The sequence below is a fragment of the Streptococcus sanguinis genome (assembly GCF_020729765.1).
GTDB classification, from domain to species: Bacteria; Bacillota; Bacilli; order Lactobacillales; family Streptococcaceae; genus Streptococcus; species Streptococcus sanguinis_Q.
In genome coordinates this window covers 1-57,671 of sequence record NZ_JAJEPD010000060.1, presented here as the reverse complement: position 1 = coordinate 57,671, position 57,671 = coordinate 1, and the positions used below count along the sequence as shown (strand labels likewise).

The window sequence follows — 57,671 nt, the reverse complement described above, 5'->3', positions numbered from 1 at the left end:
AGCGACCTATGATAATGCAAAGAAGGTGTTTGGGCTTGACTGAGAAGATAAAAATCCCCCAGGTAATTGTCGTTGAGGGCAAGGATGATACGGCCAATCTGCAGCGATTTTACCAAGTTGATACTTACGAGACGAGAGGTTCCGCTATTAATGAAGAAGACCTAGAGAGGATAGGGAAACTGCACCAGCTGCGTGGCGTTATTGTCTTTACCGATCCAGACTACAACGGTGAGCGTATCCGGCGAATGATTATGGAAGCCGTGCCAACTGCTCAGCATGCCTTTCTCCGTCGAGATGAGGCGACTCCTAAGTCTAAGAACAAAGGTAAATCGCTTGGAGTAGAGCATGCATCATTTGAGGATTTACAGCAGGCGTTAGCTGGGCTGGTCGGATATTTTGATGATGAGGATAATTTTGATATCACCAAAAGCGATCTTGTGCGACTGGGTCTACTTATGGGAAGCGACAGCCGTCAGCGCCGAGAGTATCTGGGTGAAGAACTCCGTATCGGCTATTCCAATGGCAAGCAACTGCTTAAGCGCTTAGAGTTGTTTGGCGTGACCTTGGCGGAAGTGGAAGAAGCCATGCTTAAATATTCAGTCTAACGGAGTCAAAAATGAAAAAAGTAATTATTACGGGCGGCAATAGTGGGATTGGATATCAAACTGCTAAACAGTTAGCTGAAAAGGGGTGGTCAGTGACCCTATTTTGCCGGCGGAAAGAAGCAGCTGAGCAAGCCTGTGAAAAGATCCGTCAACAAACAGGAAATCCGCATGTAGATTATATCTTGGCTGATTTATCTGAGATGAAAAGTGTCAAGAAAGCGGTAGAACAGTATATCCAAAAAGAAGAGACTTTAGATGTTTTAATTAACAATGCGGCCGATTTTGACTTATCGGTCAAAAAGCCGGTTCTTACCAAAGACGGATTGGAGAAGCAATTTGCGACCAACGTGGTTGCTCCCTTTTTACTTTCTACTTTGTTGAAGGGCTTGTTGGAAAAGTCAGAAAGTGGTCGGATTATTAATATTTCTTCCCAAGGGCTAGTGCTTTACCCTTTCATGAAGCTTGATTTTGAAAATTTATTCGGTCAAAAACATTACAGTCCTGCTAAGACCTATTATCAGAATAAGCTGGCCTTGTTGATGTTGTCGCTTTATATGGGGAAACATTGGAAAGGCATCAAAATTCAGGCAATCCGTGTAACCAATGTCAAAGTTGATATGCGCCGCTATGATCACCTCAGCGCTTTTATGAAAAATCTGTATAAAATTAAGTCGAGATTTTCGATTAGTCCTGAAGAAATGGCGAAAGTCTATATAGCTTTATCTACAGAAGATGGTTATGAGGGCTTTTTGTATGACGAGAAATGCAGAGAAGTAAAGGCTAACGCATTTGCTTACGAGGAAGAAGAGCAGAAAAAACTTTACACCTTGCTAGGGCAAATGACTTCCTTAAAAGATAATGAATAAATAATTAGAAAAGAGAAAAGATGCGTATTGCAGACCATAGTGTGACCCGTGCCATTCTGGAGCGTCACGGTTTCACTTTTAAAAAATCTTTCGGTCAGAATTTCCTGACGGATACCAACATCCTCCAGAAGATTGTGGATACAGCTGAGATTGACAAAAATGTCAATGTCATTGAAATTGGGCCTGGAATTGGGGCATTGACAGAATTTTTGGCGGAAAATGCTGCAGAGGTTATGGCCTTTGAGATTGATGACCGTCTGGTACCGATTTTGGCGGATACCCTGCGCGATTTTGACAATGTGACAGTGGTCAATCAGGATATTCTCAAGGTTGATCTGGCCCAGTACATAGCAGAGTTTAAGAATCCAGACCTGCCTATCAAGGTAGTGGCAAATCTGCCCTACTACATTACGACGCCGATTCTCATGCATTTGATTGAAAGCGGGATTCCTTTTAGTGAGTTTGTCGTGATGATGCAAAAAGAAGTAGCGGATCGGATATCAGCTCAGCCTAATACCAAGGCCTACGGCAGTTTGTCGATTGCGGTCCAGTATTACATGACGGCCAAGGTTGCCTTTATCGTGCCGCGGACAGTCTTTGTGCCAGCGCCAAATGTGGATTCGGCTATTCTCAAGATGGTGCGCAGAGACCAACCGGCAGTTGTAGTTCAGGATGAGAAATTCTTTTTCAAGGTCTCCAAGGCTAGCTTTGTCCACCGCCGGAAGACTCTCTGGAATAACCTGACCAATTGTTTTGGAAAGTCAGAGGAGACTAAAGGAAAACTAACAGCAGCTTTAGAACGAGCTGACTTATCTCCAAGTGTTCGGGGAGAAGCTCTGAGTTTAGAGGAATTTGCGCGCTTGGCAGACGCTTTGAAGTCTGAAGGATTATAAAAAAATAGAAGATCCGCTCTATATAGCTGGTCTTCTATTTTGCTAATGAGGTAAATATGAAAGTGAAATGTCTGTCTTTGTTTTCTGCCTTGCTCTGGTTTTCGCAATCTTTGCTCCATTTCCTTCTACTGCTAGGTCTGCCTCTGGGACGTTTGGTATTTGGCGGCACTTATATAGTATTTCCTTTATGGCTGAGGCCTATCAACTTCCTGCTTTTCTTGCTGTGGGGTTTCTTTGGTTTCAGTTACTTATCGTTTGGAGGCTGGCTAAGAAGTAGCTTGGAGTCTTCTGTTCTGAGAAAGATCATCTTAAGTGGAACTGTTTTTCTCTTTTTGGCTACTGTTTTCAATTTCTTTGTGACCGCGAGTCTATTAGAGAAGTATTTAACAGGGGGACTGACCTTTCTGGCTTTTCTCAGCAGTGTAATTCTACTTCATAATAACAAAAAAATCCTATCAATCATGATAGGATTGCTTTTTATGCGGAGGAAGGGATTTGAACCCTCACACCCGTACGGGCACATGCGCCTGAAGCATGCGTGTCTGCCGTTCCACCACCTCCGCTTGAGATTCTATTATAACTTATTTTTGTGAAAATGCCAATAGAGAATATCAGTTTTTTTCATACAGTAAAAAAAGCGGAAAAATTTCTATTTTTTTCTTTACTAAAATAGTTCTATAATATTGCCATTATAGTAAGTATTTGTTACAATAAGATTAATTACTTATTTAGGTAACGAAATAAAAAAGGAGAATGTTATGAAACTGAAAAAATGGCTGCTGTTTTTGATGCTGCCCCTTCTGTTTTTGCTGGATTTGAAGCTGTTTACAGCAACTGCTCAAGCTGATGCTTTGAAGAATGCAATCACAGACATTAAAATCTGGGATCATTCTAATGGCCGCGAAGCAACCAAGGTTAACGGTGCTTACAATTTGGTCCAAGGGGGGAATTATCGCTATGAGCTAGTTTTTGATTTGTCTGCTTACGATAACAAGCTCAAGGATGGGGATACCTTTACCTTTACAGTACCGAACGGTGCAACCATTGCTGATGGTACAACTTTTACTCTGACGGATAATGAAACGCAGGTCCAACTTGGAGCGGCTAAGATGACGTCGAATGGTTCGGGTAAGGGTGGTCTGATCACGGTTACTATTCAGAATTTGGCAGATTACAAGTCTAAGACAACTGCTAGTGGAGTAAGAGGGAGCTTCTTCTTTGATTTTCAGGCGACGACAGTAGGTGCTGATCAAGACTGGAATTATAAGCCTGAGGAAACTCAAGGGGCGATGAGCCATAAGGTAACCATTAACGAGCGCAAACAAAACAGTTTTTCAACAGCTGGTGAAAACTACGCTAAGATTGGAGGGGTCATTGCTAAGAAGCCATATAATTCGGCTATTCTAGGCAAGAGCGGTGACTACTCGCATAACTGGACTGTTCGTATCAATACTCAGCAAAAGACCTATAATTCTCCGATTGTTATCAAGGACGTCATTCCAGATAGCAGTGCACCAATGCAATTCGTTCCGGAGCAACTTGTCCTTCGCCAAGGGGAGTACACACAGAGTTTATCAAGTATTGCGAATTCTGTTATCTTGAAAGAAGGTCAAGATTATACGGTTGCCTATAATGACACTTATACAGAGTTTACTCTAACTATCAATAATCCAGGTAATCGTGCCTTTATGTTGAACTATATGACAACTTCACCAGCTGATGGTTCTTTGGTATCCAATACGGCTGAGATGGAAGTTGATAATACAAAACTGCCATTCAGAGATGATCGTCCTGGTCAGACGAGCTCTACGGTAGAGCGCAGCAGCCGGATTACAGAAGGCGGTGTTATCACAGCGGATATCAGCAACAGTCTGGTTCTCTATAAGCAGGATTCTAAGACTGGCAAAATGCTGGAAGGTGCTGTCTTTAAGGTGACAACTCCTAGCGGTGAAGAGATTACTCTGCCGCCGACTGATGCTAACGGGCGGGTTTCTACACAGCCTTTCTCAAGTGAAGAAATCAAGAAAGGCCAATTCACAGTAGAAGAAGTCACAGCTCCGGAAGGCTATGTACTGGACAGCAATCCGATGAAAGTGACTATCAAGGCTGATGGTGCAGTCAAAACAGTCAAGAATACGGTAGATCCAAATGCCAGCAAAAAGCTGACAGTCAAGAAAATTTGGAAAGATGAAAGCAATCAGGACGGCAAGCGTCCAGCTTCTATTGCTGTAGATGTCTACGCTAACGGTCAAAAACTGGCTGATAAGACAGTGACCGTAACTGGCGGTAGTACAGATGCGGAGTGGACAGCTCAGACAACTGATTTACCAATCTTTGATGCAAGCGGTCAAAAAATCACCTATACAATCGGTGAAGATCAGCTTGATGGTTACGATGCTCCAGAAGTAGATCAGGGGAATCTCACTGTTACCAATACTCGTACGCCAGAGAAAATCGCTATCAAAGCCAGCAAGAAATGGGATGATGCCGAGAATCAAGACGGCAAACGTCCTGCCAATGTTGTTGTCAAACTTTATAAAGAAGTCGGCGGTCAGAAATCAGAAGTTGCGAACCGAACTCTGACTGAAGCTGACCAGTGGGCAACCGAGTTCGCCAACTTGAACAAATATGAAAAGGGACAAGAAGTTGTTTATTCTCTGGAAGAAGACGCGGTCCCTCACTATCAATCTCAGGTAACTGGCAATGCTGCTGACGGCTTTGTAGTGACCAACACTTACAAACCAGAAACAATCAAGATTTCTGGTCAGAAGAAGTGGGAAGATGCGGAAAACCAAGACGGCAAGCGCCCAAATGCTGTTAGAGTCAAGATCTTGAAAGGCCAAGATATTGTCGATGTGCAGGAAGTGACGGCTGCTAACGGTTGGAAATATGAATCTAATCCTCTTCCTAAATATGCGTCAGGTCAAGAAATTGCTTATACTGTTGCAGAAGAAGCTGTACCGGGCTACACGAGCAAGGTGGACGGCTACAACATCACCAACTCTTACACCCCAGAAACGGTCAAGGTTTCCGGTCAGAAGAAATGGGATGATGCGGAAAACCAAGATGGTAAGCGTCCAGCTTCTGTTAAGGTTAAAATTCTGAATGGTGATACGGTTGTTGATGAGCAAAATGTGACTTCCGCTAACGAATGGAAGTATGAGTCCAAGGCTTTGCCTAAGTATGCGGCAGGCCAAGAAATCACTTATACCGTAAGTGAGGAAGCTGTTCCAGGTTATACTAGTAAGGTAGAGGGTTACAACATCACCAATTCTTACACTCCAGAGACAACGACTGTGTCTGGAAGCAAGACTTGGGAAGATGGCGATAACCAAGATGGCAAACGTCCAGCTTCTATCACAGTTAATCTGCTGGCTGACGGTCAAAAAGTCAATACCCAAACAGTCGGAGAGGCAGAAGGCTGGTCTTACAACTTTACTGGCTTGCCAGTCTACAAGGATGGCCAACGAATTACCTATACAGTAACGGAAGAAGCTGTACCGGGTTATTCAACTAATCTTAATGGCTACAATATCACTAACTCTTATACACCAGAAAAGACAGAAATCACTGCTAGCAAGACCTGGAATGACAGCGACAATCAAGACGGCAAGCGTCCAACTAAGATTAGCATTAAGCTGATGAAGACAGTCGGCGGTGTCAAGACAGAAGTCGCTAGCAAGGAAGTGACGGCTGCTGATCAATGGCAAACTAAATTTGAAAATCTGCCAGTTTATGAAAATGGTCAGAAGATTGATTACTCTATCGAGGAAGATGATGTAGCTGGCTACACTAAAGAAATCAAAGATTTCACTGTTACCAACTCTTACACTCCAGAGATGATCAAGATTTCTGGTCAAAAAGTCTGGGATGACGCGGATAACCAAGACGGCAAGCGTCCAGCTTCTGTTAAGGTTAAGGTGAAAAATGGCGATACTGTCGTAGATGAGCTGGAAGTAACAGCTGCTAACGATTGGAAGTTTGAGTCTAAAGCCCTTCCTAAGTATGCAGCAGGTCAAGAGATTGCCTACACAGTTACTGAAGAAGCAGTTGCGGACTATCAAACTAAGATTGATAAGTTCACCATTACTAATTCTTACACTCCTCAAAGTACGGAGTATGCTGTTACGAAGGTCTGGGATGATGCTAATAACCAAGATGGCAAGCGTCCAGCTTCTATCACAGTGCAACTGTATAGCTCAGTAAACGGTCAAGAGCCAGTTGCTGTCGCAGGTAAGACATTGACCTTGACGGCTGCTGATAAGGCAGATGACAACACATGGAAAGCAAGCTTCACCAATCTGCCTCAGTTTGACAAGGGACAGGAGATTACCTACTCTGTCAAAGAAGATGATGCAACAGTAGCCGCTTTGAAAGAAAAAGGTTACAGTCCGAAAGTAGAAGGTCAGACAATCACTAACTCTCATACTCCAGAGCAGGTTAAAGTTTCTGGTCAGAAAGTTTGGGATGATGCAGATGATCAAGATGGTAAACGCCCTGCATCTATTACAGTTAAAGTAATGGATGGAAGCACTATTGTTGATACGCTTGAAGTAACAGCTGCTAATGGATGGAAGTTTGAATCTAAAGACCTGCCTAAATATAGAAATGGTCAAGAGATTGCCTACACACTTAAAGAAGATGCTGTTGCTCAGTATGAAACTAAGATTGATAAGTTCACCGTTACCAACTCCTATACTCCAGAAACCGTTAAAGTCTCTGGTCAAAAGGTTTGGGATGATGCTAATAATCAAGATGGCAAGCGCCCAGCATCTATCAAGGTCAAGATTTTGGACGGAGACAAGGTAGTAGATGAACTGGAAGTAACAGCTACTACTGACTGGAAGTTTGAGTCTAAGGATTTGCCTAAGAATAGGAAGGGCAAGAAAATCAACTATACAGTCCTTGAAGAAGTGACGGTTGAGGGGTATAGCAGCAGCCAAGAACAAGCAACAGATGGTAGCTTCACTTTGACTAACAGCTATAAACCAACACAGATTGCTGTTAAGGGAACTGCGGTATGGTCAGATGCTGAAAATCAAGATAAGGTACGACCTTCTAAGATTACTGTTCGCCTCTTGGCAGATGGCAAGCCAATCAAAGAAGAGGTTGTGTCAGGAGAAAATGGTTGGCAGTATGACTTTAGCGGCCTTCCTAAGTACAAGGATGGCAAGGAAATTGTCTATAGTGTTGCGGCTGATCCAGTTGATGGCTACAAGCTTGAGATCAACGGTACTCAGCTGACCTTTAGTCATATCCCTGCTAAGAAAGAGGTTGTTGACGGAGCGATAACTAATAAGCCAGGCGGTCAAGCTCCGAAAGTCGGAGGGAAAGCTCTTCCTCGTACTGGACAGGAAGAAAGTCTTCTTGTTACTATTCTTGGCTTCTTAGCGGCTCTTCTCGCAGGAGGAATGCTGATGTCTAAGGCGAAACGCAGCTAATCAGTTTTGTGACTTACTGAAAATTACAGTGAGCATCTCATTCGATATAAAAAAGCGAACAGGTTCTTTTGGACTTGTTCGCTTTTATCATGCCGTTTTTATTCCAAATATTTTAAAGCAGCTGCTTTCTATGAAAAATGGATCCAACCTTAAGAAATGCCTTCTATGTAAAACAAGCAAGCTAAATCTCGCATTTTTTGTTATAATGAGTGTATTAACTTTTAAGGAGCAATCTTGCAAGGAAAAATCATTAAGGCTCTGGCTGGTTTCTATTATGTAGAGTCGGATGGACAGGTTTATCAAACCAGAGCGCGGGGTAATTTTCGCAAAAAAGGGCAGACACCTTATGTCGGTGATGAAGTCGAATTTTCAGCAGAAAAAGACTCGGAAGGCTATATTTTACAAATAGCAGAGCGTAAAAACAGCCTGGTTCGGCCTCCGATTGTCAACATTGACCAGGCAGTTGTAATCATGAGCGCGAAAGAGCCAGATTTCAATGCTAATCTATTGGATCGTTTTCTGGTGCTTTTAGAGCATAAACAGATTCATCCTATTATCTACATCAGCAAGTTAGATCTGCTTGAAGATGAGCAGAGCTTGGATGCCTATGTACAGGCCTATCAGGCCATCGGTTATGAGGTCCTTAAGGCTACTGAGGAGTTGCTGCCACGGCTGAAAGGGGAAATCACTGTTTTCATGGGACAGACTGGAGTAGGAAAGTCCACTCTGCTCAATAAAATCGCCCCGGACTTGCAGCTTGAAACAGGAGAGATTTCTGAAAGTCTGGGCCGCGGCCGTCATACGACACGGGCTGTCAGCTTTTACAATCTAAACGGCGGTAAGATTGCCGATACGCCAGGATTTTCATCTTTGGATTACGAGGTGAGTACAGCTGAAGATCTAAATCAAGCTTTTCCAGAGATTGCTGAGTTCAGCCAATCCTGTAAGTTTCGTACTTGTACCCATACTCACGAGCCGGCTTGTGCTGTTAAGCCAGCAGTTGAGGCCGGCCAGATAGCGTCATTCCGCTTTGATAATTACCTGCAGTTTCTCAGCGAGATTGAAAATCGCCGGGAAACCTATAAAAAAGTTGCCAAAAAAAATTCTAAATAAGGAGAAGAACTATGACATCATTCAAAATTGCCCCTTCAATTTTAAGTGCGGACTATGCTAATTTTGAATCAGAACTGAAAAAGTTAGAAGCAACAGGCGCTGAGTATGCCCATATTGATATTATGGATGGTCATTTTGTGCCTAACATCAGCTTTGGGGCTGGGGTTGTTGCCAGTATGCGTCCTCACAGTAAGCTAGTCTTTGACTGCCATCTGATGGTTTCCAATCCTGAGCACCATATCGAAGAATTCGCTCGTGCCGGTGCAGATATTATCAGCATCCATGCCGAAGCGACGCCACATATCCACGGAGCACTGCAGAAGATTCGGGCAGCAGGAGTCAAGCCTAGTGTTGTGATTAATCCGGGAACACCAGTTGAAGCAGTCAAAAATGTTTTGAATTTGGTTGATCAAGTCCTTGTGATGACAGTTAATCCAGGCTTTGGCGGCCAGGCCTTTCTGCCAGAAACTATGGATAAGATTCGTGAATTGGTCGTTCTGCGCGAAGTCAATCAGTTGAATTTTGATATTGAAGTGGATGGCGGTATTGACGATAAGACCATTGGAATTGCTAAAGAAGCTGGCGCCAATGTCTTCGTAGCTGGTAGCTATGTCTTCAAGGGCGATGTCAATCATCAAGTTCAGACCTTACGGGATGTCCTGCATGACTAAGATTGCGCTGTTTGCTGGTGGAAACTTGGAACATTTTAGCTTAGATTTTGATGTTTTGGTCGGAGTAGACCGTGGGAGCCTCTTTCTGCTTGAGCAGGGAGTTTGTCCTAATTTGGCTGTCGGGGATTTTGACTCTGTGAGCAAGGAAGAATTGCTGCGCATAAAAGATAGTGCCAAGGAAGTCGTTCAGGCCCATCCTGAAAAGGATGATACGGACTTGGAGTTGGCTGTTCTAGCTTGTTTTGAGCGCTATCCAGATGCTTGTCTGACTATTTTTGGAGCCTTTGGCGGCCGTCTGGATCATGCCTTGGCCAATGTCTTCCTGCCCAGTAATGAAAAAATTGCAGCTTATATGGAGAAGATTTTTCTGGAAGATGAGCAGAATCTGCTGACCTATGTTCCCAAGGGGCGCCATGAAATCAAACCAGTAGCTGGCATGCGCTATCTGGCCTTTCTGCCATCGGATGATGCTACCTTAACGATTGAGGGCGCCAAATATCCGCTCAATAAAGATAACTTTTTTTTCAAAAAAGTGTATGCTTCTAACGAATTTATAGATAGGCCCATTTATTTGGACTTTGATAGCGGCTATACAGTCGTCATTTACAGCAAAGACAGGAGCTGATATGGAGTTTATAATCATCCTCATTCTTTTGGGAAATCTAGTGCTGACCTTTCTTTTATGGCAAAAGCTTAGTCAGCAGACCGAGACGCTAAAGCAAGTCTTGGAAAATCAGGCAGATCATCTATCGGATCAGTTGGACTATCGCTTGGAGCAGGAAAGTCAGAAAAAGCAAACGTCTCAGAAAGAGCTGGAATTAGCTCTGGGAGACCGTTTGAGCGAGGTCAGAACAGACTTGCACCGTAACTTGACAGAGCTGCGCTTGGAAATCAGTGACAACCTGACCAAGAATCGGGATAAAACTGACGAGCGTATGCGGCAGATTCAAGAGTCCAACGAAACCCGTCTAGAGCAGATGCGGCAGACTGTTGAAGAGAAACTGGAGAAAACACTTCAGACTCGTCTTCAGACTTCTTTTGAGACCGTTTCTAAGCAATTGGAGTCTGTCAATCGCGGTCTGGGAGAAATGCAGAGTGTTGCCCGAGATGTCGGCACGCTGAACAAGGTTCTTTCCAACACCAAGACACGAGGGATTCTAGGGGAGCTGCAGCTGGGGCAGATTATTGAGGACATCATGACGGCCAGTCAATATGAGCGAGAGTTTGTTACGGTGGCTGGATCCAGTGAGCGTGTCGAATATGCCATTAAACTGCCGGGACAGACAGAGCATGAATATGTCTATCTGCCCATTGATTCTAAGTTTCCTCTGGCTGATTACTACCGTTTGGAAGATGCTTATGAGTCTGGCAACAAGGAAGAGATTGAGCTCTACCGCAAGTCTCTCTTAGCAAGCGTTAAACGCTTTGCCAAGGATATTAAAAGTAAATATCTGGCACCGCCGGCCACGACCAACTTTGGTATCATGTTTCTGCCTACGGAAGGTCTCTATTCGGAAGTTGTCCGCAACCCAGCCTTTTTTGACAGTTTGCGGCGGGAGGAGCAGATTGTGGTGGCGGGACCGTCGACCTTATCTGCCTTGCTCAATTCACTGTCTGTCGGCTTTAAAACGCTCAATATCCAAAAAAGTGCGGACGACATAAGCAAGGTTCTGGGTTCTGTCAAATCCGAGTTTAACAAGTTCGGTGGAATTCTGACCAAGGCACAGAAACATTTGCAGCATGCTTCGGGCAATATTGATGAACTCTTAACCCGGCGGACAGGAGCTATCGAAAGAACCTTACGTCATATTGAGCTGTCTGATCAAGACCTCGATTTGAACTTACTTGATTTTTCAGAAGAAAGGGAAAACAATGAAGATTAATCAAATGAAAAAAGATGAACTGTTTGAAGGTTTCTATCTGATCAAGTCAGCAGAAGTCCGTCAGACAAGGGCTGGGAAAAATTATCTGGCCTTCACTTTCCAAGACGATACAGGAGTAATCGAGGGCAAACTCTGGGATGCTCAGCCACATAATGTTGAAGAATTTACCGCTGGCAAGGTCGTGCACATGCAAGGCCGACGGGAAGTCTACAATAACACGCCCCAGGTCAATCAACTGACCCTGCGTCTTCCTAAGGCTGGAGAGCCGAATGATCCAGCAGATTTCAAGGAAAAACCGCCTGTAGACCAGAAAGAAATCCGAGACTATTTATCTCAGATGATTTTCAAGATTGAGAATTCGGTCTGGCAGCGCGTGGTCCGCTCGCTTTATGGCAAGTACGACAAGGAGTTCTATTCTTATCCAGCAGCTAAGACCAATCACCATGCTTTTGAGTCTGGTCTGGCCTTTCATACTGCTACTATGGTCAAGCTGGCAGATGCTATCGGAGACATTTATCCTCAGCTTAATAAAAGCTTGTTGTTCGCAGGGATCATGCTTCATGACTTGGCCAAGGTTATTGAGCTCAGCGGTCCAGAAAATACAGAGTACACTGTGCGTGGCAATCTGATTGGCCACATTGCTTTGATTGATGAAGAGTTGACCAAGACCCTGATGGAGCTGAAAATTGATGACAGCAAGGAAGAAGTAATCGTCCTGCGGCATGTGCTTCTCAGTCACCACGGTCTCTTGGAATATGGCAGTCCTGTACGGCCTAAGATTATGGAGGCAGAAATTCTGCACATGATTGATAATCTGGATGCGGAGATGATGATGATGACTGCTGCCTTGGGACTTGTTGATCCAGGTCAAATGAGCAATAAAATATTCGCTCTTGAAGGCCGTTCCTTCTACAAACCAAAACTTGAACAGTAAAATACGAAAAATGGACATTACTTGGAAAAGAATGTTCGTTTTTTTGTTTCTGTTATGGTATAATGAATAAAATAACTTTAATTGGTGAAAAAATGAAATTAAGAAGAAGTGAGCGTATGGTGGTTATTTCCAATTATTTAATTAACCATCCTTATGAATTAACGAGCTTAAATACATTTGCAGAAAAATACGAATCTGCCAAATCTTCTATTTCAGAAGATATTGTCATTATTAAGCGAGCCTTTGAAGAGATTGAAATTGGGACCATCGAAACGATTACTGGTGCCGGTGGAGGAGTGATTTTCAGCCCGTCCATCTCCGATGCAGAAGCTAAGACCATTGTGCAAGGTCTTTGTGATCAGCTATCTGAAAGCAATCGGATTCTTCCGGGGGGCTACATTTACCTATCTGATCTGCTCAGCACTCCATCCATTTTGAATAATATCGGACGGATCATTGCCAAAAGCTTTAAAGGCCAACAGATTGATGCTGTCATGACGGTTGCGACTAAGGGAGTACCTTTGGCTAATGCAGTAGCTAATGTTCTCAATGTGCCTTTTGTCATCGTTCGTCGGGATTTAAAGATTACAGAAGGATCAACGGTCAGTGTCAACTACGTATCGGGCTCCAGCGGAGATCGTATCGAAAAGATGTTCTTGTCCAAGCGAAGTCTCAAGGCCGGCAGTCGTGTCTTGATTGTGGATGACTTCCTCAAAGGCGGGGGGACCATTACAGGGATGATTAGCCTCTTGTCTGAGTTTGACTCTGAGTTGGCAGGTGTAGCTGTCTTTGCGGACAATGCGCAGGCCAATCGCGATTATCTGGACTATAAATCGCTCTTGAAAGTAACCAATATTGATGTCAAGGCGAATACCATTGATGTGGAAATTGGAAATATATTTGATTAGGGAAAAGGGCAGAGATTATAGATGAAAACAGTTTTAGAAAAGTTTGACCACAGTCCGCTGTGGATTCGTTTAGGAGTATTGTCGATTTTATTTGGAATTCTGATTACTGGCATGCTTTTTGTGCAGGGACAGGCTAATTCCACCAGAAATTCAGTTAGTTCAGCTGCCAGCATCGCATCAAGCAGCTCTTCCTTACAGCTATCCTCTGCTCAAAAAGAAGCGCAGGAAAAAGAAATTCAGGAAGAGGAGCAAGCAGTTCAGGCCGCAGAAGAAGCGGTTAAACAGCTTGAAACCATGCAAACTTTGGAAGATTTACAGCTAGCTAAGACTGCAGCAGAGAAGGTTAAGGATGCAGCGACGAAGGCTAGATTCCAAAGCCGTATTCAGGCGATAGCAGTCTTGATTGATCCGGAAGTAGCTCAGGCCGCTGTTTCTGAAAATCCAGCTGCTGCATCAGAAGAGGCAGTGGCTCAGCCGCAGCAATAAGTTAGCAGAAATCTAATAAGCAGAGATAAGCTTAAAATAGAAAAATGTATTGACAGAGAAGTATCGTCGTGCTATAATGATAGACGGTACTTTTTACTTTTGGTCTCTCAAAAGTGTACAGAGACGTGCTGACAAATGTTGCAAAAGTACACGCAGATGGTAGCTGTCACCAAGTGTATCATCACCAAAATTAAAAAAATACAGGAGAATGTAGATGCCTACAATTAACCAATTGGTTCGCAAACCGCGTAAATCAAAAGTAGAAAAATCTAAATCACCAGCTTTGAACGTTGGTTACAACAGCCATAAAAAAGTTCAAACAAACGTATCTTCACCACAAAAACGTGGAGTTGCAACCCGTGTCGGAACTATGACACCTAAGAAACCAAACTCTGCCCTTCGTAAGTTTGCCCGTGTACGTCTGAGCAACCTGATTGAAGTTACAGCTTACATCCCAGGTATTGGACACAATCTGCAAGAGCACAGCGTGGTGCTTCTTCGTGGTGGACGTGTAAAAGACCTTCCAGGGGTACGTTACCATATCGTCCGCGGTGCACTTGATACAGCAGGTGTTACTGATCGTAAACAAGGCCGTTCTAAATACGGTACTAAAAAACCAAAAGCATAAGGAAAGGGGAGAAAGATAAATGAGTCGTAAAAACCAAGCGCCTAAGCGCGAAGTATTGCCAGATCCGCTTTACAATTCAAAATTAGTTACTCGTCTTATCAACCGCGTTATGCTTGATGGTAAGCGTGGTACAGCGGCTTCTATCGTTTACGGAGCTTTTGACCAAATCAAAGAAGCAACTGGAAACGATGCGTTGGAAGTATTTGAAACAGCTATGGAAAACATCATGCCTGTTCTTGAAGTTCGTGCTCGCCGTGTCGGTGGTTCAAACTACCAAGTTCCGGTTGAAGTTCGTCCAGAACGCCGTACAACACTTGGACTTCGCTGGTTGGTAACTATTGCTCGTCAACGTGGTGAGCACACAATGGTTGACCGCCTTGCAAAAGAAATCTTGGATGCATCTAACAACACTGGTGCAGCTGTTAAGAAACGTGAAGACACTCACCGTATGGCAGAAGCTAACCGTGCCTTCGCACACTTCCGTTGGTAAGATTATGACACCAAGAGCGCTAAAGGCGCAATGCAAAAATAGGAAACTGATGCAGTGTTCAAAGAACACAAAGCAGTTTATCTTTTTTGCGCAGAGCCTCGCTCGGGTTCAAATTAGCTAAAACGATTAGTATTAGCTATCATTCAACTGATCATCTGACAAGTTGAGACCAACAAAAACAAGATAAGCATTGAGAACGGGTAGGTCCTGCCTATCCGTTTTTGCTAAATCATGTTATAATAAATTGTAAAATAAATTAATAGGAGAAATAACCAAATGGCTCGCGAATTTTCACTTGAAAAAACTCGTAATATCGGTATCATGGCCCACGTCGATGCTGGTAAAACAACAACAACTGAGCGTATTCTTTACTACACTGGTAAAATCCACAAAATCGGTGAAACTCACGAAGGTGCGTCACAAATGGACTGGATGGAGCAAGAGCAAGAACGTGGTATCACTATCACATCTGCTGCGACAACTGCTCAATGGAACAACCACCGCGTAAACATCATCGACACACCAGGACACGTGGACTTCACAATCGAAGTACAACGTTCTCTTCGTGTCTTGGACGGTGCGGTAACCGTTCTTGACTCACAATCAGGTGTTGAGCCTCAAACTGAAACAGTTTGGCGCCAAGCAACTGAATACGGAGTTCCTCGTATCGTATTTGCTAACAAGATGGACAAGATTGGTGCTGACTTCCTTTACTCAGTAAGCACTTTGCATGATCGTCTTCAAGCAAACGCTCATCCAATCCAATTGCCAATTGGTTCAGAAGATGACTTCCGCGGAATTATCGACTTGATCAAGATGAAGGCTGAAATCTATACTAACGACCTTGGTACAGATATTTTGGAAGAAGATATCCCAGCTGAATACCTTGAGCAAGCTCAAGAATATCGTGAAAAATTGGTGGAAGCAGTTGCTGAAACTGATGAAGACTTGATGATGAAATACCTTGAAGGTGAAGAAATCACTAACGAAGAATTGAAAGCTGCTATCCGCAAAGCGACTATCAACGTTGAATTCTTCCCAGTATTGTGTGGTTCTGCCTTCAAGAACAAGGGTGTTCAGTTGATGCTTGATGCAGTTATCGACTACTTGCCTAGCCCACTTGACATCCCAGCAATCAAAGGTATCAACCCAGATACAGAAGAAGAAGAAACTCGTCCTGCATCTGATGAAGAGCCATTTGCTGCTCTTGCCTTCAAGATCATGACTGACCCATTCGTAGGTCGTTTGACTTTCTTCCGTGTTTACTCAGGTGTCCTGAACAGCGGTTCATACGTATTGAACACTTCTAAAGGTAAACGTGAGCGTATCGGACGTATCCTGCAAATGCACGCTAACAGCCGTAACGAAATCGAAACAGTATACGCTGGTGATATCGCTGCTGCCGTAGGTTTGAAAGATACAACTACTGGTGACTCATTGACAGATGAAAAAGCTAAAATCATCCTTGAGTCTATCAACGTTCCAGAACCAGTTATCCAATTGATGGTTGAGCCTAAGTCTAAGGCTGACCAAGACAAGATGGGTGTTGCTCTGCAAAAACTGGCTGAAGAAGATCCAACTTTCCGTGTTGAAACAAACGTTGAAACTGGTGAAACAGTTATCTCTGGTATGGGTGAGCTTCACTTGGATGTCCTTGTTGACCGTATGCGTCGTGAGTTCAAGGTTGAAGCAAACGTAGGTGCACCTCAAGTATCTTACCGTGAAACTTTCCGTGCTTCTACTCAAGCTCGTGGATTCTTCAAACGCCAATCTGGTGGTAAAGGTCAATTCGGTGATGTATGGATCGAGTTTACACCAAACGAAGAAGGAAAAGGCTTCGAGTTTGAAAATGCTATCGTCGGTGGTGTGGTTCCACGTGAATTCATCCCAGCAGTAGAAAAAGGTTTGGTTGAGTCAATGGCGAACGGTGTTCTTGCTGGTTACCCAATCGTTGATGTGAAAGCTAAACTTTACGATGGTTCATACCACGATGTCGACTCATCTGAAACAGCCTTCAAGGTTGCGGCATCACTTGCTTTGAAAGAAGCTGCTAAGACTGCACAACCAGCTATCCTTGAGCCAATGATGTTGGTAACAATCACTGTTCCTGAAGAAAACCTCGGTGACGTTATGGGCCACGTAACAGCTCGTCGTGGACGTGTTGATGGTATGGAAGCACATGGTAACAGCCAAATCGTTCGTGCCTATGTTCCACTTGCTGAAATGTTCGGTTATGCGACAGTTCTTCGTTCAGCATCACAAGGACGCGGTACCTTCATGATGGTATTTGACCACTACGAAGATGTACCTAAGTCAGTACAAGAAGAAATCATTAAGAAAAACAAAGGTGAAGCTTAAGCTTTGAGCTAAACCTTGGCACTCGCATTTGCGGGTGCTTTTTCTATTTTTTAGAGAACTGCCCCCTCAATAAAAAGGTAAGTAATTTATCTTGTAAGTTGTATTCCTGCATTTTCAAAAGTTACTGCTTTGCTTTTTCAAATCAATGAAAGCCGAAATGAAAGTTAGTGAAAGAATTCATAATACTTGTTAATAACAATGAAATCAGTTGCATTTTACCTTAATTAAGTATATAATAGAAATGTTGAAAGGTGATTTGTAGCAACTCAAGTTACTCTTTTCACATAAAAATTTTTTGATTTTCATAAGGAGGAAATCACGAATGGTAGTTAAAGTTGGTATTAACGGTTTCGGTCGTATCGGTCGTCTTGCTTTCCGTCGTATCCAAAACGTAGAAGGTGTTGAAGTTACTCGCATCAACGACCTTACAGATCCAGTAATGCTTGCACACCTGTTGAAATACGACACAACTCAAGGTCGTTTCGATGGTACTGTTGAAGTTAAAGAAGGTGGATTCGAAGTTAACGGTAAATTCGTTAAAGTTTCTGCTGAACGTGACCCAGAACAAATTGACTGGGCTACTGACGGTGTAGAAATCGTTCTTGAAGCAACTGGTTTCTTTGCTAAGAAAGATGCTGCTGAAAAACACCTTAAAGGTGGAGCTAAGAAAGTTGTTATCACTGCTCCTGGTGGAAATGATGTTAAAACAATTGTATTTAACACTAACCACGACATTCTTGATGGTACTGAAACAGTTATCTCAGGTGCTTCATGTACTACAAACTGCTTGGCTCCAATGGCTAAAGCACTTCAAGACAACTTCGGTGTTGTTGAAGGTTTGATGACTACTATCCACGCTTACACTGGTGACCAAATGATCCTTGACGGACCACACCGTGGTGGTGACCTTCGTCGTGCTCGCGCTGGTGCTGCAAACATCGTTCCTAACTCAACTGGTGCTGCTAAAGCTATCGGCTTGGTTATCCCAGAATTGAACGGTAAATTGGACGGATCTGCACAACGCGTTCCAACTCCAACTGGATCAGTTACTGAATTGGTTGCTGTTCTTGAAAAGAACGTATCAGTTGATGAAGTAAACGCAGCTATGAAAGCAGCAGCTAACGAATCATACGGTTACACAGAAGATCCAATCGTATCTTCAGATATCGTAGGTATGGCTTACGGTTCATTGTTCGACGCAACTCAAACTAAAGTTCTTGATGTTGACGGCAAACAATTGGTTAAAGTTGTATCATGGTACGACAACGAAATGTCATACACTGCACAACTTGTACGTACTCTTGAATACTTCGCGAAAATCGCTAAATAATTCAATAGTAGAAGAAAGAGGCTCAATTGAGTCTCTTTTTCTGTACCTTGCTTTGTGAGAATCATCAAAGACAGGGCTGTAGTATGTTGTACTTCTATTTTCCAAATTTTTAGTCATATAGAAAGTCAGTTTTGTTACATMTGTCCATTTTTAAAATGCTTCAAGGGGCTGTTTTGCGGTAAGAGAAGCTAAGCATACTTTTCTTAAAGAAAACTATACCAATTTTACACTTGACAAAGTGAAAAACAGTGTGTATACTAGCCTTGTTGGAGTTTTTAGACTCCAAGAAGACTATACCAATTTTCAATAAGAAGGGCTGGTTTCTAAAATATAGGAAATCAGAAGTAACGTTATGTGTGGAATTGTCGGAGTTGTCGGAAATCGCAATGCAACTGATATCTTGATGCAGGGCTTGGAAAAGCTGGAATACCGTGGTTATGACTCAGCTGGAATTTTTGTAACAACAGGGAAAACTTCTAGTCTGATCAAGTCGGTCGGTCGTATCGCTGACCTACATGCTAAAATTGGCATCGATGTTTCTGGGACTACTGGTATCGGACATACTCGTTGGGCTACTCATGGAAAACCAAGTGAAAACAATGCCCATCCTCATACTTCACAGACCGGCCGTTTTGTCTTGGTTCACAACGGTGTGATTGAGAACTACCTTGATATCAAGAATACTTACTTAGCTGATTATGACTTCAAGGGGCAGACAGATACAGAGATTGCTGTGCATCTGATTGGCAAATTCGCTGAAGAAGAAGGCTTGTCTGTTTTAGAAGCCTTTAAAAAAGCTCTCCACATTATCCGTGGTTCTTATGCCTTTGCTTTGGTGGACTCAGAAGATGCAGATGTTATCTATGTTGCTAAAAATAAATCTCCACTTCTAGTCGGACTGGGTGAAGGCTACAATATGGTCTGTTCAGATGCCATGGCCATGATTCGTGAGACGAATCAGTTTATGGAAATTCATGACCAAGAGCTGGTTATTGTCCGTAAAGACAGTGTGGAAGTGCAGGATTATGATGGGCATACTCTAGAGCGTGAAAGCTATACTGCTGAGCTAGATCTGTCCGATATCGGTAAGGGGACTTATCCATACTATATGCTCAAAGAAATCGACGAGCAGCCAACTGTGATGCGTAAGCTAATCAGCGCTTATACAGATGATAAGGGGCAAGTATCAGTTGATGCGGATATTGTCAAGGCTGTTCAGGAAGCTGACCGTCTCTATATCCTTGCGGCTGGAACTTCTTACCATGCTGGCTATGCTTCTAAGCGTATGCTGGAAGAGCTGACGGATACACCTGTTGAACTGGGCATTGCTTCTGAGTGGGGCTATGCCATGCCGCTCCTTAGCAAGAAGCCTCTCTTTATCTTTATCAGCCAATCTGGTGAAACAGCTGACAGCCGTCAGGTCTTAGTCAAGGCGAATCAGATGGGTATTCCAAGTTTGACCGTGACCAATGTTCCAGGTTCTACGCTTTCTCGGGAAGCCAATCATACCATGCTGCTGCATGCAGGTCCTGAAATTGCGGTTGCTTCTACTAAGGCCTATACAGCTCAAATCGCAACCTTGGCTTTCTTGGCTAAAGCTGTTGGCGATGCCAATGCTTCTGAGAAAGCGGCAGCCTTTGACTTGGTTCACGAGCTGTCCTTAGTTGCGCAGTCTATTGAGTCCACTTTGTCAGAGAAGGAGTTGATTGATAATAAGGTCCGTAGCCTTCTGGAAACGACCCGCAATGCATTCTATATCGGCCGTGGTCAAGACTACTATGTGGCGATGGAAGCCAGCCTGAAACTCAAAGAAATTTCTTATATTCAATGTGAAGGTTTTGCGGCTGGTGAGCTCAAACACGGTACGATCTCTCTGATTGAAGACGGGACACCAGTCTTGGCTCTGCTTTCTGATGAAATCTTGGCTAGTCATACACGAGGCAATATTTCAGAAGTCGTAGCTCGGGGTGCCAAGGTGCTGACTATTGCTGAGGAGAATGTGGCTAAAGAAGGTGACGATATCGTACTCAATCAGGTTCATCCATACCTGTCACCAATCTCTATGGTGGTACCGACACAGCTCATTGCTTACTTTGCAACCTTGCACCGTGGTCTGGATGTAGATAAGCCTCGAAATCTGGCTAAGTCTGTCACTGTAGAATAAGCTTTCTAACGAATCTTGATAATAATACTAAGCCTCAGATTTTTCTGGGGCTTTTGGTATGGTATTTTGGTGACGATGCTCTTTGGAAGTCTCTTTCGACCATGGCAAAGCCATGCTGACGACAGTCATCCTATTTCATACAGATGGACAAATAGGATGAGCATCATTTTTGTATATATCACTAATTAGTTATAAAATATTTTTATCTTAAATATCAGGAGGACAAAAACATGGTGGAATTAGGTATTTCTACTTTTGGAGAGACAACGCCGCTGGAGGGGACAGGGCAAACCTATACTCATGACGAGCGGATTCGGCAGCTGGTAGCAGAGATTGAGCTGGCAGACAAGGTGGGGCTGGGTCATGGAGTATAATGAGGAGGCGGTCCGGACTTACTTCCATCCGACCAAGCAGGTAGTGGACGCTATCTCTAAGGATCGCCCTCACTGGCGGGAGATGGCCTATGAGCAATACCTAGATCAGGTAGGACCAGAGGGGGCCATGTTTGTCGGTAGCCCTGAAAAGGTCGCTCAGAAATTGATCAAGATGATAGAGGAGTTGGGACTGGACCGCTTCATGCTGCATCTGCCGTTGGGATCGCTTCCGCATGAGCAGGTTCTCCAGTCTATCGAACTCTTTGGCACCAAGGTTGCACCGCTCGTGCGGGAATATTTTGCGGCCAAGGGTAAAGTAAGATCGGAGTAGCAGTTTTTTGATAAAAATTACCTATCTCATCTATAGAAAATATATATGGTACTTATCTAAAAAGGGTACAAAAAATAAGGTAGTTCAGCAGAGTATGAAAAGCCTTGAAAAAGCTAGCTTAGTCTAGCTTTTTTATTTTGCTTTGATAAATATTTTTAATCAGGCTGATAGGGAAAATATATTTCCCAGGAGAAAGAGAGGATGGTAAGATATATTACAAATTCAAAGAAGGAGGAAGTAATGGTCAGCAAGAAAGAATTAGTGCTGAGAGCTTTTCGGGGTGAAGAAGTTGACCGAGTACCTGTTGGTTTTTGGTTTCACTTTGTAAGCCAAGAGGAAAAGATGCTGGGCCTAGACAATCCAGTGATTTTCAATAAAAGTGTTGAGGGACATGCTGCTTATGTTCGAGCTGCACGGCCAGACTTTGTCAAGATTATGAGCGATGGCTTCTTTAAGTATCCTAGCGCGCTTTACTCGGATCATATTGAGTCCATTCGGGACTTGGCAGCTATCCAGTCTATCGGCGAGTATCATCCTTGGATTGAGCAGCAGATTGAGATGGTTAAGGCTGTAAAAGCAAGCTATCCAGAGGACCTCGCTTCCTTCTACAATATCTTTGCGCCGGTCTCCTATCTTAAGCGCTGGTTCCGCCGGGAAGGGTCGCGAGGAGATAGAGAAATTGCAGATTTTCTGGCAGAGGATTCCGAGCTGACAGGACATGTTTTAGATGTCATTGCCACTGATATTGCTATTTTGACTAGACGCATCATTGAGGAAGCGGGCATTGAGGGGATTTATCTCAGTACCCAGCAAGTCCAAGACGGTCGGGTAGATGCGGCCAGTTATCGTCGTTATATTGAGCCTAGTACGATTAAGGTTCTGGAAGCGGCCAATGCGGCTGGCGGTCAGAATATTCTCCATATCTGCGGCTTTGAAGGGGCCAGTAATGATTTAGAACTCTTCAAAGACTATCCGGCTCAAGTCTTTAACTGGGCAACCCATCATGAGGGGGTCAGCTTAGCGGAAGGGCGTAAGCTCTTTGGCGGTCAGACTGTCCTTGGTGGCTTTGAAAATGGCAGAGCAGCTCTTCTAAATACAGGCATTCGTGCAGAATTAGAGGCTGAGACCAAGCGGTTGCTGGCTGAAACTGGCAGTCAGGGAGTGATTCTAGGGGCTGACTGTACTGTACCAGATGATTTTGAAATAGAAAGATTGGACTGGATCCGCCAGGCAGCTAGTCAGTTCTGACGGACTTGCCAAAGTCCTAAAGAGCAATTTTCAACTCTTTCAAGGAGGAAGATAGATGAATCGGTATCAAAAAAGGCTTGCAGCTCTTGCTCTGATATTCTTGATAATAGGAACCTTTCTGAGCATCAGTCAGATTTATGCTCATCAGTCTTCAGACAAAAAAGAAGATGATTTGCAGGTACTCAGGAAACTACCAGAGCAGTCAACTAGCTTGATGCAGCCCAATGATATCGCTGCTCTGCTCTTGTCGGATTAGAATTTTACTTAAAATGATGAATTAGTCCAATGAAAAAGCTAAAAAACAACTCATTGGCGAGATAGGAACAATAGAAAAAGGAGAGAAGATGACTTCAAAAAGAGAATTAGTACTGAAAGCTTTCAGAGGAGAGCCTGTTGATCGAGTGCCAGTTGGTTTCTGGCATCATTTTACCAGCGAGGATGAGTGGCTGGCTGGTTTTGGAAATCAGGCCATTATTGAGAAAAATCTGGCTGGTCATCAAGCTTTTCTGGCAGAAGTCGAGCCAGACTTTATCAAGCTGATGAGTGATGGTTATTTTGCCTATCCTAACGAACGCTTGAAAAAAGTCCAATCTATCAAAGTCTTGGCAGATATTGAGCCGCTAGGTGCTGATCACCCTTGGATTAGTGAGCAGGTGGAGCTGGTTCAGAAGATTAGGGCTGGCTTTACAGAGGACTTGGTCGCTATTTACAATATTTTTGCGCCAGTGACCTATTTCAAATGGTTAGTCGGCAAGGTTGCTGGTGGAGATGATATCATTGCAGATTTCTTGGCGGAGGATGCGGTGCTCACGAAGCGGGTGCTGGATGTGATTGCTCAAGATATTGCGGCTTTGACGGAGCGGATTATCAAGGAAGCTGGTGCGGATGGAATCTACCTCAGCGTTCAGAGCATTCAGGATGCGCGGGTGTCGGCTGAAGACTATAAGGCTTTTATTGCTCCGAGTGAATTGGCGGTGCTGGAAGCAGCCAACGCGACTGGCGGAGTGAATATCCTGCACATTTGTGGTTACGAAGGCGCGCGAAACGATGTTCATCTTTTCACTGACTATCCAGCTCAGGTCATCAACTGGGCAGTGGGGCCAGAAGGCATCAGCCTAGCGGAGGGCCGGAAATTGTTTGGCGGTCGTACTGTCTTGGGTGGCTTTGAAAATGGCAAGGACGGCCTGCTCTACACGGGCAGTCAAGCAGCTATTCAAGACGAGACCAAGCGACTGATAGCAGAGGCTGGCAAGGAAGCTTTGATTATCGGGGCTGACTGTACTATTCCAAGCGATATGAAAGCAGAGCGGATTCAGTGGGTTCGCCAAGCAGCAAGCTTAACATAAGAAGGAGACGAAAGAATGAGCAAGAAAAAATGGATTATTGGTGGAGCAGCAGTGATTGCTATTGTAGCTGCGACTTATTTGGGGCGGACCTTGACAGGTGCTTCATCTAGCAAGACAAGCACCTCTGCATCAGGCAGCGGTAAGGTCACGACTTTGAAAGTGGCACACACACAGAACTATGTTCCTTATGACTTTGTGGATGAAAAGGGAGAATCAGATGGCTATGAGGTTGCTGTTCTCAAGGCTATTGATGAAAAGCTGCCAGACTATCAGTTTGAATATACTGGTACCAGTGATGAAGATCTCTTAGTCGGTCTGGAATCTGGAAAATATGACATCGGAACCAAGGGAGCATGGTACACCGAAGAGCGGGCGAAGAAGTTCATCATTCCAAAAAGCCCAATAGGCGCTAGCATTATCGGTTTCACTATCCGCAAGGAAGACGCTGAAAAATATAAAACAATTGATGATTTTGCCAAGGAAAAGGGCAAGTTGGTACCAATCTCTCCGCAGAATGCTCAATGGGCGGTTATCGAAGAGTATAATCAGAAGCATAGCGGTGCTCCTATTGATTTGACTGCAGCAGAGTCCTTCAAGGTAGCTGATGCTTATGCTTGGGTTCTGGAAGGGCGCTACGATGCTTTCTTTGACATCAAGCTGTCGTTTGAAAAAGCTGTGACAGACAAGGAAGGATCTTACCATCAGTATGCGGATCAACTGACTTGGTTCCCTTACAAGGGGATTCCGACCTATCCCCTACTTCATAAAAACGAACAAAATGAAGAATTTGCCAAGGCATATGAGAAGGCAATTAAGGAACTGGAAAAAGACGGAACCTTGGCTAAACTATCTGAAAAGTATTTCGGAGAAGATGTCTTCTCTTATGTGGACAAGGATTAGTTGCTGCTCTCTGCTGCTCATGGGAAACAAAAGGCTGACTGAGAAGCTAGCTGAATAAAGAACTGGAGAGTTCCGAGCTGACCTTGCTGCTGTTTGAAGGGATTTTCAAAGAGAGAGCATGGCTGCTCCAAGCTGAAAGTGCCCGTTCAAGAGAAGCTTATTCTATCTAATCACTGTCAAAGGAGAAGAAAATTATGGTCTCGTATGACTTGTCCCGTGTCTTTGGCCTGCTGCCTAGTCTGCTGCAGGCTCTGCCGACCACTTTATGGATTATGTTTGTGACAGCTTTGATTGGCTCCTTGCTGGGTGGTCTGTTGGCTTGGGCTCAGATTGCCGAGGAGCAGTCTTTCGCTGGTCTGGCTAGAGGATATATATTTATCCTTAGATGTACACCGCCTATTGTCTTGCTTTTCTTGGTTTTTTATGGCATTCCAGAGTTCTTAGAATGGTGGCTGGGGCTGGATATCAATAATTGGTCACGGACTGTTTTTGTCATCATCACCATGATTCTGCTCTTTGCGGCCATGATTGCGGAAGTCTTCAAGGCAGCTTATCTTGCTGTTCCCAAGGGGCAGACTGAGGCAGGTCTCAGTATTGGCTTGACACCGGCGCAGACTTTTCTGCGCATCGTCCTGCCACAGGCGTTTCGCATCGCCCTGCCCAATCTGACTACTGCCCTTCTTAATCTCATGCGGGATGCTGCGCTGGCTTATACGATTGGGGCAGTGGATGTCATGGGAGCAGGGCAAAATCTTATCAGTCGTAATCTGGGCAATTATTCCCTCGAAACCTATACAGCGGTGGCCTTGATTTACTGGGGAATTGCCCTAGTGGTTTCGCTGGCTTCCCAGCTTCTGGAAAAAAGTCTGACAGTCAAGGAGAGGTAAAGCATGGATTTGAATTATATTGTAAACACCTTTCTGGTTACTTTGAAAGGCATACCGGTAACCCTGATCATTATGGTGGTGGCTATTCTGCTCAGCTTTATTCCGGCCTTGCTCTTGGCTTTAGGGCAGATTTATAAAGTTCGAGGTGTGCGGACTTTTTCGGTGGTTTATCTGGCCTTCATTCGGGCAACGCCGCCCATTTTGCTCATTCTCTTTTTCTACAGTCTTTTTCCTAGCTTACTGAATCAAGTATTCAAAAGTCTGGGCAGTCAGGTAGACGTCTTTAAGTTCAATCCGCTTTACTATGCTTTCATTATTTATAGCCTGATGACAACAGGTAGTTTGTCGGAAATTCTGCGCTCTGCCATTTTGACAGTGGATAAAGGACAGTTAGAGGCGGCGCAGGCGATTGGTTTAACGAATTTTCAAGCCTATCTGAGAATTGTTTTTCCTCAGGCATTGCGCTCTGCCCTGCCCAATCTGGCCAATCTGGTTATCAATCTAGTCAAGGGAACCTCGCTGGTGTTTGTCATGACGGTCAAGGATATCACAGCCTTGGCTAAGATAGAGGCCTCCCACTCTTACCAGTATTCAGAGTCTTACTTGGTGATTTTTGTTATTTATCTCATTATTTGCGGCTTGATTCAGTGGATGTTTAGGGGCTTGGAAAAGCGCTACGCTCTTGCTTAGGAAGGAAAGATTATGTTAGAAGTAAAACATATCTCCAAACGATTTGGAGAGCACCAGGTGCTGGCAGATGTCAGTCTCAAGGTCAATCAAGGTGACGTTGTGGTTATTCTGGGACCCTCAGGCTCTGGGAAAACAACATTTCTGCGCTGTCTGAATCACTTAGAAAAAGCGGATGGCGGTCAGCTGACTTTGTCTGATAAGGACTATGATTTGGCTAAACTCAGCAAAAAGGAGATTTTGGAAATCCGTAGAAAGACGGCCTTTGTCTTCCAGCATTATAATCTCTTTGCCAATAAAACAGCCCTTGAAAATATCTTAGAGGGCTTAGTGATAGCTCGTAAGATACCGAGGGAAGAAGCGCTTGAGATTGCAGAAGAGTCCTTGAAGCGCGTGGGCCTCTTGGCCTACAAGGACTATTATCCTTCTCAGCTATCAGGCGGCCAGCAGCAGAGGATTGGGATTGCCCGTGCCATTGCTGTCAAGCCAGATGTCATCCTGCTGGATGAACCAACTTCGGCTCTAGATCCGGAACTGGTCGGCGAAGTTCTCAGCGTCATGAAACAGCTGGCCCAGGAGGGAGTGACCATGGTCGTTGTGACCCACGAGATGAGCTTTGCCCGTGATGTGGCCAACCATGTCATCTTTATGGACGGCGGTCATATCGTCGAAGAAAATCCTCCTCAGAAATTCTTCTCTAGCCCGAATGAAGAGCGGACCAAACAATTTCTGTCCCGCATTCTATCGGATGCCAGCTATAGTGTAGAGTATATGATTTAAAAATCTGGATTATGTCCAGATTTTTATTTTTGATAGAACGCTGTTATCCTTTGGCTCAATAATGAAAAAGATAGACAAAAAACTAGACCGAGATAAGCCTATCTCGGTCTAGTTTGTGTTTAAAGAAAGTTGCTTACCAGAGGATTTCGCACTGGCTCCCGACAGCGTTTTGGAAGGATTCAACTGGTGGCTGGTCGGTGATAATGCAATCCAGGCTAGAGTAGTTGGAAAGTTTGAAATAATGACTGGTGTTAAACTTAGAGTGGTCGGCCAATAGAATTGCCTTGTCGCTATTAGCTATCATTTCCCGCTTGATGTGCGCCTGATTGTGGTTGGCTTCGTAGGCGGCGTAGCGATCCAATCCGCGGCAGCTAAAAAACAGTAAGTCTGCATGGAAATTGTTGATGAAGTTGGCAGCAAAATCGCCCAGCGCAGAATTGGTCCCGCAGCCAATATGTCCGCCTGATAAAAAGAGGGTAACATTTTCAAAGTTATTTAGCTGGCGGGCTGCTTCAATACCATTTGTTATGACACGTAGGTTCTGGAAAGGTGCCAAATGCGGAATGAGCATAGCTGCAGTCGTAGAGCTGTCAATGAAGATAGACTGGTTATGAGTGATAAAAGTTGAAGCAATTTCAGCAATTTGTTGCTTGCTTTTTTCTTCTTCACGGGCGCGAGCAGAATACACATATTCTACATTATTAGCCGTAATCAGCATGACTTCACCATGAGAGCGGATGATCTTCCCCTCTTTTTCTAGCTCAATCAAGTCCCGTCGAAGCGTTGATGTAGAACAGTACAAAAGTTCTTCAAGTTGGGCGGTTGCAATAATCTTTCGCTTGCTGAGAATGTCTATAATTCGACTCATTCGTTCCAAAGAAACCATAGTGACCTCCACCGATGAACAAAGCTGAACATTTATGGTCACATTATAACACAATAAACGAAAAAAAATCAATATAGTAACCATTAGATTGAACGATTATGAACATTTTTGGCCATATTGTTATATAAAAGTTGGCTATTTATCAATTAAAGGTACAGGTATTGAATGCGCTTACCAAAAATACTATGATGAATCCAGAAAGGAGTGAGATTATGGATCATCAAGAAGAAATAATCCGCGAACAAATATGTGATGTATGCCACAAGATGTGGCAACTAGGCTGGGTAGCCGCTAATGACGGCAATGTCTCAGTCCGTCTAGACCAAGATACCATTATTGCAACGCCAACAGGTATCAGTAAGAGCTTTATCACGCCTGAAAAACTCGTCAAGCTCAATCTAAAAGGGGAGATTATCGAGGCTCAGGACGGCTATCGTCCATCCAGTGAAATCAAGATGCACATTCGCTGCTATGAAGAACGGGAGGATGTGAATGCTGTTGTCCACGCACATCCGCCAATTGCGACTGGCTTTGCGCTGGCTCATATTCCGCTTGATACCTATTCCTTGATCGAGAGTGCCATTGTAGTAGGAGCAATTCCCATCACTCCCTTTGGTGTGCCATCTACTATGGAAGTGCCAGATGCTATCACTCCGTACTTGCCAGAACATGATGTCATGTTACTTGAAAATCATGGTGCCTTGACAGTAGGAAGCGATGTGATTACAGCTTACTATCGGATGGAAACCTTGGAGCTGGTTGCTAAGACCACTTTCCACGGACGCATGTTGCTTTCTACTAAGGGAGTTGAGGAGGAGGAAATTTCTCGTCCAACCTTGGAACGCTTGTTTGCAATGCGGGCCAATTATAAAGTCACAGGCCGTCACCCTGGTTATCGTAAATATAATGGTGACGGAAGCATCAAAGAATAAGAAACATTGGAGGAAATGATTATGACTCAACATCCACGTATTGGAATTCGTCCAACCATTGACGGACGTCGCCAAGGTGTTCGGGAATCACTAGAAGTACAAACCATGAATATGGCTAAAAGTGTGGCTGACTTGATTAGCTCAACTCTGAAATATCCCGACGGTCAGCCTGTTGAATGTGTTATTTCGCCATCTACCATCGGACGTGTGCCTGAGGCAGCCGCATCACATGAATTATTCAAAAAATCAAATGTCTGCGCGACTATCACAGTGACACCCTGCTGGTGCTATGGTAGTGAAACCATGGATATGTCGCCAGATATTCCGCATGCTATCTGGGGCTTCAATGGCACTGAACGGCCAGGAGCTGTTTATCTCGCTGCAGTACTGGCTTCACATGCGCAAAAAGGAATTCCAGCTTTTGGTATTTATGGCAGGGATGTCCAGGAAGCTAGCGACACTGAAATTCCAGAAGATGTAAAAGAAAAAATTCTCCGTTATAGTCGGGCCGCTTTGGCAACAGGACTGATGCGTGACACAGCTTACTTGTCCATGGGCAGCGTCTCTATGGGAATCGGCGGCTCCATTGTCAATCCAGATTTCTTCCAAGAATACCTAGGTATGCGTAATGAATCAGTTGATATGACGGAGTTTACTCGTCGGATTGACCGGGGCATTTATGATCACGAAGAATTTGAACGGGCCATGGTTTGGGTCAAAGAACACATCAAAGAAGGTGTGGATCGTAACCGTGAAGACTTGGTTCTTTCTCCAGAAGAAAAAGCAAAACAATGGGAATTTGTAGTCAAGATGTTCATGATTGGCCGAGACCTTATGCAAGGCAACCCTCGCTTGGCTGAGCTTGGCTTTGAGGAAGAAGCTGTTGGGCATCATGCCTTGGTTGCTGGCTTCCAAGGTCAGCGTCAATGGACAGACCACTTCCCGAACGGGGACTTCATGGAAACCTTCCTCAATACTCAGTTTGACTGGAACGGCATTCGTAAGCCTTATGTCTTTGCGACAGAAAATGACTCGCTCAACGGTGTGTCTATGCTCTTTAACTATCTCTTGACAAATACACCGCAAATCTTCGCAGATGTCCGGACTTATTGGAGTCCAGAAGCGGTAGAACGTGTTACAGGGCATCAGTTAGAAGGTCAGGTAGCTGACGGCTTCCTGCACTTGATTAACTCTGGCTCTTGTACTCTGGATGGAACGGGGCAAGCCAGTCGAGACGGCAAGCCAGTCATCAAGCCATTCTGGGAATTGGAACAAAGCGAAGTAGATGCGATGCTTGAAAATACAGACTTCCCACCAGCCAATCGCGAATACTTCCGTGGTGGCGGCTTCTCTACTCGCTTCTTGACCAAGGGCGATATGCCTGTGACCATGGTACGTTTGAACATCCTTAAAGGTGTAGGTCCGGTCTTACAAATCGCTGAAGGTTATACTTTGGAATTGCCAGAGGAAGTGCATCATACCTTGGATAATCGAACAGATCCGGGCTGGCCAACCACTTGGTTTGCACCGCGTTTGACAGGAAAAGGTGCCTTCAAGTCTGTCTATGATGTTATGAACAACTGGGGAGCAAACCACGGTGCTATCACCTATGGCCATATCGGAGCGGATTTGATTACGCTGGCTTCTATGCTGCGTATCCCAGTCAATATGCACAATGTGCCAGAGGAAGACATCTTCCGTCCCAAGAACTGGTCACTGTTTGGCACAGAAGATTTGGAATCAGCCGACTACCGTGCTTGCCAATTATTAGGGCCAATTCATAAATAAAGATTTTGGGTGGGCGTGCCTCTTTCTGGGCATGCAGCCTACCCAATAGAAAGAGAGTAGCTTAGATGACCAAGACAATTATTCTAGCCTGCGTAGGTGGCTTAACAACAAGTATGCTGGTAGAGCGAATCAATGAAGTTATTCATCGTGACCAATTGGATTATTCCTTTTATTCCATTGGGATTACGGGTATGAATAACTTGAAGAATATTGATGTCTTATTGCTCAGTCCGCAATTAGCCTATTTAGAAGAAAAGGCTAAAGCAAGCCTACAGGTGCCAGTCGCAGTCATTAGTGATGAAGATTTCGAGTTGATGAGAGGCGAAGAAGTACTTCGTCAGGCTGAAGTATTGATGGACTAGGCCTATGGCAGGACAAGACAAAGGCTCAAGCCAAGAGCTGATGCGACTGATTATCAAGAGTAGTAAAGTGACTGCGCAAGTCATGCAGAGTTTGGAGTTGGCTCAGTCAGGTCAGAAGGAAGAAGCAAATGCTGAGTTGGAACAAGCGAGAAAACTCAGCGTGGAGGCTCACAACTTACAGACCAGCCTTATCCAGTCTGAACTGAGTGGTCAAGCCAATCCTCCAAGTCTGCTGGCGGTCCATGCTCAGGACCATTTTATGAATAGCCATTTATTACTCGAATTGGCCGCCGTATTTCTCAATCAAATAGAAGAAATCGAAGATTTAAAAGCAAGAATTGCAAAACTGGAACAGGTAGGTGAGTAGCATGGATCATCCTGTCATATTAGAAATGAAGGGCATTGTTAAAAGCTTCGGTCCAGTCCGAGCCTTAAAAGGGGTCAATTTTGACTTGCGGGCTGGTGAAGTGCATGCTCTAATGGGTGAAAATGGGGCTGGTAAATCCACTTTGATGAAGGTCTTGACTGGTATCTATGGAGCAAATGAGGGTAACATTCATTACAATCAAGAAGAGGTGGTCTATTCCAAGCCCAAGGAAGCAATGGACGCAGGAATCGTTATCGTTCACCAAGAATTGAATATGATGAACCATCTAACAGTGGCTCAAAATATCTTTATAGGACGGGAAGAAGTTCAAGGCAGCTTCTTTATTAACGATGCATCCAGTATTAAGAAAGCAAAAGAACTCTTTAGTCTTTTAAAACTAGACATCAACCCGACTGAAAAAGTAGGAAATCTGACAGTTGGGAAACAACAAATGGTCGAAATTGCCAAGGCCCTCTCAATGGATGCCAAGGTGATTGTCTTTGACGAACCGACAGCAGCTTTGACTGAATCGGAAATCAATGAGCTCTTTGTCATCATCGACGACCTGCGTGCAAAAGGTGTTGGTATTATCTACATTTCTCACCGGATGGATGAGATTGCCCGAATCACAGACCGCGTGACTGTTATGCGGGACGGTGAGTATGTAGGCACGGTCAATACCAAAGATACCACCAAGGATGAAATCATCTCTATGATGGTTGGACGGACGATTTATGAAGATCCTAAGGCTGCGTCAACAGTAGCAGAAGATGCTCCTGTGGTGCTGGAGGTGAAAAACCTCTGTGCTGGAACGGCCGTTAAAGATGTGAGTTTCAAACTCCATAAGGGTGAAATTCTAGGCTTCTCAGGATTGATGGGAGCCGGTCGGACAGAAGTTGCCCGTTTGCTGTTTGGTGCGGACAAAAAAGAAAGCGGTTCCATTGTTATAAATGGCAAAGAAGTAAGCATCAATTCTCCCCAAGATGCCATTCGGGAAGGGATTGGTTACTTATCTGAAGACCGCAAGCGCTTTGGCTGTATCGTGGACATGACCATTGCCAACAATACGGTTATAACCAATCTTGATAAGTATATCAAGGCTGGCTTGATTGATGATGGTGCTATTGTCAAGGCAAGTGATCAGTTTGTTCAATCTTTACATACTAAGACACCGTCATCCAAACAGCTGGTCCGCAATCTTTCGGGAGGAAACCAGCAGAAAGTAGTCATTGCCAAATGGCTGGAACAAAATAGCGATATTTTAATCTTTGATGAGCCGACACGAGGAATTGATGTCGGTGCCAAAAGTGAAATATACACACTGATGAATGATCTGGTTGCTCAAGGCAAATCCATTATTATGATTTCGTCAGAACTGACGGAAATCTTACGGATGAGCGATCGAATCGTAGTCATGTGTGAAGGTAGAAAAACGGGTGAGCTGGATATTAGCCAAGCAACACAAGAGAGAATCTTGGCGCTAGCGACTGACCGTTAAAAGTGAAAACAGAGGTGTTTACGTATGGAAGAGAAACAATCCTTATGGATGAAATTAGAAAAAACAGTTGGTTTACAAAAGCTGATTGCCTTGATTGCCTTGGTGGTAATCTTTGCCTTCTTTGCCATCTCCAGCGAATCATTTCGTTCGTTTGATACGGTAGTCAGTATCTTAGATGCGTCATATTACATTGGTTTCCTTGCCATTGGGGTCACATTTGTCATCATTACAGGTGGTATTGACCTCTCTATTGGTACGGTGATGATGTGCTCGGCTATTATCGGGGGTGTCCTTCATACCAAGATGGGCTGGCCGCTCTGGCTGTCTTTGCTGGCTATTCTAGTCATTGGAGGATTATTCGGCCTGCTGAATGGAATCATGGTCGCAAAGTTCGGTTTGCCGCCCTTTATCGCGACGCTGGGTACGATGATGATTTCCCGCGGTCTGAGTTCTATTGTCTCAAATGTGCAAAGTGTGACCTTCCCTCTTCGTGGAACAGGTGAAGGTTGGTACAAAGATTTATTCCGAACTCAGGATAATTTTCCGACAGGCTTGATCGTGCTGGTGCTTGTAGCTGTCCTTGCTGCGGTAGTATTGAACAAGACAAAAATTGGCCGCTATATCTTCGCGATTGGCTCCAATAAAGAAGCCACTCGTCTGTCAGGGGTCAATGTCGTCAAATGGGAAGGCATGGCCTATGTCATAGGCGGTTTGTCAGCAGGACTTGCTGCTGTTGCTTATGCGGCCACCTACTCTACGATTCTGCCAGGTACTGGTAACGGTATGGAGCTTGATGCAATTGCCGGTGTCGTAGTAGGGGGAACTTCTCTAGCTGGTGGTGTCGGATCTGTTATTGGTACCATTATCGGGGTCTTCATCATGTCAGTCCTGAAAATTGGTTTGCCATATATCGACCTACAACCCCACTATCAACTCTTTATTACTGGTTTCGTTGTTATTGTCGCTGTTTATTTTGATATTTTCATTCGCAAGAATAAGAAGAAATAAGTACAGCCCTCGCTATCATATATATGAGTGTATAAAACATAATAGGAGCTTTTATCATGAGAAAATCATTTAAATTTGCTACTGCGGCACTTCTTGCTGCTGCTGCGATTGGACTAGTTGCTTGTTCTTCTAAGAAAGACAACAACAAAGCTACAAACAGCAAGGGTGGAGACTATCGGGTAGAAGTAATTGCCAAAGGTTTCCAACATGACTTCTGGAAAGCCGTTAATAAGGGTGCTGAACAAGCGGCAGATGAATTTGGCGCTAAGATTACTTTTGTCGGCCCTCAAAATGAAACCGCTATCGCAGAACAATTGGAGCAGTTGAACAATGCCATTAACAAAAATCCAGATGCGATTGCCCTAGCAGCACTTGACACCGAATCAGAGCTAGACGCTATTAAACAAGCTCAAGCTAAGAATATCCCGCTGATTGGATTTGACTCAGGGGTTCCAGGTGCACCAGACGGTGCAATCAAAGCAACCGCCTCTACAGACAACCATGCTGCTGGAGCCAATGCAGCAGAACACTTGTTCCCATTGTTAGAAAAGAAATTGAGTGACAAACCGATTCGTATCGGAGTGGTTTCCCAAGAAGCAAACTCACTTTCTATCACACAACGGACTTCCGGTTTTATTGACAAGATGGTTGAGTTGCTAGAAAAGAAAGGCATCAAGACTGCAGTTGTTGGTCACGATAAATTCAAAAACAATGTCTCTGAATCAGATGCCAAAGCTATCATTGAAGTTCGTGTACCAGCTCAAGTAGACGATGCGGCAGGTAAGACTGAAGCATCCACTGTGCTTGAAAAATCAGATACAGTCGCTATTTACGCTTCAAATGAATTTGCAGCTAAAGCTATTATCAACGCAAATGGCAGTTTCAAGGAATCTAAGCTCGGTGCAGACAAGATTTTGGCTGTCGGTTTTGACTCAGGTGCCTTGCAGCAAGATGCAATTCGCAACGGTCTCTTTGTAGGATCTGTTACGCAAGATCCGATTCAAATCGGCTATCAATCTGTAAAATTAGCTATTGAAGCGGCTCAAGGAAAAGAAGTTAAAGATGTAGACACTGGATCAAAATGGTATGATGCCAAGAACATCGACTCTGATGAAATCAAACCATTGCTTTACCAATAATCAAAATCGTTTGTAAAGATCGGTGTATTGGAGGAGATGAGAATGACATTGATGAAATTACTGGCCATTGACCTAGGTGCTAGTTCAGGTCGTGTCATGCAAGCAATTTACAATGGCCATAGTATCCAGCTATCAGAAGTTCATCGGTTCAAAAACGAGCCGATGAACGTGAATGACGGTCTTTATTGGAATATCCTGCATCTGTTTGGAGAAATCAAGATTGGGATCAAGAAAGCTTCAGCAGATGGGATTCCTATTCGATCCATATCCGTTGATACATGGGGAGTGGATTATGCCTACCTAGACCAAAACGGAGATTTGCTCTACCAGCCGCATTGTTATCGCGACAATCGTATGGGCCAATACGAAGAAACTTTTTATAAGAAAATCAACAAAGAAGCGCTTTTTGAGGAGACAGGTGTACAGCCTGCTTGCATTAATACAGTCCTGCAAATATTCGCTGATTTGCAGGAAAAGCCCCATTTGGCAAGAGTTGCAGAGCGCGTGCTCTTCATGCCGGATTTGATTAACTATCTTTTGTCAGGTGTTTTATCCAGCGAGTACACTATTGCCAGCAGCAGCGGTTTGCTCAATATCAATTCTCAGACATGGTCTGACAGCGTTTTTGAGACGCTGGAGATTCCTAAAAAGTGGTTTGGTGAGGTGATACAGGGAGGAAGAGTCCTGAGAAGCCTGTCGCCACGGATTACACAAGAGCTGAAAATTGAGCCTTTTGATGTCATTGCAGGTGCTGGTCATGATACAGCGGCAGCTGTTCTGGCTATTCCTTATGCCAGTGAGCAGCCAACAGCCTTTATCTCTTGCGGTACTTGGTCTCTGGTTGGTCTAGAATCTCCGAATCCTGTGACCAGCCAGGAAGCTTTAGCGGCCAATCTGACCAATGAAGGCTGCTTTGACGGACGCTATCGGATTTTGAAGAATACGACAGGGCTCTGGATTATCCAAGAACTGCAGCGGGACTGGCGCTTGCAAGGAGAGGACATCAGCTTTGATGAAATGGTAACACTAGCAAGAAACGTCACGAATAATCGCTCTTGGATTAACCCCAATGATGCTATTTTTGCAGCTCCGGGAGACATGGAGGCTAAGGTCAAGGAGCGTTGCCATATGACCAACCAGCCTGTTCCGCAAAGCAAAGGAGAGGTTGTCCGAGTGGTCTTGGAAAGTCTCGCTTTTGCCTATCGTCAAACCGTGGAGCAAATTGAGAGCCTGACCGGTCAGAAAATCGAGCAGATTCACATGGTCGGCGGCGGTATCCAAAATGAACTGCTCTGCCAGCTGACAGCTGATGTGAGCCAGAAACCAGTCCTAACAGGGCCGATTGAAGCCAGTGCTTTGGGAAATATCTTGGCACAGCTTTTGACCTTGGGTGAGATTCAAGATCGCCAGGCTGCCCAAAAGCTCGTCAAGGATTCAGAAAAGACCAAGCAATACCAAGCTCAAGAAGGCTCAGACTTGGCTCAATCCTATCAAGAATTTCAAGCAAGTATGAAAGTAGGAAGCTAGATGTTAAAGCATATTCCAACTATTTTAAGTCCAGAATTGGTCAAGTATCTGATGGAGATGGGCCACGGGGATGAAGTGGTCATTGCTGATGCAAACTTCCCTGCCCATCGGATTGGTCAGCGGGTTGTTCGCTGTGACGGCCACGGAGTTCCAGCACTGCTAGATGCTATCTTGACTGTCCTGCCCTTGGATACTTATAGTGATTACCAAGCAGGTCTTATGCAGGTAGTGCCGGGAGATACGACTATACCAGTCATCTGGGAAGACTACAAGGTTTTGTTAGAAAAGCACTATCCAGGTACAGCCATTAAAGAATTTGAACGCTTTGCTTTCTATGAGCAGGCAGAAAAAGCTTATTTGGTCATCCAAACGGGCGAGGGAGCTCTGTACGGCAATATCATTTTGAAAAAAGGTGTCATTACCAGCTAATGAAAAAACAGGTAAGAGGTGGACAAGGCTGCTTCTAAAAAGGAGTGTCCTTGTTCCTCATCTTTATCTGGAGCTTTCTTTGCTTTTTTTATCAAATAACTTGTTAAAAAAATCACAAAAATTTTGCAAAAATCTGCTTTTTGCAGTATCATTATATTAACAATATGAATTGTAAAGGAGAAAATATATGTCTACATTTTACGTACCCGATGTCAATCTTATTGGCAAAGGTGTTGTCAAGGAAGTTGGGCCTTATGTTAAGGAGCTGGGTTATAGCAAGGCCTTGCTGGTGACGGATAAGTTTATCGAAGGCAGTGATATCCTGCCGCAAATCCTAGCACCACTAGATGCGGAAGGCATCCAGTATGTGGTCTTCAGCGATGTTGAGCCAAACCCGACTTGTAAGAACGTCATGGATGGTGTAGCTGCTCTCAAGGAACACAACTGTGACTTCATCATCAGTGTCGGCGGAGGTTCACCTCAGGATGCGGCTAGCTGTATTTCAGTTATTGCGACAAATGGTGGTAAACCACAAGACTACGAAGGCTTGCACAAGTCTGCTAAGAAAGGTCTGCCAGTAGTGGCAATCAATACTACAGCGGGAACTTCAGCTGAAATTACCATTAACTATGTCATCACAGATGAAGAACGCAAGGTTAAGATGGTTATGGTGGACAAGAATAGCTTGGCCCTGATCTCAGTCAATGACCCCGAACTCATGGTATCCAAACCAGCCGCCCTCACAGCAGCAACAGGTATGGATGCATTGACTCACGCGGTCGAAGCTCTCGTCACACCAGGAGCCTACGGCGTAACCAAGAAATTATCTATCGGAGCTATTGAACTTATCAAGGAATACCTTCCTCGTGCGGTTGCAAATGGCTATGATATTGAAGCGCGTGAAGGCATGGTGAATGCCATCTTCCTTGGTGGTATGTCCTTTAACAATGCTGGTCTAGGTTATGTTCACTCTATGGCTCACCAGCTTGGGGCAGTTTACAATCTGCCACACGGTGTCTGCTGTGCCATGCTCCTGCCAGTTGTAGAGCGTGAAAATGCTAAACGGGTACCAGAAGCTTTCCGCAATGTTGCCAAAGCTCTTGGTCTGCAAATCGAAGGCAAGACTGACGAAGAATGCGCTGCTTATGCTATTTCTGAAATCGAAAAACTGTCTGAAACGGTTGGTATTCCGAAGAAACTTACTGAACTTGGTATCGATGAAAAAGACTTTGATTTTGAATACCTATCTAAAAACGCTTTGATTGATGCTTGTGCGCCAGGCAATCCATTCATGCCAACTCTAGAAGAAACGATTGCTTTATATAAAGAACTCTTCTAAGAACGAAAAAATTCTGCTGAAATAAACAAAGCTCTGCATGACTCTAGCTTGCAGGGCTTGTTTTATAGGAATGAAAAGAACCTTAATGATAATTTTGATTACATTTGTAAATTTATTTTAAAAAATTATGTAAAATCTATTGACAAATAGATTTTATCGTGATAGAATTACAACTGTAAACAAAAAAGTTTACGTAAATTTAATCAGAAGATATGAATACAGCCGGAAGGCAATTATTTTTGGGAGGATTAAAAGTTATGTAAAATCATCTTCTTCTGAAAGAGATTTAATTAACTCATAAAAATAGAGACTGAATCAGTCTTGATTTTTGGAAATGAAATAAGTTATGTAAAATAATAGATAGGAGAAGATCTCCCAAATGAAAATTTATAGTAGATAAGGAAGAGATTTCTTATCTGAAACTTTGGTAAAAACAAAAATTATGTAAAGCAAAATATGAAAAAAGCGAGGTAATGCTATGAACAACAACTACAACAATTTTAACAATATGGATGACCTTTTCAACCAACTTATGGGACGCATGGGTGGCTACAACAGCGAACACCGGCGCTACTTGATTAATGGTAGAGAGGTCACACCAGAAGAGTTTGCTCAGTATCGGGCTACTGGCAAGCTCCCTGGTCAGGGAACAGGTGAGCAGACTGGACAAGCTGCTGCTCATGGACCTAAGCAGGATGGTATCCTAGCTAAGCTGGGTCGCAATCTGACTCAGGAAGCGCGTGATGGCAAGTTAGATCCAGTCATTGGGCGCAATAAGGAAATACAAGAAACTGCTGAAATCCTTTCTCGCCGGACTAAGAATAATCCGGTTCTGGTCGGAGATGCCGGAGTTGGTAAGACAGCTGTCGTAGAAGGATTGGCTCAGGCCATCGTTAACGGTGATGTGCCAGCAGCCATCAAGAATAAGGAAATTATCTCTGTTGATATTTCCGGTCTGGAAGCTGGGACTCAGTATCGTGGTAGCTTTGAAGAAAATATCCAAAACTTGGTCAATGAAGTCAAGGAAGCCGGCAACATTATCCTCTTCTTTGATGAAATCCATCAAATCCTAGGAGCAGGATCTATCGGTGGAGATAGTGGCTCTAAGGGCATGGCGGATATTCTCAAACCAGCGCTTTCTCGTGGTGAGTTAACCGTCATCGGGGCTACTACTCAGGATGAGTATCGTAACACCATTCTCAAAAATGCAGCTCTGGCTCGTCGTTTCAATGAAGTCAAGGTCAATGCACCATCTGCCGAAGATACCTATCAGATCCTTCGAGGTATTCGGGACTTGTACGAAAAGCATCACAATGTCATCCTGCCGGATGAAGTGCTGAAAGCGGCTGTGGATTACTCTGTTCAGTATATTCCACAACGGAGCCTGCCAGACAAGGCGATTGACCTGGTCGACGTGACTGCTGCCCACTTGGCAGCCCAGCATCCAGTGACTGATGTTCATGCGGTTGAAAATGAGATTGCTGAACAGAAAGACAAGCAGGAAGCGGCTGTTGAGAAAGAAGATTATGAAGCAGCTCTAAATGCCAAGACCCGCATTGAAGAGTTGGAAAAGAAAATTCAAAATCACACCGAGGACATGAAGGTGACAGCTACAGTCAACGATGTAGCAGAGTCTGTTGAACGGATGACGGGTGTACCAGTATCTCAGATGGGTGCCAGCGACATTGAGCGCCTCAAGGGCATGAATGACCGTCTCAAAGCTAAAGTTATCGGCCAAGATAAGGCTGTAGAAGCCGTGGCTAGAGCTATTCGCCGTAACCGTGCAGGATTTGATGAAGGCAACCGTCCAATCGGAAGCTTCCTCTTTGTTGGACCAACTGGTGTTGGTAAGACTGAGCTGGCTAAGCAACTAGCTCTGGATATGTTCGGTACTAAAGAGGCCATTATCCGTCTGGATATGTCAGAATACTCCGACCGGACTGCTGTTTCCAAGCTGATTGGTACGACTGCAGGCTATGTCGGATATGATGACAACAATAACACTTTGACCGAGCGTGTACGCCGCAATCCTTACTCTATCATTCTCTTGGATGAGATTGAAAAGGCGGATCCACAAGTGATTACCCTTCTCCTTCAAGTTCTGGATGACGGTCGTTTGACAGATGGTCAAGGGAATACAGTCAACTTCAAGAACACGGTCATCATTGCGACTTCCAATGCTGGCTTTGGCTACGAAGCTGGCTTGGAAGAGGATGCAGAAAAACCTGATCTGATGGATCGACTCAAAGCTTACTTCCGTCCAGAATTCCTCAATCGTTTCAACGCAGTTATTGAGTTCTCTCATCTCAAGAAAGAAGATTTGATGGAGATTGTTAACCTCATGCTGATCGAAGTAAATCAAACCTTGAGCAAGAAAGAAATTGATCTGGCTGTATCTGATGCAGCTAAGGAATTCCTGCGCGACGCTGGTTATGACCAAGTCATGGGTGTTCGTCCGCTGCGCCGTGTCATTGAGCAGCAAATTCGTGACAAGGTGACTGACTTCCACTTGGATAATCTAGATGCTAAGCACTTGACAGCCGATTTGGAAGATGGTGTCTTAGTTATTCGTGAAAAGGGTGCTGACGCATCTGAAAAAGACAAGCAAGCAGAATAAAGCTTACTAAGACAATTAAGTTTTCAAAGACCTCCTTCTTAGATGAAGGCAGGTCTTTTTTGTTAAGTAGGAATTCCAAATTACTTTCTGTGAATAAATTAGTATCTATCCCAACATCTCGACTAAATTCTCCTTGATATTGCTGAAGCAGTCGATGACTCGAATCAACCTAGCTTCTCTCAAATAAGAGAGATGAATAATTTTTGACGAAAGCAGATTGCTATGAAACAGTCCATAACTACACTTAAACACAATGTCATTATCTTTGCTACTCTCAGCACTCTAAGCGGCTGGGTTGGTTATGTTGTTGATAAAGTAACCGGTCAGGCTCATTACGAAAATATAGAAACAGAGATAGGAAGTGGCTCTTTAGGGATGCTGATTTGGCTGGTAACTACGTTAACCTGTACCATCTTTCTTCGAAGCTTTGGCGGAGACGGCTGGAAAGAGGCTGGTTTTTCCATTAATTTTAAAAATAACAAAAAAATTATAGCTTGTTAGTTTTTTAGTCTACCCTCTTGTTACGATGATAGTGATACTCTTGGGACTGATGACACAAGGCATCAGAGTGACAGATGTGAAGGTTGAGTTCACGTCCTATCTTGGAATCTTGCTAACACAGGTCGGAACTCAATTCATAAAAAATATTTTTGAAGAATCTGTTTGGAGGGCAAATCTTACTAATCAATTAATCAAATTAAAATTATCCGACTTAAAACTATATCTATTTGTTGGCTTTATCTGGTGGATTTGGCATCTGTCTTACAATATGAAGTTTCTGTCTGAGAGAGAAATCCAAAATACCTTGCCGGTTGGAAGTCTTACATTCTTCCTTATCGGGCGGGATGATAACTGTTGTATGCTGGACGGTCATGTACACAGAGATTTTTAGACTTACTAAGTCTGTCTGGCCACTGGTAATTATGCATATTATGGAAGATGCGGTTATAAATCCTTTACGATTACTAGGCTTTGTCTCGGTAGAAAAAAATCAAGCTTTCCTCTTCTCGCTTTCAGTGGGGATGATTCCGACTATTCTTTATTTAACAGTTGGTCTAGCTATACGGAAATGGAGAAAAAAACAGGAGTATGGAAAGTAGAGCTAACAGAGTAACAAAAGACGATAATGTTGATTCTTTTTTTATTTAATAGAGGTAAAAGGCTATCAAAAGTCTGTAAAAATGAAAAAAGTTGACATTTCAATRRRTTRTGTTCTAATTTTTTGTACATTTTCAAGTTTTTATATATGTAAATGTCAGAAAAAAGTGTATAATGGATTAGTAAATTAAATTTTAGGAGAGGATTTAATTATGAAAAAGTTGGATATTACAACCATGCCCGACTATAGGAAAGTCGAGGCTGTTGTTCAGTTGTTAGTTAATGGAACCTTAACTAGTTATCGAATTGCGACGGATGCAAACATCAGCAAGATGAGTATCCTGACTTTAACTAAAGGGACCAGCAAAATTAAGAACATTACTTATCAAACTGCGATGGCCTTAATTAATTGGTATGAAGAAAACCATGAAAAATATGGCATCACCATTCATCAAAAGGCCGCAGGATAGTCTAAAACTATGATGTAGCTCAACCCTAACCCAGCTAACCATTTGGATAGCTGGGTTTTTCTATGTCTCTTAATGAGACAAGCCGAGGGCGCAGTCGAATTTAGAGGCATTGATGCAGACTGAGCGCAAGCGAAGTCTACGTTCCGCTAATTTCTTAGCGATTGCCGGCTCGCAGAGCCGAGCAGAGCTTAGAGGCATAGATGCAGTTTGAGCGTAAGCGAAACTACGTTCTGCTAAAACTTAATGAAACAAGTCTAAGACTCAATTGAACTTAGGAGCATTCATGCTTACTTAATTATTTTTATCTGTCCTTATGGGCAGATTTTTTTGACAGTCCAAGAGTGAACAGTCGCCTGTGTAATTCTTGGTCTTTTTGTTACCGCTTTCAAGATTTATAATAAATCTATAAAAAAGATGAGATTATCCCTATCTTGCGATATAGGGATAATTTTCTTATAATAGATATGAGACAATTTTTATCGTTTCTACGACCATTGTTTATCCTGTTCTGATGTCAGAACAGATTTTAGTAAAAATAAGGAGAATCTAATGTCACAATTATCAGTTAATGCCATTCGCTTTTTAGGGATTGACGCGATTGAAAAGTCTAAGTCAGGTCACCCTGGTGTAGTCATGGGCGCTGCGCCGATGGCCTATGACTTGTTTACTAAACAATTGCGTATCAATCCAGAAGAGCCAAACTGGATTAACCGCGATCGCTTCGTCCTGTCTGCAGGACATGGTTCTATGCTGCTTTATGCCTTGCTTCATCTGTCTGGCTTTAAAGATGTCAGCATGGACGAAATCAAAAACTTCCGCCAATGGGGTTCTAAGACACCAGGTCACCCAGAGTTTGGTCACACAGCTGGTGTTGATGCCACCACTGGCCCACTGGGACAGGGTATTTCTACAGCTACTGGATTTGCTCAGGCAGAGCGTTTCTTGGCTGCTAAGTATAATCGTGAAGGCTATCCAATTTTCGACCATTACACTTATGTCATCTGTGGTGATGGTGATTTGATGGAGGGTGTTTCAGCTGAAGCTGCTTCTTACGCTGGTCTGCAAAAGCTGGACAAGCTGGTTGTTCTCTATGATTCAAATGATATTAACCTAGATGGAGAGACTAAGGATTCCTTTACAGAAGATGTTCGTGCCCGCTATGAAGCATACGGCTGGCATACTGCTTTAGTCGAAGACGGAACAGACCTTGCAGCGATTGATGCAGCTATCAATGAAGCTAAAGCTTCCGGGAAACCATCTTTGATTGAAGTTAAGACTGTTATCGGTTATGGTTCTCCAAACAAGCAAGGAACGAATGCAGTTCACGGTGCGCCTCTGGGAGCAGAAGAAGCGGAAGCTACTCGTAAAGCCTTGGGATGGGACTATGCGCCATTTGAGATTCCTGAGGAAGTCTATGCAGATTACCGTACAAATGTGGCAGAGCGTGGTGCAGCGGCATACGATGCTTGGAAACAGCTGGTAGAGGACTACAAGCAAGCCCATCCAGAGTTGGCAGAAGAAGTAGCAGCTATCATTGCTGGTCAAGATCCAGTAGAGATTAAGCCAGAAGACTTCCCAGTGCTTGAAAATGGCTTCTCTCAAGCGACCCGTAATTCTAGTCAGGATGCTCTCAATGCAGCAGCTAAGGTGCTTCCAACTTTCCTCGGCGGTTCTGCTGACTTGGCTCATTCCAATATGACCTACATCAAGGAAGACGGTCTGCAGGATGAGGCCCACCGTCTCAACCGCAACATCCAATTTGGTGTGCGCGAGTTTGCCATGGGAACAATTCTTAACGGTATGGCGCTTCATGGTGGGCTTCGCGTTTACGGTGGAACCTTCTTCGTCTTTTCAGACTATGTTAAGGCAGCTGTTCGTTTGTCTGCTTTGCAAGGCTTGCCAGTGACTTATGTCTTCACACACGACTCTATTGCAGTTGGTGAAGACGGTCCGACACATGAGCCGATTGAGCATTTGGCTGGTCTGCGTGCCATTCCAAACCTGACTGTTTTCCGCCCAGCAGATGCGCGTGAAACTCAGGCAGCTTGGTACCTGGCCCTTAAGAGTCAATCCACTCCGACTGCTCTGATCTTGACCCGTCAAAATCTGACAGTCGAAGAAGGAACAAACTTTGACAAGGTAGCTAAAGGCGCTTATGTCGTTTACGAAACAGGAGCAGATTTTGATACCATCTTGCTGGCTTCTGGTTCTGAGGTTAATTTGGCTGTTGCAGCTGCTAAAGCACTTGCAGCAGAAGGCGCTAAAATCCGCGTTGTCAGCGTGCCATCAACAGAGCTTTTTGATGCTCAAGATGCAGCCTACAAAGAAGAAATTCTGCCAAATGCAGTTCGTCGCCGCGTAGCGATCGAGATGGCAGCCAGCCAGCCTTGGTACAAGTATGTCGGTCTGGACGGTGCAGTTATCGGAATCGACCAGTTCGGTGCATCTGCTCCAGCAGGCAAGGTTCTGGAAGAATATGGCTTTACAGTTGAGCATGTAGCAGAAGTTGTTAAAAATCTTAAATAAAAAGACATAAAATCAGGGTGTTAGTCATCCTGATTTTTACTTTTTAAAAAATGTGGTTAGGCCAGTCATGCTTCATCCGACTTGAGACGGACTTTGCCTGAAAAGTCAGAATCGTCTTGTAAAAATAAGGGAAATCTGCTATAGTAGTTCATATATGACATTCGAAGGAGAAAAGATATGAATCCAATTATGCTTATTGTATTTGCGGTTGTACTGGTAGGGATGACTTATTTCCAGATGCGTGCCCAAAAGAAACAGGCTCAGCAGCGTATGGAAAGCCTTAACAAGCTGCAAAAGGGTTATGAAGTCATTACCATCGGCGGTTTATACGGAACAGTAGATGAAGTGGACACAGACAAGAAAACAGTTGTTCTGGATGTGGACGGTGTTTACCTGACCTTTGAACTGACAGCTATTAAAACTGTACTGCCATTGACTGAGGGCACTCCTGCTGTTGCTGGCGGTGAAGGAAGCCTTGACCTTCCCGAGGAAGAATCAGCGATTGAAGAGTAAAGAAATAAACAGCTTGCGGGCTGTTTTTTTGTTTTGACTCATACGTTTAGGAGGTGTTTGATTGCAACCTTATCTGCCTCGCAGTTTGGACAGGCTGGGTGAGTTTGGATTCTCTGGTTGACATTCTGTCCTTATTTTATATCCTCGGGTTTGAAAAAGCGGATGAATTGCCCACATTCCAAGGATTTATGATATAATGAACTGACAAAACTTTAAATAGGATAAAAAGTATGTTTAGTTTTAAGAAAAAAGAAAAACTGAACGCACCGCTGAATGTTCCCAAACACATTGCTGTCATTATGGATGGCAACGGCCGCTGGGCCAAAAAAAGGATGCAACCGCGCGTGTTCGGTCATAAGGCTGGCATGGAAACCTTGCAAAGGGTGACGATTGCTGCCAAGGAAATGGGTGTTCAGGTCTTGACTGTCTATGCCTTTTCAACGGAAAATTGGTCTCGGCCGGAAAAGGAAGTTTCTTTTATTATGAATCTGCCGGTTGAATTTTACGACCGCTATGTGCCGGATCTGCACAAGAACAATGTTAAAATCCAGATGATTGGTGATACGGCTAAGCTTCCTAAGGCGACATTTGAAGCTCTGGAAAAGGCCGAAAGCCTGACCAAGCTCAATACAGGCTTGATTCTCAATTTTGCCCTAAACTACGGTGGTCGATATGAGATCAATCAGGCGGTTAAACTAATTGCTCAGGATGTTCTGGATGCCAAACTCAGCCCCGGTGACATTACTGAGGAAGTCATTGGCAACTACCTCTATACCAGCAACTTGCCTAAGATGCTACGCGATCCGGATTTGGTGATTCGGACCAGTGGAGAGTTGCGCCTCAGTAATTTTCTGCCTTGGCAGTCAGCCTACAGTGAGCTGTATTTTACGGATATTCTCTGGCCTGACTTTGATGAGAAGGCTTTGAAGGCTGCAATTGCAGAATACAGCCGTCGGAATCGACGCTTTGGCGGTGTTTAAGGGAGAAAGTAAAAGAGTATGAGTAAAAATTTACAAAAACGTCTAATCTTTGGAGGAATCGCTCTTGCTATTTTTATTCCTCTGGTATTGACAGGAGGAGTTATCTTTCAGATTTTTGTGGGCCTGCTGGCTATGCTTGCGGTGCATGAATTCCTCCAAATGAAAGGTCTGCCGACAGCGACCATCGAAGGTGTCTTAGCCATGCTGGCAGCCTTTGTCCTAACCCTGCCCCTGGAGAACTATCTGAAGTTTCTGCCGGTGGATGGCAATGTCGTGGCCTATGGCTTGGTCGTCTTCCTTCTGCTGATTTCTACTGTTCTAGGTTCCAACTATACCTTTGAAGATGCGGCTTATCCGATTGCAGCTAGTTTTTATGTCGGTCTTGGTTTTAATGCCTTGATTGATGCCCGCTTGATGAATATTGACAAGGTCCTGCTAGCTCTCTTTATCGTCTGGGCTACTGACAGCGGAGCTTATCTGGTCGGGGTGCGTTTTGGGAAAAGAAAGCTGGCGCCGAGAGTTTCTCCTAATAAGACTATTGAAGGAAGCCTGGGCGGCATTCTATCAGCCGTTCTAGTGACTGGGATTTTTATGTTGGTTCGACCGCAAGTGTACGCACCTTATAATGCCTTTGTCTTTTTGATTCTGGCAGTGCTCTTTAGTATTGCCGGTCAGTTGGGTGATTTGGTCGAAAGCTCAGTCAAGCGTCATTTCGGGGTCAAGGATTCTGGTAAATTCATTCCTGGCCACGGCGGTGTTTTGGATCGTTTTGACAGCCTTCTCTTCGTCTTTCCGCTGATGCATTTCTTCGGCTTGTTCTAAGACAGTCGAGCATAGCTGAAAGCAAGGGACGGCAAGCTTGTCTAACGACCGCACAATCTGAGAAGAAACTGGGATTTGGAGCTCAAAAATTTTGAATTGAGCTTCTAACTTATTTTCAAGAGTGTCAGCTATGCAGGAGCGGGAAGCTCGGTATTTGGCCGTTTTCTGCTCCTTCTTTGATTTAAAGAAAAAATAAGATTTCTAGGAAAGGTAAAATATAGAAGTCCATGCAGTTTATAACCTTTATTATTATTTTTGGGATCATTGTGGTGGTCCATGAGTTCGGACACTTCTACTTTGCGAAGAAGTCCGGCATTTTGGTCAGAGAGTTCGCTATCGGCATGGGACCCAAGATTTTCTCCCATATTGGCAAGGACGGGACGGCCTACACGATTCGGATCTTACCCTTGGGGGGCTATGTGCGCATGGCCGGCTGGGGGGAAGACTCCACTGACATTAAGGTGGGAACACCGGCTAGTCTGACCTTGGATGCAGAGGGAAAGGTGGTTCGTATCAATCTCTCTGGCAAAAAGGTTGACCAGACAGCTCTGCCCATGAATGTGACTGGCTTTGACTTTGAGGAAAAGCTGGAAATCACTGGTCTTGTCCTTGACGAGCTCAAGACTTATGCAGTAGATCATGATGCAACGATTGTTGAAGAAGACGGCACTGAGGTGCGGATTGCACCGCTGGACGTTCAGTATCAAAATGCTAGTATCTGGGGCCGTCTCATCACCAACTTTGCTGGGCCTATGAATAACTTCATCCTGAGTGTGCTGGTATTTATGCTGCTGGCCTTTGTTCAGGGCGGCGTTCGCGATGAAAACAGCAATCATTTCCAAGTTATGGATGGTAGTGCTATAGCAGCTGCTGGGGTTCAAAATAATGACCAAATCCTTAAGATTAATGACTATGAGATTAACAATTGGGCGGATCTAACCAGTGCTCTGGCGAAAATCACAGGCAAGAGCAAGGAAGCGCCGACCTTGTCTGTTACCTACAAACACGGCAGCGAAACGAAAGAGATTACCGTACAGCCTAAAAAAGACGGCAATCGTTATCTGCTAGGGGTATCTCCAACGGTCAAGACAGGCTTTTGGGACAAGGTAGTTGGCGGTTTTACTGCAGCTTGGTCTACTACGGTGCGCATTTTGTCAGCTCTGAAAGATATCGTCTTCAATTTCAATATCAATAAGCTGGGTGGACCAGTCGCTATTTACAATTTCAGCAGTCAGGCTGCAGAGCAAGGCTTGCCAGCAGTCCTCAGCCTTTTGGCCATGCTGTCGCTCAATATCGGTATTTTCAACCTGATTCCCATTCCAGCCTTGGATGGCGGAAAAATCGTCCTCAATATTCTGGAGGCTATCCGCAGAAAACCGCTGAAAAGAGAAACGGAGACCTATATCACTCTGTCTGGAGTGGCTATTATGGTCATCCTGATGATTGCCGTTACCTGGAACGATATTATGAAATTATTCTTCTAAGAGCCTAAGGTTCTTGAAGCCATGAAAAAGAAATTATTCAATGAAAGTCAAGGAGTTTTGTTTTTATGAAACAAAGTAAAATGTTAATTCCAACCCTGCGTGAGATGCCTAGCGATGCTCAAGTAATCAGTCACGCTCTGATGCTGCGGGCTGGCTATGTCCGTCAGGTTTCAGCTGGGGTCTATTCTTATCTGCCGCTGGCCAATCGCGTGATTGAAAAAGCCAAAAGAATCATGCGGGAAGAGTTTGACAAGATTGGTGCAGTGGAGATGCTGGCGCCAGCCCTGCTCAGTGCAGACCTCTGGCGCGAGTCTGGCCGTTATGAGACCTATGGTGAAGACCTCTACAAGCTGAAAAATCGTGAGAAATCAGACTTTATCCTAGGGCCAACCCATGAGGAAACCTTTACGGCTATCGTCCGTGATTCGGTTAAATCCTACAAACAGCTGCCGCTCAATCTCTATCAGATTCAGCCTAAATACCGTGATGAAAAGCGTCCTCGTAACGGGCTCTTGCGGACGCGTGAGTTTATCATGAAAGATGCCTACAGTTTCCACGCTAACTATGACAGCTTGGATGTAGCTTATGATGAATACAAGTCTGCCTATGAGAAAATCTTTACCCGCAACGAGCTGGATTTCAAAGCCATTATCGGCGATGGTGGTGCCATGGGGGGCAAGGACAGCCAAGAATTCATGGCTATTACGCCAGACCGGACAGATTTGAATCGCTGGGTTGTCTTGGACAAGTCTGTAGCCAGCTTTGATGAAATTCCTGAGGATGTTCAGGAAGCTATTCGGACAGAATTGACCAGCTGGATGGTATCTGGTGAGGATACTATTGCCTACTCCAGTGAGTCTAGCTATGCTGCCAACCTTGAAATGGCGACGGATGAATACAAGCCAGCAGGACGTGTCGTGACTGAGGAAGAAGTTGACCGCGTTTCAACGCCTGACTGCAAGACCATTGACGAAGTTGCTGCCTTCCTTGGGCTAGATGAAAGCCAGACAATCAAGACCTTGGTTTACATGGCTGACGAGTCTCCTGTCGTAGCACTTTTGGTCGGCAATGACCAGCTTAATGAAGTCAAGCTGAAAAATCATTTGGCAGCGGATTTCTTTGATGTGGCGAGTGAAGATCAAGTCCGTCAGCTCTTGGGTGCGGGATTTGGCTCACTAGGGCCAGTCAATCTGCCAGAAGGCGTGAGAATCATCGCTGACCGCAAGGTGCAAGACCTGGCTAACGCTGTGGTTGGCGCTAACGAAGATGGTTACCACTTGACCGGTGTCAATCCAGGTCGTGACTTTACCGCTGAGTATGTGGATATCCGTGAGGTTCGTGAAGGTGAAATTTCGCCAGACGGCCAAGGTGTCCTCAAGTTTGCTCGTGGTATTGAGATTGGGCACATCTTCAAACTGGGAACTCGCTACTCTGACAGCATGAACGCTAATGTCTTGGACGAAAATGGACGAGCAGTACCGATGATTATGGGTTGCTACGGAATCGGTGTCAGCCGTCTCCTGTCTGCTGTTATGGAGCAGCATGCCCGTCTCTTTGTCAATAAAACACCTAAGGGTGAATTCCGCTATGCTTGGGGCATCAACTTCCCGAAAGAGCTAGCACCATTTGATGTGCACTTGATTCCGGTCAATGTCAAGGACGAGGAAGCCGTGGCTCTAACTGACAAAATCGAGGCTAACTTGCTAAGTGCTGGTTATGAGGTCTTGGTGGATGATCGCAATGAGCGTGCTGGTGTTAAGTTCAGTGACAGCGATTTGATTGGTCTCCCAATCCGTGTGACAGTTGGTAAGAAAGCTGCAGAAGGCATTGTCGAAGTCAAGATTAAAGCTACTGGCGATACCATTGAAGTCCACTCCGATAATCTGCTAGAAACCTTGTCTATTTTGACAAAATAAAACAAACTGCCAGTTTTATCTGGCGGTTTTCTTTTGCTTATTGGAGGTGAAAATGCTATAGTAGGAAAAAATAGATTGGAGGACCGAATGATGGGATTATTCAGCGGTTTATTAGGCAATGCCTCTCAGAAAGATATTGAAAAAACAGAAAGACAATTAGAGGATATTCTGACAACAACAGAGAATGTGGAACTGGCTTTTAGCCTCATTCGTGACTTGATTGTCTTTACAGATAAGCGTTTAATCTTGGTCGACAAGCAGGGAATGACTGGCAAAAAGACTTCTTATAAGTCTTTTCCTTATCGCTCTATCAGTCGCTTCTCAGTGGAAACAGCCGGCCATTTCGACTTAGATGCCGAGCTGAAAATTTGGGTTTCCAGCGCTCAAGAGCCAGCAGAAGTCCTGCAATTTACCAGCGACCGCAGCGTCATCGCTATCCAAAAAGCCTTGGCAGAAGCAGTCTTAAGATAGCATATTGCCCCTTTGGGATTTAAAAATAAACAGAAAAGCCTTCTGAGCATTAACTATAAAGTTAAATCACTCAGAAAGCTTTTTTATTCTTCTTTAAGTCCTTGCCCCTTCAAATAATCAAAGACAACTTCTGGTTTATCTTGAAGTTTCCTGAAGAAAGTCTGACTACTTTCAGAGTCACTTGCTGATTGAATCAACTGTTCTTGATCTATTTTATTGAGATCAAAGTCAAAAATGGCTATAGCGTTTTTCTTGTCTTCAGAAATTTTAAGATGAATTTTAAGTCCTTTTAGCTTTTCTTGATTTTCAATCATGGGACTTTTCTTAAGATCTTCTCTATAGGATTTCGTTAATTCTTCAACGCTCATTTTTTGATTTTCTTCAGGGATGGCTTGGCTGGAAATGAGCTGGAAAGATAGGATCTTGTCTTTAGTATAGAAAAGTTTAACTGAATTAGTATAATACTCATCAATTTTATTAGAAAAAGTTTTCGTCTGTGTCTTTTCTTCTTTGGTTTTACTTTGACTCTGACTTTGCTTGGGTGTATTTTCTTGCTTATTCTGACTGGTCGTGCTACAAGCAGTTAGGGTCAGTAGACAGATGCTAGCTAGTAAGATTTTCTTCACAGTTAAGACTCCTTTAGGTAAATGTTTTTTCTATTATATCATAACTTAGGACCAAGAAAAAAGTCTTGATAATTATATGGGGAGCTGAGCATTGCCTGTCCTTTTTCTGTCGAAAAAAGTGCTGATTTATGGTAAAATAGGGTCACTACTGTACGAGGAAATGTCATGTCAAACAAGTTTGAAATTTTAATGAATCAGCTGGATATGCCACTGGAAATGAGAAATTCAGAGGCCTTTTTGAATGCAGAAATTGAGAAGGTTCTGGTCCACAAGGTCAGTCGGGTCTGGGAGTTTCATTTTTCTTTTGCGAATATTCTGCCCATTGAGATTTTTCGAGAATTGCAGAAACGCCTAGCTCAAGAGTTTTCGAAGACAGGCAATCAAGCTATTTTTGAAATTCACTGTCAGGCTCCCCAGGTATCGGATGAGCTCTTGCAGGCATATTACCAGCTGGCCTTTGAGGAAGGTCCATGTGCCAGCCATGGCTTCAAGAGTCTGTATCAGGATTTGCGGGTTCATTTGGATGGGGACAAGCTGTTGATTGAGGGAGCTTCAACCATTGATACGGAGCATTTTCGCAAGAATCATCTTCCCAATCTCAGCCAGCAGCTGGTCAAGTACGGCTTTCCTCAGTTGACCTGTCAGGTTCAGCACAGCGATGAGCTGACCCAGCAGCAAGCGGAGAATTTCCAGGCGGAGAATGACAAGATTGTCCAGGCGGCCAATGAAGAGGCGCTCAAAGCCATGGAATCCCTACAGCAGATGGCACCACCGCCAGAGGAAAAGCCAGCCTATGACTTCCAAGCTCGCAAGGCTGCGGCTAAGCCAAAGCTAGACAAGGCAGAGATTACCCCTATGATTGAAGTTCAGACTGAAGAAAACCGTCTGGTCTTTGAAGGAATGGTCTTTGATCTGGAGCAGAAAGTTACTCGGACCGGCCGGGTCTTGCTCAATTTCAAGATGACAGACTACACTTCCAGCTTCTCCTTGCAGAAATGGATGAAAAACGAAGAAGAAGCCAAGAAGTTTGACATGATTAAGAAAGGTGCCTGGCTGCGTGTGCGGGGAAATGTGGAGATGAACAATTTCACCCGCGACCTGACGATGAATGTGCAGGATGTGCAGGCCGTTACCCACTATGAGCGCAAGGATTTGATGCCTGAGGGCCAGAAGCGGGTTGAGTTTCACGCCCATACCAATATGTCTACTATGGACGCCCTGCCTGAGGTGGAGGAAATCGTGGCAACGGCCGCCAAGTGGGGCCACAAGGCTGTCGCCATTACCGACCATGGCAATGTGCAGAGCTTTCCCCATGGCTACAAGGCTGCCAAGAAAGCTGGTATCCAGCTGATTTACGGCATGGAGGCCAATATTGTAGAAGACAGGGTGCCCATCGTCTACAATGAAGTGGACATGGAGCTGAGTGATGCGACCTATGTAGTCTTTGACGTGGAAACAACAGGGCTTTCAGCGGTCTACAATGACTTGATTCAAGTTGCGGCCAGCAAGATGCACAAGGGCAATATCATCGCTGAGTTTGATGAGTTTATCAATCCTGGGCATCCTCTGTCGGCCTTTACGACGGACTTGACTGGGATTACTGATGAGCATGTCCGCAATGCCAAGCCACTGGAGCAGGTGCTGAAAGAGTTTCAGGAATTTTGCCAGGACAGTGTCCTCGTTGCCCATAATGCCACCTTTGACGTGGGCTTTATGAATGTCAATTATGAGCGGCATGGCCTGCCGAAAATCACTCAGCCAGTTATTGACACGCTGGAATTTGCCCGCAACCTCTATCCAGAGTATAAGCGTCATGGTTTGGGGCCTTTGACCAAGCGTTTCCAGATTGCTCTGGAGCACCACCACATGGCTAACTATGACGCGGAAGCGACGGGCCGCCTCCTCTTTATCTTTATCAAGGATGTGGCTGAAAAGCATGGTGTGACCAATCTTAAGGATTTGAATACGGATCTGGTCGATGAGAATTCTTACAAGAAGGCTCGGGTCAAGCATGCGACCATTTATGTGAAAAATCAGACGGGGCTCAAGAATATTTTCAAGTTAGTTAGTCTGTCCAATACCAAGTATTTTGAAGGCGTCCCGCGGATTCCACGGACCGTGCTGGATGCCCATCGTGAAGGACTGATTCTGGGCTCAGCCTGCTCAGAAGGCGAAGTCTATGACGCTGTTGTCTCTCAGGGGGTGGATGCGGCTGTCGAAGTAGCCAAGTATTATGACTTTATCGAGGTCATGCCGCCGGCTATCTATGAGCCGCTGATTGCCAAAGAGCAGATCAAGGACCAGGAAGAACTGCAGACCATAATTCGCAATCTGATTGAGGTTGGCGATCGCTTGGGCAAGCCTGTCCTTGCGACGGGGAACGTCCACTATATCGAGCCGGAAGAAGAGATCTACCGTGAGATTATCGTACGGAGTCTCGGTCAGGGAGCCATGATTAACCGGACCATTGGCCATGGTGAAAATGCCCAGCCGGCTCCGCTTCCTAAGGCTCATTTTCGGACCACCAATGAGATGTTGGACGAGTTTGCCTTTCTAGGAGAGGACTTGGCTAAGAAGCTGGTCATCACCAATCCAAATCAGCTGGCGGAAACTTTTGAGCTGGTAGAGGTGGTCAAGGGCGACCTCTATACGCCTTTCATTGACAAGGCTGAGGAGACAGTTGCCGAGCTGACCTATCAAAAAGCTTTTGAGATTTATGGCAATCCGCTGCCAGATATCGTGGACTTGCGGATTGAAAAAGAGCTGACCTCCATCTTGGGGAATGGCTTCGCCGTGATTTATCTGGCTTCGCAGATGCTGGTGCAACGCTCCAATGAGCGGGGCTATCTGGTAGGCTCGCGGGGGTCAGTCGGATCCAGCTTTGTCGCGACCATGATTGGGATTACCGAGGTTAATCCCTTGTCACCCCACTATGTCTGTGGCAAATGCCAATACAGCGAGTTCATCACGGACGGCTCCTATGGTTCTGGCTTTGATATGCCGGATAAGGACTGTCCAGAGTGCGGCCGCAAGCTGAGCAAGAACGGTCAGGATATTCCATTTGAGACTTTCCTTGGATTTGACGGGGACAAGGTACCCGATATTGACTTGAACTTCTCCGGAGAAGATCAGCCAAGCGCCCATTTGGACGTGCGGGATATCTTTGGTTCAGAATACGCCTTTCGGGCTGGAACCGTTGGTACCGTTGCGGCTAAGACGGCCTATGGATTTGTCAAGGGCTATGAGCGCGACTACGGGAAGTTCTACCGAGACGCCGAAGTTGAGCGTCTGGCGCAGGGAGCTGCCGGAGTCAAGCGGACAACTGGACAACACCCGGGCGGAATCGTTGTTATCCCTAACTATATGGATGTTTATGACTTTACACCGGTCCAATATCCAGCTGATGATGTGACGGCCGAGTGGCAGACCACCCACTTTAACTTCCACGATATTGATGAAAATGTCCTCAAGCTAGACGTTCTGGGACACGATGATCCGACCATGATTCGGAAGCTTCAGGACTTATCTGGTATTGATCCAAATGACATTCCTATGGATGATACCGGTGTCATGGCCCTCTTTTCTGGAACAGATATCCTGGGTGTGACTCAGGAGCAAATCGGTACGCCGACTGGTATGCTGGGGATTCCGGAGTTTGGGACCAATTTTGTACGGGGCATGGTTGATGAGACCCATCCGACAACTTTTGCCGAGCTCTTACAGCTATCTGGTCTCTCTCATGGTACGGACGTTTGGCTGGGCAATGCTCAAGACTTGATCAAGCAAGGGATTGCTGACCTGTCCACCGTTATCGGCTGTCGGGATGATATCATGGTTTACCTCATGCACAAGGGCTTGGATCCTAAGATGGCCTTTACGATTATGGAGCGCGTGCGGAAGGGCCTTTGGCTGAAAATTTCTGAAGAAGAGCGCAATGGCTATATCGCAGCCATGAAGGAAAACAATGTGCCAGAGTGGTACATCGAGTCCTGTGGAAAGATCAAGTACATGTTCCCCAAGGCCCATGCGGCAGCCTACGTTATGATGGCCCTGCGGGTGGCCTATTTCAAGGTGCATCATCCGATTTATTACTACTGTGCTTATTTCTCCATCCGAGCCAAGGCCTTTGATATCAAGACCATGAGTGGTGGTCTTGATGCCGTCAAGCGCCGGATGAACGAAATCGCTGAGAAGCGTAAGAACAACGAAGCCTCCAATGTAGAAATTGACCTTTATACGACTCTAGAAATCGTCAATGAAATGCTGGAGCGGGGCTTCAAATTCGGAAAGCTGGATCTCTACAAGAGCCATGCGACTGAGTTTCTCATCGAAGAGGATACCCTTATCCCACCATTCTCCGCTATGGACGGTCTGGGTGACAACGTTGCCCGCCAAGTGGTCAGAGCTCGGGAAGAAGGCGAATTCCTCTCCAAGACAGAGCTCCGCAAGCGCGGCGGTCTCTCTAGCACCCTAGTCGAAAAAATGGACGACATGGGCATTCTGGGTAATATGCCAGAGGATAACCAGTTGAGTCTGTTTGATGAATTTTTCTAAAATAATTCAAAAAAAGTTAAAAGATGGACAAAATTTGTCCATCTTTTTTGCTATCTTTATTTTAGTAAATAGTAGATGGGGGAAGAGATGTTTTTTTATCAAATAGAATTTAGGAAAATGAATAAAAATATTAAAGAAGCAGATGAGGATTTTATCAAAGATAATCAATGGTTTTATTGTTTCAAAAGCCAGACAWGTCTTTACGTTGTCGGAGTAACAGAATATACCAAAGAGGATTTGTTTGATAAGCTAAAAACTTTGGGGTTTAATGAAGAAGAACACGCTGATTTTAAAGTTAAATCTATCAGTAAAAGAGAATATTTAAAGGAGGTGGGGAACAAGTATTCAGTTCAAATAGGTCAGCTTTTTCTTTATTCAGATGAAAGAGAGCTTTCAAATTCTGATGGCTTTGCTATTACTGATTTAGAATGCGAAGGCTTAAATATTATAGGTTTGAATGACTTTCAAGAGTATGTTTTAAAACTAAAAATGTTTTTTAATAATCAAAAGGAAAGAAGGCGGAAGAAAGAAAAGGTCCTTGTTGAAAATCAGTTTTTAATTTTCAAAGGTTCTTTAGGAACTGGTAAAAAATTTGCTATTAAATATTTGATGAGGTTGTTAAATGTCAAGTGTAAGACTATTTTGAAAGATGGGTTTTCAGTTAATTTTGAGTCAGAACAGCGTTTAGTGATAATAAAGGACTATTCAACTATGCAACCTAGAAAAAAAGAGGAATTAAAAAATAATATTGTGGAAGCAACGGGGGGAAGAATATATATTTTTTTGGCGGAGTCGTAGGGACCCATGCCGCTCGTATCGCTCTAGGACTAGGTGCTCAAGTGACTATTTTGGATATCAGCGCTAAGCGCCTGGCTGTCCTAGAAGATGTCTTCGGTCATCAAATCCAGACCCTTATGTCTAATCCGTTCAATATCGAAGCTAGCGTTCGAGAAGCAGATGTCGTGATTGGCGCAGTACTCATCCCTGGTGCGAAGG

50 protein-coding genes, 1 tRNA gene and 3 pseudogenes (1 of these 54 running past the window's edge) are annotated in these 57,671 nt (G+C 44.4%); 51 read left to right on the top strand and 3 right to left on the bottom strand.

All coding sequences use genetic code 11. The features are described from left to right. The 5 genes and pseudogenes from K4H96_RS08780 to K4H96_RS08760 form a co-directional block, all read left to right on the top strand. Positions 1 to 43: the end of a TatD family hydrolase gene (locus K4H96_RS08780; protein WP_223337706.1), read on the top strand. 728 nt of this gene lie to the left of the window's left edge; only the last 43 of its 771 coding nucleotides appear in the window; its start codon lies beyond the left edge, outside the window; it ends in the stop codon at positions 41 to 43. Beyond that, the gene (gene rnmV, locus K4H96_RS08775; RefSeq protein ID WP_223337869.1) at positions 15 to 605 is read left to right on the top strand and encodes a ribonuclease M5; all 591 of its coding nucleotides are present in this window, start codon (positions 15 to 17) and stop codon (positions 603 to 605) included. The genes K4H96_RS08780 and rnmV overlap by 29 nt, the downstream gene beginning before the upstream one ends. Positions 606 to 616: 11 nt before the next feature. Next, a complete protein-coding gene (locus K4H96_RS08770) occupies positions 617 to 1,471 on the top strand; it encodes an SDR family NAD(P)-dependent oxidoreductase (protein ID WP_223337705.1) in 855 nt (284 codons plus the stop codon). Between the two features lie 20 nt (positions 1,472 to 1,491). Beyond that, complete coding sequence (gene rsmA / locus K4H96_RS08765) at positions 1,492 to 2,364, top strand: 16S rRNA (adenine(1518)-N(6)/adenine(1519)-N(6))-dimethyltransferase RsmA (protein ID WP_223337703.1); 873 nt, start codon at positions 1,492 to 1,494, stop codon at positions 2,362 to 2,364. A gap of 56 nt (positions 2,365 to 2,420) precedes the next feature. Beyond that, positions 2,421 to 2,813: pseudogene (locus tag K4H96_RS08760) on the top strand (hypothetical protein); the annotation flags it as partial. A gap of 31 nt (positions 2,814 to 2,844) precedes the next feature. On the opposite strand, the gene K4H96_RS08755 reads toward K4H96_RS08760, so the two are convergent. After that, positions 2,845 to 2,927, bottom strand: a tRNA-Leu gene (locus K4H96_RS08755). Between the two features lie 195 nt (positions 2,928 to 3,122). On the opposite strand from K4H96_RS08755, the gene K4H96_RS08750 reads away from it, so the two are divergent. From K4H96_RS08750 to K4H96_RS08645, 22 genes and pseudogenes are all read left to right on the top strand, one after another. Further along, a complete protein-coding gene (locus K4H96_RS08750; protein WP_223337702.1) occupies positions 3,123 to 7,805 on the top strand; it encodes a Cna B-type domain-containing protein in 4,683 nt (1,560 codons plus the stop codon). A gap of 234 nt (positions 7,806 to 8,039) precedes the next feature. Next, on the top strand, positions 8,040 to 8,918 hold the full coding sequence (gene rsgA, locus K4H96_RS08745; protein WP_048773915.1) for a ribosome small subunit-dependent GTPase A: 879 nt from the start codon (positions 8,040 to 8,042) through the stop codon (positions 8,916 to 8,918). Positions 8,919 to 8,929: 11 nt separating this feature from the next. Next, on the top strand, positions 8,930 to 9,589 hold the full coding sequence (gene rpe, locus K4H96_RS08740) for a ribulose-phosphate 3-epimerase (RefSeq protein ID WP_002922502.1): 660 nt from the start codon (positions 8,930 to 8,932) through the stop codon (positions 9,587 to 9,589). Then, on the top strand, positions 9,582 to 10,214 hold the full coding sequence (locus K4H96_RS08735) for a thiamine diphosphokinase (RefSeq protein WP_185774609.1): 633 nt from the start codon (positions 9,582 to 9,584) through the stop codon (positions 10,212 to 10,214). Before rpe ends, K4H96_RS08735 begins: the two co-directional genes overlap by 8 nt. A 1-nt stretch (position 10,215) precedes the next feature. Beyond that, positions 10,216 to 11,472, top strand: coding sequence for a DNA recombination protein RmuC (rmuC, locus tag K4H96_RS08730; protein WP_125342147.1), 1,257 nt, complete (start codon positions 10,216 to 10,218; stop codon positions 11,470 to 11,472). Then, entirely contained in the window at positions 11,462 to 12,406 is a 945-nt protein-coding gene (locus tag K4H96_RS08725) for a 3'-5' exoribonuclease YhaM family protein (protein ID WP_223337701.1), read from the top strand. Before rmuC ends, K4H96_RS08725 begins: the two co-directional genes overlap by 11 nt. A gap of 92 nt (positions 12,407 to 12,498) precedes the next feature. Beyond that, the gene (purR, locus tag K4H96_RS08720; RefSeq protein ID WP_223312124.1) at positions 12,499 to 13,314 is read left to right on the top strand and encodes a pur operon repressor; all 816 of its coding nucleotides are present in this window, start codon (positions 12,499 to 12,501) and stop codon (positions 13,312 to 13,314) included. 21 nt (positions 13,315 to 13,335) lie between these two features. Beyond that, the gene (locus tag K4H96_RS08715; protein ID WP_223337699.1) at positions 13,336 to 13,800 is read left to right on the top strand and encodes a hypothetical protein; all 465 of its coding nucleotides are present in this window, start codon (positions 13,336 to 13,338) and stop codon (positions 13,798 to 13,800) included. 214 nt (positions 13,801 to 14,014) lie between these two features. Continuing rightward, entirely contained in the window at positions 14,015 to 14,428 is a 414-nt protein-coding gene (gene rpsL / locus K4H96_RS08710; protein WP_002893867.1) for a 30S ribosomal protein S12, read from the top strand. A gap of 19 nt (positions 14,429 to 14,447) precedes the next feature. Next, positions 14,448 to 14,918, top strand: coding sequence for a 30S ribosomal protein S7 (gene rpsG / locus K4H96_RS08705; protein WP_002893865.1), 471 nt, complete (start codon positions 14,448 to 14,450; stop codon positions 14,916 to 14,918). 276 nt (positions 14,919 to 15,194) lie between these two features. Continuing rightward, entirely contained in the window at positions 15,195 to 17,276 is a 2,082-nt protein-coding gene (fusA, locus tag K4H96_RS08700; protein ID WP_002916556.1) for an elongation factor G, read from the top strand. 322 nt (positions 17,277 to 17,598) lie between these two features. Then, entirely contained in the window at positions 17,599 to 18,606 is a 1,008-nt protein-coding gene (gap, locus tag K4H96_RS08695) for a type I glyceraldehyde-3-phosphate dehydrogenase (RefSeq protein ID WP_002907928.1), read from the top strand. Positions 18,607 to 18,958: 352 nt separating this feature from the next. Beyond that, positions 18,959 to 20,770 carry a glutamine--fructose-6-phosphate transaminase (isomerizing) gene (glmS, locus tag K4H96_RS08690; protein ID WP_223337698.1) on the top strand — a complete coding sequence of 604 codons (1,812 nt, stop codon included), beginning with the start codon at positions 18,959 to 18,961 and terminating at the stop codon, positions 20,768 to 20,770. A 230-nt stretch (positions 20,771 to 21,000) separates the two neighbouring features. After that, positions 21,001 to 21,144, top strand: coding sequence for a hypothetical protein (locus K4H96_RS08685; RefSeq protein WP_223337697.1), 144 nt, complete (start codon positions 21,001 to 21,003; stop codon positions 21,142 to 21,144). Continuing rightward, a pseudogene (locus K4H96_RS08680) lies at positions 21,122 to 21,475 on the top strand (LLM class flavin-dependent oxidoreductase); the annotation flags it as partial. The gene K4H96_RS08685 and the pseudogene K4H96_RS08680, both read left to right, overlap by 23 nt. Positions 21,476 to 21,676: 201 nt before the next feature. After that, on the top strand, positions 21,677 to 22,723 hold the full coding sequence (locus tag K4H96_RS08675; protein WP_223337695.1) for a uroporphyrinogen decarboxylase family protein: 1,047 nt from the start codon (positions 21,677 to 21,679) through the stop codon (positions 22,721 to 22,723). 55 nt (positions 22,724 to 22,778) lie between these two features. Further along, positions 22,779 to 22,979, top strand: coding sequence for a hypothetical protein (locus tag K4H96_RS08670; RefSeq protein ID WP_223337694.1), 201 nt, complete (start codon positions 22,779 to 22,781; stop codon positions 22,977 to 22,979). An 88-nt stretch (positions 22,980 to 23,067) separates the two neighbouring features. Further along, positions 23,068 to 24,069 carry a uroporphyrinogen decarboxylase family protein gene (locus K4H96_RS08665; RefSeq protein WP_223337693.1) on the top strand — a complete coding sequence of 334 codons (1,002 nt, stop codon included), beginning with the start codon at positions 23,068 to 23,070 and terminating at the stop codon, positions 24,067 to 24,069. A gap of 15 nt (positions 24,070 to 24,084) precedes the next feature. Next, the gene (locus tag K4H96_RS08660) at positions 24,085 to 24,969 is read left to right on the top strand and encodes a transporter substrate-binding domain-containing protein (RefSeq protein WP_223337692.1); all 885 of its coding nucleotides are present in this window, start codon (positions 24,085 to 24,087) and stop codon (positions 24,967 to 24,969) included. Positions 24,970 to 25,163: 194 nt separating this feature from the next. Continuing rightward, entirely contained in the window at positions 25,164 to 25,856 is a 693-nt protein-coding gene (locus K4H96_RS08655) for an amino acid ABC transporter permease (protein WP_002905414.1), read from the top strand. A gap of 3 nt (positions 25,857 to 25,859) precedes the next feature. Continuing rightward, positions 25,860 to 26,546, top strand: a complete 687-nt coding sequence (locus tag K4H96_RS08650) for an amino acid ABC transporter permease (RefSeq protein ID WP_223337690.1) — start codon at positions 25,860 to 25,862, stop codon at positions 26,544 to 26,546. Between the two features lie 12 nt (positions 26,547 to 26,558). Then, positions 26,559 to 27,323 (top strand): amino acid ABC transporter ATP-binding protein, encoded by a 765-nt coding sequence (locus tag K4H96_RS08645; protein WP_223337689.1) that lies wholly within the window; start codon positions 26,559 to 26,561, stop codon positions 27,321 to 27,323. 133 nt (positions 27,324 to 27,456) lie between these two features. Here K4H96_RS08645 and K4H96_RS08640 read toward each other — a convergent pair whose 3' ends face one another. After that, the gene (locus K4H96_RS08640) at positions 27,457 to 28,209 is read right to left on the bottom strand and encodes a DeoR/GlpR family DNA-binding transcription regulator (protein ID WP_004185304.1); all 753 of its coding nucleotides are present in this window, start codon (positions 28,207 to 28,209) and stop codon (positions 27,457 to 27,459) included. A 185-nt stretch (positions 28,210 to 28,394) separates the two neighbouring features. On the opposite strand from K4H96_RS08640, the gene K4H96_RS08635 reads away from it, so the two are divergent. The 21 genes from K4H96_RS08635 to K4H96_RS08540 all read left to right on the top strand — a co-directional run bounded on the left by K4H96_RS08635 (position 28,395) and on the right by K4H96_RS08540 (position 51,495). After that, positions 28,395 to 29,141, top strand: coding sequence for a class II aldolase/adducin family protein (locus K4H96_RS08635; protein ID WP_002927999.1), 747 nt, complete (start codon positions 28,395 to 28,397; stop codon positions 29,139 to 29,141). A gap of 21 nt (positions 29,142 to 29,162) precedes the next feature. Beyond that, on the top strand, positions 29,163 to 30,929 hold the full coding sequence (locus tag K4H96_RS08630; RefSeq protein WP_223337686.1) for an L-fucose isomerase: 1,767 nt from the start codon (positions 29,163 to 29,165) through the stop codon (positions 30,927 to 30,929). Positions 30,930 to 30,994: 65 nt separating this feature from the next. Next, complete coding sequence (locus K4H96_RS08625; protein ID WP_002916544.1) at positions 30,995 to 31,291, top strand: PTS sugar transporter subunit IIB; 297 nt, start codon at positions 30,995 to 30,997, stop codon at positions 31,289 to 31,291. A gap of 4 nt (positions 31,292 to 31,295) precedes the next feature. Next, the gene (locus K4H96_RS08620; RefSeq protein ID WP_004185308.1) at positions 31,296 to 31,658 is read left to right on the top strand and encodes a PTS lactose/cellobiose transporter subunit IIA; all 363 of its coding nucleotides are present in this window, start codon (positions 31,296 to 31,298) and stop codon (positions 31,656 to 31,658) included. A 1-nt stretch (position 31,659) separates the two neighbouring features. Continuing rightward, complete coding sequence (locus K4H96_RS08615; RefSeq protein ID WP_223337685.1) at positions 31,660 to 33,156, top strand: sugar ABC transporter ATP-binding protein; 1,497 nt, start codon at positions 31,660 to 31,662, stop codon at positions 33,154 to 33,156. A gap of 24 nt (positions 33,157 to 33,180) precedes the next feature. Continuing rightward, positions 33,181 to 34,164 carry an ABC transporter permease gene (locus K4H96_RS08610; RefSeq protein WP_004185311.1) on the top strand — a complete coding sequence of 328 codons (984 nt, stop codon included), beginning with the start codon at positions 33,181 to 33,183 and terminating at the stop codon, positions 34,162 to 34,164. A 56-nt stretch (positions 34,165 to 34,220) separates the two neighbouring features. Beyond that, positions 34,221 to 35,303, top strand: coding sequence for an ABC transporter substrate-binding protein (locus tag K4H96_RS08605; RefSeq protein WP_223337684.1), 1,083 nt, complete (start codon positions 34,221 to 34,223; stop codon positions 35,301 to 35,303). 42 nt (positions 35,304 to 35,345) lie between these two features. Next, complete coding sequence (locus K4H96_RS08600; protein ID WP_223337683.1) at positions 35,346 to 36,830, top strand: rhamnulokinase; 1,485 nt, start codon at positions 35,346 to 35,348, stop codon at positions 36,828 to 36,830. After that, positions 36,831 to 37,259 carry an RbsD/FucU family protein gene (locus tag K4H96_RS08595; protein ID WP_223337682.1) on the top strand — a complete coding sequence of 143 codons (429 nt, stop codon included), beginning with the start codon at positions 36,831 to 36,833 and terminating at the stop codon, positions 37,257 to 37,259. It begins immediately after the preceding gene. Positions 37,260 to 37,446: 187 nt separating this feature from the next. Next, entirely contained in the window at positions 37,447 to 38,598 is a 1,152-nt protein-coding gene (locus tag K4H96_RS08590) for an iron-containing alcohol dehydrogenase (protein ID WP_223337681.1), read from the top strand. A 478-nt stretch (positions 38,599 to 39,076) separates the two neighbouring features. Next, positions 39,077 to 41,215, top strand: coding sequence for an ATP-dependent Clp protease ATP-binding subunit (locus K4H96_RS08585; RefSeq protein WP_223337680.1), 2,139 nt, complete (start codon positions 39,077 to 39,079; stop codon positions 41,213 to 41,215). Between the two features lie 222 nt (positions 41,216 to 41,437). Continuing rightward, complete coding sequence (locus K4H96_RS08580; protein WP_223337679.1) at positions 41,438 to 41,716, top strand: CAAX protease; 279 nt, start codon at positions 41,438 to 41,440, stop codon at positions 41,714 to 41,716. Between the two features lie 25 nt (positions 41,717 to 41,741). After that, entirely contained in the window at positions 41,742 to 42,107 is a 366-nt protein-coding gene (locus K4H96_RS12385) for a CPBP family glutamic-type intramembrane protease (RefSeq protein ID WP_404969054.1), read from the top strand. Between the two features lie 418 nt (positions 42,108 to 42,525). Further along, on the top strand, positions 42,526 to 42,783 hold the full coding sequence (locus K4H96_RS08575; protein ID WP_002893837.1) for a hypothetical protein: 258 nt from the start codon (positions 42,526 to 42,528) through the stop codon (positions 42,781 to 42,783). 549 nt (positions 42,784 to 43,332) lie between these two features. Further along, a complete protein-coding gene (gene tkt, locus K4H96_RS08570; RefSeq protein WP_223337677.1) occupies positions 43,333 to 45,309 on the top strand; it encodes a transketolase in 1,977 nt (658 codons plus the stop codon). Positions 45,310 to 45,486: 177 nt separating this feature from the next. Further along, on the top strand, positions 45,487 to 45,822 hold the full coding sequence (yajC, locus tag K4H96_RS08565) for a preprotein translocase subunit YajC (protein WP_223337676.1): 336 nt from the start codon (positions 45,487 to 45,489) through the stop codon (positions 45,820 to 45,822). Positions 45,823 to 46,052: 230 nt separating this feature from the next. After that, entirely contained in the window at positions 46,053 to 46,802 is a 750-nt protein-coding gene (locus K4H96_RS08560) for an isoprenyl transferase (protein ID WP_223337675.1), read from the top strand. An 18-nt stretch (positions 46,803 to 46,820) separates the two neighbouring features. Further along, positions 46,821 to 47,624, top strand: a complete 804-nt coding sequence (locus tag K4H96_RS08555) for a phosphatidate cytidylyltransferase (protein ID WP_111675265.1) — start codon at positions 46,821 to 46,823, stop codon at positions 47,622 to 47,624. Positions 47,625 to 47,851: 227 nt separating this feature from the next. Next, on the top strand, positions 47,852 to 49,108 hold the full coding sequence (rseP, locus tag K4H96_RS08550; protein WP_223337674.1) for an RIP metalloprotease RseP: 1,257 nt from the start codon (positions 47,852 to 47,854) through the stop codon (positions 49,106 to 49,108). A 65-nt stretch (positions 49,109 to 49,173) separates the two neighbouring features. Continuing rightward, on the top strand, positions 49,174 to 51,024 hold the full coding sequence (locus tag K4H96_RS08545) for a proline--tRNA ligase (protein ID WP_223337673.1): 1,851 nt from the start codon (positions 49,174 to 49,176) through the stop codon (positions 51,022 to 51,024). A gap of 90 nt (positions 51,025 to 51,114) precedes the next feature. Then, complete coding sequence (locus K4H96_RS08540) at positions 51,115 to 51,495, top strand: PH domain-containing protein (RefSeq protein WP_032905620.1); 381 nt, start codon at positions 51,115 to 51,117, stop codon at positions 51,493 to 51,495. 83 nt (positions 51,496 to 51,578) lie between these two features. Here K4H96_RS08540 and K4H96_RS08535 read toward each other — a convergent pair whose 3' ends face one another. After that, positions 51,579 to 52,121 (bottom strand): DUF1307 domain-containing protein, encoded by a 543-nt coding sequence (locus K4H96_RS08535; RefSeq protein WP_223337672.1) that lies wholly within the window; start codon positions 52,119 to 52,121, stop codon positions 51,579 to 51,581. 165 nt (positions 52,122 to 52,286) lie between these two features. Between K4H96_RS08535 and K4H96_RS08530 the strand changes: the two genes are divergently transcribed. From K4H96_RS08530 to K4H96_RS08520, 3 genes and pseudogenes are all read left to right on the top strand, one after another. Beyond that, entirely contained in the window at positions 52,287 to 56,675 is a 4,389-nt protein-coding gene (locus tag K4H96_RS08530) for a PolC-type DNA polymerase III (RefSeq protein ID WP_223337671.1), read from the top strand. Positions 56,676 to 56,762: 87 nt separating this feature from the next. After that, a complete protein-coding gene (locus K4H96_RS08525; protein ID WP_227956469.1) occupies positions 56,763 to 57,473 on the top strand; it encodes a hypothetical protein in 711 nt (236 codons plus the stop codon). Continuing rightward, positions 57,458 to 57,671 (top strand): annotated as a pseudogene (locus tag K4H96_RS08520) (alanine dehydrogenase); the annotation flags it as partial. The gene K4H96_RS08525 and the pseudogene K4H96_RS08520, both read left to right, overlap by 16 nt.

Coding starts and splice junctions, on each gene's coding strand:
- rnmV (WP_223337869.1), top strand. CDS start 15: ATGCAAAGAAGGTGTTTGGGCTTGACTGAGAAGATAAAAATCCCCCAG.
- K4H96_RS08770 (WP_223337705.1), top strand. CDS start 617: ATGAAAAAAGTAATTATTACGGGCGGCAATAGTGGGATTGGATATCAA.
- rsmA (WP_223337703.1), top strand. CDS start 1,492: ATGCGTATTGCAGACCATAGTGTGACCCGTGCCATTCTGGAGCGTCAC.
- K4H96_RS08750 (WP_223337702.1), top strand. CDS start 3,123: ATGAAACTGAAAAAATGGCTGCTGTTTTTGATGCTGCCCCTTCTGTTT.
- rpe (WP_002922502.1), top strand. CDS start 8,930: ATGACATCATTCAAAATTGCCCCTTCAATTTTAAGTGCGGACTATGCT.
- K4H96_RS08735 (WP_185774609.1), top strand. CDS start 9,582: ATGACTAAGATTGCGCTGTTTGCTGGTGGAAACTTGGAACATTTTAGC.
- rmuC (WP_125342147.1), top strand. CDS start 10,216: ATGGAGTTTATAATCATCCTCATTCTTTTGGGAAATCTAGTGCTGACC.
- K4H96_RS08725 (WP_223337701.1), top strand. CDS start 11,462: ATGAAGATTAATCAAATGAAAAAAGATGAACTGTTTGAAGGTTTCTAT.
- purR (WP_223312124.1), top strand. CDS start 12,499: ATGAAATTAAGAAGAAGTGAGCGTATGGTGGTTATTTCCAATTATTTA.
- K4H96_RS08715 (WP_223337699.1), top strand. CDS start 13,336: ATGAAAACAGTTTTAGAAAAGTTTGACCACAGTCCGCTGTGGATTCGT.
- rpsL (WP_002893867.1), top strand. CDS start 14,015: ATGCCTACAATTAACCAATTGGTTCGCAAACCGCGTAAATCAAAAGTA.
- rpsG (WP_002893865.1), top strand. CDS start 14,448: ATGAGTCGTAAAAACCAAGCGCCTAAGCGCGAAGTATTGCCAGATCCG.
- fusA (WP_002916556.1), top strand. CDS start 15,195: ATGGCTCGCGAATTTTCACTTGAAAAAACTCGTAATATCGGTATCATG.
- gap (WP_002907928.1), top strand. CDS start 17,599: ATGGTAGTTAAAGTTGGTATTAACGGTTTCGGTCGTATCGGTCGTCTT.
- glmS (WP_223337698.1), top strand. CDS start 18,959: ATGTGTGGAATTGTCGGAGTTGTCGGAAATCGCAATGCAACTGATATC.
- K4H96_RS08685 (WP_223337697.1), top strand. CDS start 21,001: ATGGTGGAATTAGGTATTTCTACTTTTGGAGAGACAACGCCGCTGGAG.
- K4H96_RS08675 (WP_223337695.1), top strand. CDS start 21,677: ATGGTAAGATATATTACAAATTCAAAGAAGGAGGAAGTAATGGTCAGC.
- K4H96_RS08670 (WP_223337694.1), top strand. CDS start 22,779: ATGAATCGGTATCAAAAAAGGCTTGCAGCTCTTGCTCTGATATTCTTG.
- K4H96_RS08665 (WP_223337693.1), top strand. CDS start 23,068: ATGACTTCAAAAAGAGAATTAGTACTGAAAGCTTTCAGAGGAGAGCCT.
- K4H96_RS08660 (WP_223337692.1), top strand. CDS start 24,085: ATGAGCAAGAAAAAATGGATTATTGGTGGAGCAGCAGTGATTGCTATT.
- K4H96_RS08655 (WP_002905414.1), top strand. CDS start 25,164: ATGGTCTCGTATGACTTGTCCCGTGTCTTTGGCCTGCTGCCTAGTCTG.
- K4H96_RS08650 (WP_223337690.1), top strand. CDS start 25,860: ATGGATTTGAATTATATTGTAAACACCTTTCTGGTTACTTTGAAAGGC.
- K4H96_RS08645 (WP_223337689.1), top strand. CDS start 26,559: ATGTTAGAAGTAAAACATATCTCCAAACGATTTGGAGAGCACCAGGTG.
- K4H96_RS08640 (WP_004185304.1), bottom strand. CDS start 28,209: ATGGTTTCTTTGGAACGAATGAGTCGAATTATAGACATTCTCAGCAAG.
- K4H96_RS08635 (WP_002927999.1), top strand. CDS start 28,395: ATGATGAATCCAGAAAGGAGTGAGATTATGGATCATCAAGAAGAAATA.
- K4H96_RS08630 (WP_223337686.1), top strand. CDS start 29,163: ATGACTCAACATCCACGTATTGGAATTCGTCCAACCATTGACGGACGT.
- K4H96_RS08625 (WP_002916544.1), top strand. CDS start 30,995: ATGACCAAGACAATTATTCTAGCCTGCGTAGGTGGCTTAACAACAAGT.
- K4H96_RS08620 (WP_004185308.1), top strand. CDS start 31,296: ATGGCAGGACAAGACAAAGGCTCAAGCCAAGAGCTGATGCGACTGATT.
- K4H96_RS08615 (WP_223337685.1), top strand. CDS start 31,660: ATGGATCATCCTGTCATATTAGAAATGAAGGGCATTGTTAAAAGCTTC.
- K4H96_RS08610 (WP_004185311.1), top strand. CDS start 33,181: ATGGAAGAGAAACAATCCTTATGGATGAAATTAGAAAAAACAGTTGGT.
- K4H96_RS08605 (WP_223337684.1), top strand. CDS start 34,221: ATGAGAAAATCATTTAAATTTGCTACTGCGGCACTTCTTGCTGCTGCT.
- K4H96_RS08600 (WP_223337683.1), top strand. CDS start 35,346: ATGACATTGATGAAATTACTGGCCATTGACCTAGGTGCTAGTTCAGGT.
- K4H96_RS08595 (WP_223337682.1), top strand. CDS start 36,831: ATGTTAAAGCATATTCCAACTATTTTAAGTCCAGAATTGGTCAAGTAT.
- K4H96_RS08590 (WP_223337681.1), top strand. CDS start 37,447: ATGTCTACATTTTACGTACCCGATGTCAATCTTATTGGCAAAGGTGTT.
- K4H96_RS08585 (WP_223337680.1), top strand. CDS start 39,077: ATGAACAACAACTACAACAATTTTAACAATATGGATGACCTTTTCAAC.
- K4H96_RS08580 (WP_223337679.1), top strand. CDS start 41,438: ATGAAACAGTCCATAACTACACTTAAACACAATGTCATTATCTTTGCT.
- K4H96_RS12385 (WP_404969054.1), top strand. CDS start 41,742: ATGATAGTGATACTCTTGGGACTGATGACACAAGGCATCAGAGTGACA.
- K4H96_RS08575 (WP_002893837.1), top strand. CDS start 42,526: ATGAAAAAGTTGGATATTACAACCATGCCCGACTATAGGAAAGTCGAG.
- tkt (WP_223337677.1), top strand. CDS start 43,333: ATGTCACAATTATCAGTTAATGCCATTCGCTTTTTAGGGATTGACGCG.
- yajC (WP_223337676.1), top strand. CDS start 45,487: ATGAATCCAATTATGCTTATTGTATTTGCGGTTGTACTGGTAGGGATG.
- K4H96_RS08560 (WP_223337675.1), top strand. CDS start 46,053: ATGTTTAGTTTTAAGAAAAAAGAAAAACTGAACGCACCGCTGAATGTT.
- K4H96_RS08555 (WP_111675265.1), top strand. CDS start 46,821: ATGAGTAAAAATTTACAAAAACGTCTAATCTTTGGAGGAATCGCTCTT.
- rseP (WP_223337674.1), top strand. CDS start 47,852: ATGCAGTTTATAACCTTTATTATTATTTTTGGGATCATTGTGGTGGTC.
- K4H96_RS08545 (WP_223337673.1), top strand. CDS start 49,174: ATGAAACAAAGTAAAATGTTAATTCCAACCCTGCGTGAGATGCCTAGC.
- K4H96_RS08540 (WP_032905620.1), top strand. CDS start 51,115: ATGGGATTATTCAGCGGTTTATTAGGCAATGCCTCTCAGAAAGATATT.
- K4H96_RS08530 (WP_223337671.1), top strand. CDS start 52,287: ATGTCAAACAAGTTTGAAATTTTAATGAATCAGCTGGATATGCCACTG.